Raw genomic sequence first — 57,671 nt, 5'->3', positions numbered from 1 at the left:
GTGGCCGTGTGCTTCGGCTACTACTACACCGCGCTCAAACTCAGTGACCGATTGATCAATACCCTTTACCTGCTGATGTTCTGGCTGGTCATCGAAGCCACCTTCGTGCGCGGCCTCAGCGTTGCGGCACGCCGCCTGGCTTACCAGCGCGCCCTGACCAAACGTCAGGCCGCGAAAGAGGCCGGTGACGGCGAAGCGGTGATCGAAGAGCCGACACTGGACATCGAAAAGGTCAACGAACAATCGTTGCGACTGATCCGCCTGGCACTGCTCGGCGGCTTCATCGGGGCGTTGTACTGGGCCTGGTCCGACCTGATTTCAGTGTTCTCGTACCTGGACAACATCACCCTCTACGAATACACCAGCGGCACTGGCGCGGCCATGAGCATGGTGCCGATCAGTATCGGCGACATGCTCGGTGCGTTGATCATCATCGGCATCACCTTCGCCCTGGCGCGCAACTTGCCAGGTTTGCTGGAAGTGTTTGTGTTGTCGAAGCTGAATCTGGCTCAAGGCAGCGCCTATGCCACGACCACGCTGCTGTCCTACGTGATCGCCGGGATCGGTTTCGTCTCGACCCTGTCGACCCTCGGCGTGAGCTGGGACAAGTTGCAATGGCTGGTGGCAGCGCTTTCGGTCGGCCTGGGTTTCGGGATGCAGGAGATCTTTGCGAACTTCATCTCCGGCATCATGATCCTGTTCGAGCGCCCGGTACGGATCGGCGACACCATTACCATCGGCAACCTGTCAGGCACGGTCAGCAAGATCCGCATCCGCGCCACGACCATTACCGACTTCGACCGCAAGGACATCATTGTCCCGAACAAGACGTTCATTACCGGGCAACTGATCAACTGGTCGCTGACCGACACCATCACCCGGGTAACGCTCAAGCTCGGCGTCGATTACGGCTCGGACCTGGACCTGGTCAAGGAGCTGCTGCTCAAGGCTGCCCGCGATAATCCGCGCGTGCTCAAGGATCCGGAACCGCACGTGTACTTCCTGAACTTCGGTGAAAGCACCCTCGACCATGAATTACGCATGCACGTGCGCGACCTTGGCGACCGAAATCCTGTGCTCGACGAGGTCAACCGCTTCATCAACCGCGAGTTCAAGAAGCAGCACATCAACATCTCGTTCCGGCAGATGGAGGTTTACCTCAAGAACCTTCAGGGCCAGGAATACAAGATGGTGCCGATCGAACCGGAAGCGAAAACCATCGTGCCGCTGGTCGATGGCCAACCGCCCCAGGAACCACCGGCCGCCAAGCTCGACTAACCGGCTTATCCCTAGCAGAATGCTCGGACATTCTGCTGGAGATGGCCGTTGAAAGCCCTCGACGAACTGACCTTCGATAATCGTTTCGCCCGCTTGGGCGATACGTTTTCCGCCCATGTGCTGCCCGAGCCCATCGACAACCCGCGCCTCGTGGTTGCGAGCCCTGCGGCCATGGCGCTGCTTGATCTCGACCCGGCCGCGGCCGACACACCAGAGTTTGCCGAACTGTTCGGCGGCCATAAGCTCTGGGCTGACGCGGTGCCGAGGGCGATGGTGTATTCCGGTCATCAGTTCGGCTCCTACAACCCGCAACTGGGCGACGGGCGCGGCCTGCTGCTGGGCGAGGTGTACAACCAGGCCGGCGAGCATTGGGACCTGCACCTCAAGGGTGCCGGCCAGACGCCTTTTTCGCGCATGGGTGATGGACGAGCGGTACTTCGCTCTTCGATCCGCGAGTTTCTCGCCTCTGAGGCGCTGCATGCCCTGAACATCCCGACCACCCGCGCGCTGTGCGTCGTTGGCTCCGACACGCCGGTCTGGCGCGAGAAACAGGAACGCGCCGCGATGGTCCTGCGCCTGGCGCCAAGCCACGTGCGCTTTGGGCATTTCGAATATTTCTACTACACCAAACGTCCCGAAATGCAGAAAGAACTCGGTGAACATGTGCTGGCCATGCATTTCGCCGAATGCCTGGAACAGCCGGAACCCTACCTGGCGATGTTCCGTGAAATCGTCGAGCGCAACGCCGAACTGATCGCCAAGTGGCAGGCTTATGGCTTCTGCCACGGGGTGATGAACACCGACAACATGTCGATCCTCGGCATCACCTTCGACTTCGGCCCCTTCGCCTTCCTCGACGACTTTGATGCCAACTTCATCTGCAACCACTCCGACGACCAGGGTCGCTACTCCTTCAGCAATCAGGTGCCGATCGGTCAATGGAACCTCAGCGCGCTGGCCCAGGCCCTGACCCCGTTCATCAGCGTCGAGGCCCTGCGCGAAACCCTCGGCCTGTATTTGCCGCTGTTCCAGGCCCACTATCTGGACCTGATGCGCCGCCGCCTCGGTTTCACCACCGCGCAAGACGATGACCAGAAGCTACTCGAGCACCTGCTGCAACTGATGCAGAACAGTGGCGTCGATTACACCCTGTTCTTCCGCCGCCTCGGGGAAGAGTCCCCGGAACAGGCGGTCGCCCGCTTGCGCGATGACTTCGTCGACATCAAGGGGTTCGATGCCTGGGGCGAGCTTTACGTCGCCCGGGTAGCCCACGAAGGCGAAGCCGATCAGCAACAGCGTCGCCAAAGGATGCATGCGGTCAATCCGCTGTACATCCTGCGTAACTATCTGGCGCAGAAAGCCATTGATGCGGCAGAGAGCGGCGACTATTCAGAGGTACGTCGGCTGCACACCGTGCTGAGCAATCCGTTCGAGGAACAGCCGGGAATGGACAGTTATGCCGAACGGCCGCCGGAGTGGGGCAAGCATTTGGAGATCAGTTGTTCGTCGTGAGTCAACAAGGCTTCACGTATGGCGCTTTCCTGCTTCTGACTCTGATCGAAACTCAGATCACGCCAAACATCTTCAAGCCCCACAAAGCCTCCGTCTCGCGCAAACGCAGTCTCGACATTTAGAGTTTTGATGCGCTTGGCGTTGGTTAGGAGCTCTAGGATTGAAAAACGCTGAGGGGATCTAGCCGTCATTGGTACAAAGGACTCCAAAGTAAAATCGCCAGTTCGAAACTGCTGCGGAAAAGACTAAAGGTGTAATTTTTCGCCGTATATCAGCAGGAGAGTCAATACATGTAGTCCCTGTCCGCAACTGAAGAAAGCTAAGGACTACACGTTACAGCCTTGATAAACGCGATGCTCGACTCCAGAACTGGCACATAGACTGTCCAACTCAGAGCCAACCATGACCGACCCACTCCTCATCCCCTGCCCCCACTGCAACGGCCTCAACCGCATCCCCGCCGAGCGCCTCAACGATCATCCAAAGTGCGGTCGCTGCAAGGCCGAGGTCTTGCTGAGCAAGCCGTTTGAATTGAAGCAAGGCGATTACGCCAGCCAGATCAAAGGCGACCTGCCGTTGCTGGTTGACGTGTGGGCGGACTGGTGCGGGCCGTGCAAATCGTTTGCGCCGGTGTTCGAGCAGGCAGCGGGGCAATTGGCAGGTAAGTGCCGGCTGGCGAAACTGGACAGCGAGGCAAACCAGCAGTTGTCGGCGCAGTTGGGGATTCGCTCGATTCCGAGCCTGATTCTGTTCAAGAACGGCCGGGAAGTGGCGCGCCAGAGCGGGGCTTTTCCGTTACCTCAATTGATGAGCTGGTTGCGTAGCCAGGGGATTTAAACCAGTTCGAATCAAATGTGGGAGCCTGCTCACGCCCACATTTGCTCGGTGGCACTAGCTGGGGTCAAGCATTTTCCAGCAGCGCGTGCAGTTCGACGAATTGCTGGGTCAGCTTGTGCCGGGGGTCGAGGTGGATCAGCGGCGTGTTGGCCTGGTGAGATTCGCGCATTCGCACTGAACTGGCCAGATACACCGGCAGGACCGGCAAGCCTTCGGCGATCAACTCGTCGAGGATTTGCTGGGGCAGGCTGGCGCGGGCCTGGAACTGGTTGACCACGATGCCTTCAACTTCCAGGCCTTCGTTGTGGTCTTCCTTCAATTCTTCGATCTCCGCCAGCAAACCGTACAACGCCTGACGCGAGAAGCTGTCGCAATCGAAAGGGATCAATACACGATCCGCGGCAATCAAGGCCGATACCGCATAAAAATTCAGTGCGGGCGGCGTATCCAGGTAGATCCGGTCGTAATCTTCCCCAAGCTCTTCAAGCAACTTACGCAGCTTGTTTATCTTGTGCTTGGCTTCAAGCTTGGGCTGCAAATCTGCCAGCTCGGCAGTGGCGGTGACCACGTGCAGGTTGTCGAACGGTGTTTCGTAGATATCGACCTGGTTTTTCTTCGAAAACGGACCGGAGGAAAGGGTTTGCTTGAAGAAATCGGCAATGCCCATCGGGATGTCATTACCGGTGAGCCCCGTCAGGTACTGAGTGGAGTTGGCCTGGGCATCGAGATCCACCAATAGGGTGCGATAGCCCTCGCTGGCGCTGACCGCCGCCAGATTGCAGGCAATGCTGGACTTGCCCACGCCACCTTTTTGATTAAACACCACGCGCCGCATGTCAAAACCTCCGTGTATCCAGGAATGACCGAGTGTAGTAGTCCACGGCATTGCTTAGCTACCGCTTTGGCGCAAGGACTACACGGTCAGCTCCAATATCCCAATTGAAAAGCCGCAATCTCACCGTTACTCCGGGCAAAAGGCCGACAGACGTGAACATCCAGCTATGGATAATGGCGAAACGATAGCTTTTAGCGAACCGGACGGTACATTCATTGCGCAAAATGTAACCAGTATTTGCTACGCGCCCGTAGCACCGGGATAATGCGCGCCACTCGGCGCTACGCGTCACGTAAGGTCTGCCGCTGTTTTTGCGGCTCACCGCGTCAACGAAGCCCTGCAGGGCGGGATGTATGTCTGTGATTAATTTCAACATCGCCCAATGGCGCGCATGGGCTCCTGGGCTCGAAAGCGTGGACGAATGGCAGGCATGGAGCCGACAACCGGTGGTGCTTGCGAGCAGCGATGTCGCACCCGACGTGTCTTTTCTGCCCGCCATGCAGCGCCGACGACTCAGCCGTTTGGCGCGCATGGCATTCAGTGTCGGCTGGCCCTTGGCTGAGGGTCGCCAGGACTTGCCGTTGGTGTTTGTTTCCCGACATGGCGAAACACCTCGCACGTTTGAAATCCTCAGCGATCTGGCCGCCGACCAACCGCTGTCGCCGACTCAATTCAGTTTGTCCGTGCACAACGCCGTCATTGGGCTTTGGTCGATCATGCGCGGCGAAACCAGCGAAATGACCGCCCTCGCCGCCGCCGGTGACGGGCTGGAACACGGCATGCTGGAGGCCGCTGCAATGCTGGACGAAGGCGCGCCTGCCGTCCTGTTGATCATCGCCGAAGAACAACCGCCCAATGCCTATGAGACATGGATCGACGATGTCCCGTTTCCGTATGCCGTCGGTCTGTTACTGACACCCGGTACCGACTGGCAGCTGACGCTGAACAGCGCGACGGATGAGTTGTCCAACGCCCACTGGCCCCATGCCCTGAATCTGGTTCGCACCCTGCTCGGCCAGCAAACCACCTGCCAACATGCCTGGAAGAATCGTGTATGGACCTGGCATCGCACTCCGTAACGGAAAAAAACCGCGACGCCTATTACTGGCGCCTGCTGGCCACTGCCGCAAGCTTCACCCTGTTCGGGTTGGGTGGCCTGTGCCTGCGACTGGTGGTTTTTCCGTTGCTCAATTGCTTTCCCGGCGATGCGCGGACCCATCGGCTGCGCGCGCGACAGACCGTCAGTCGCTGCTTCTGGTTATTTGTCCGGTTCATGGCCCGCACCGGCGTCCTGACCTACGACATCCAGGGCGCGGAACAACTGGGTCGCCCAGGGCAAATGATTATCGCCAATCACCCCTCGCTGATTGATGTCGTGTTTCTGATCGGCCTGGTGCGTCACGCCAATTGCGTCGTGAAACAAAGCCTTTGGGAGAATCCCTTTACCCGCAGCCCGCTACGGCGCACCGAATACATCAGCAACGACGGCAGCATGGACATGCTCGACGCCGCTGCCAACGCGTTGAAAGACGGCCAGACCTTGATCATCTTTCCCGAAGGCACGCGCACCCAGCCTGGCGAGGCGCCGGCCTTTCATCGGGGGGCCGCGGCAATCGCCTTGCGCGGTGCGAAAATCCTCACCCCTGTGATCATCAAGGTCAGCCCTACGACGTTAACCAAGGCCGAGCCGTGGTATCGGATCCCGAAACGCCGCGTGCACTTCAGTTTCTGTGTCGGGGCCGATATAGACCCACAAGCTTTCGCAGCGCTAGGCCCTGCACCTCAGGCATCGCGCAAGCTCAACGATTATTTGCATACTTACTTTATCAAGGAGCTCGCCGAAGATGAGCGATCTGCACCGTGACATCAAAGAACTGATCATCGATGCCCTCGGCCTCGAAGACATCAGTGCCGAAGATATCGACAGCCATCAGGCACTGTTCGGCGAAGGCCTGGGCCTGGATTCGGTGGACGCTCTGGAGCTCGGCCTGGCCATCCAGAAAAAATACGGCATCAAAATCGACGCCGACGCCAAAGACACCCGTGATCACTTCACTAACGTGGCGAGCCTTGCGGCGTTCGTCACTGCAAAACAGGCAGCTTGAGACCGGACCATGCAAACTCGTGACGACATTTTCAACACCCTGCGTGATGCTTTGGTCGAGCTCTTCGAGCTGGACCCTGCGCGCGTGAGCCTGGAATCGAACCTGTATCAGGATCTGGAAATCGACAGCATCGACGCCGTCGACCTGATCGATCACATCAAGCGCCAGACCGGCAAAAAAATCGCCGCCGAAGAGTTCAAATCGGTGCGTACTGTCAGCGACGTGGTCGAGGCCGTCTTTCGCCTGGTTCAACCTGCCGCATGAGCCGACTGGTCGGCCTTGGCCTGCTGCTCGCAGGCCTGTTGTACCCCTTCGCGGTGTATTTCGGCATGGAACATTTTGCTCCGTGGCAGTTCGGCCTGTTGCTCGGCAGCCTGTGGCTGGCGCGAGCGCTGCTCGGTGCACGCCGTCCCGGCAGCCTGTGGATGGCGATCACCGCAATGGTTTTTTGCCTGTTGCTGGCCCTGTTCGACAGTCCGCTGTTGCTGCGCTGGTACCCGGTGCTGATCAGCGTGTTCATGCTTGGGTTGTTTGGTTTGAGCCTCTGGTTCGGCCCGCCGATGGTCGAGCGTCTGGCGCGTCTGCGTGAACCGCACCTGCCGGCCAGGGCCATTATTTATACCCGCCAGGTGACGATCGTCTGGTGTGTGTTTTTCGTCTTTAACGGATTGCTCGCCGCTGCCCTGACTCTTTGGGCGCCGCTGAGCTGGTGGATGTTGTACACCGGCCTGATTTCCTACGGGTTGATGGGCCTGCTGTTTGCCATTGAATGGCTGATACGACAACGGGTACGAGGCCACTGATGAATTGGATAACACTTGAGCAACTGTTGCTCAAGGCTCAGCCGGAGCGTGCCGTCACGGCCGAACCGGCGCTTAATCACGCACAACTGTGCGAACAGGCCCTGCGCCTGGCGGCCGGCCTGCAAGCGCAAAACGTGCAGCGCATCGCCGTGCACCTTGAAGACGCCGCCGACCTCGCCATTGCCCTGCTCGGTGCCTGGCGTGCCGGCGTCAGCGTGCTACTGCCGGCCGATCTGCAACCCCAGACCCGCCAACGCTGGTCCAGTGAAGTCGATCTGTGGCTGACTGATCTGGCCGATGATGCGCACCTGAGCGATTACCGCCATCCGCCTCTCACTGCCGCCGCACTGGATCTGGACACTTGCCAACTGAGCCTTTGCACGTCTGGCTCCAGTGGCGACCCCAAGCGCATCGACAAAACCCTGCGGCAAATGGCCAATGAAGTTCAGGCACTGGAGCAACTCTGGGGCGCTGATCTGGGTCAGGCTTGCATTGTTGGCAGCGTCGCCACCCAACACATCTATGGCTTGCTGTTCCGCGTGCTGTGGCCGCTGTGCGCCGGGCGGCCGTTCGTGCGCAAGCAATTGGCGTTCCCGGAAGACCTGCAGCGCACCAGTCGCGAACACCCGGTGTTCGCCTGGGTCGCCAGTCCGGCGCTGCTCAAGCGCATGGGCGATAACCTCGACTGGCCTGCCTTGAGCGCTGTGCGCCGGGTGTTTTCCTCGGGCGGCGCCTTGCCCGCCGAGGCCGCGCAAAGCCTGCACCAACGCTTGCGCCAATGGCCGACAGAAATCCTCGGCAGTTCAGAAACCGGCGGCATCGCCTGGCGTCAGGGCAGCGATCTCTGGCAGCCGTTCGCCGGTGTCGAGTTGAGCCAGGACAGCGACGGCGCGCTGTTGATCAAATCTCCCTACTTGCCGGTCGGCCACATCGAACACACCGCTGATGCGGCGCGAATCGCAGCCAATGGTCGTTTCGAATTGCTGGGACGCCTGGACCGGATCGTCAAACTGGAAGAAAAACGCATCTCGCTGCCCATGCTGGAAAAAGCGCTGATGGCGCATGAATGGGTCGCGGAGGCGCGCCTCGGTGTGGTCCAGGAAAACCGCGCCTCGCTGGGTGCACTGCTGGTGCTCAGCGAATCAGGGCTGCATACCTTGCGCAACCAGGGTCGACGCACCCTTACAGAAGCACTGCGTCAGCACCTGAGCCAGCATTGCGAAGCCCTCGCCCTGCCCCGGCGCTGGCGATTGCTGCGACAATTGCCACTGAATGCTCAAGGCAAACTGCCGCAGGCCGACGTCGAAGCCCTGTTGCTGGCACCTCGGGTCAAAGCACCCGAAGTGCTCGAACAGGTTGAAGTCGAGGGCGAATGGAGCCTGCAACTCGCAGTCCCGCCGGACCTCGCTTACTTCAGCGGCCACTTCCCGCAAACCCCGGTATTGCCCGGTGTGGTGCAGGTGGATTGGGCGCTGAGCCTGGGTCAACAATTGATGGCCCTGCCAGCAAAATTCGCCGGCATGGAAGTGCTGAAGTTCCAGCAACTGGTGCGCCCGGGCGACGAAATCCAGTTGCACCTGCGTTTTGACCCGGAGCGCAGCAAACTGTATTTCGCCTATCGCAACGAGACCGCCACCTGCTCCAGTGGGCGGATTCTGCTGGAGGCTTCCAGCGATGCATAACCCCTGCGCAATCGTCCCGGTCTACAACCACGAAACCGCGATCGGCACGGTGGTCGAGGCGCTGATTGCCAGCAACCTGCCGTGCATTCTGGTCGACGACGCCAGCAGTCCGGCGTGCGCCAGGGTGCTCGATCGACTGGCCCAGCGCGAAATGGTTTACCTGATCCGCCTGGCCGCCAACCAGGGCAAGGGCGGTGCGGTCATGACCGGCTTGCGTGAAGCGTCACGCCTGGGCTTCAGCCATGCGTTACAAGTGGACGCCGACGGCCAGCACGACCTGCAAGACGTGCCGCTGTTCATCAAAAAATCACGCGCCGAGCCTCGCGCGGTGATCTGCGGCTACCCGCAATATGACGCCAGCGTACCCAAGGGCCGCCTGTATGCCCGCTACCTGACGCACGTCATGGTCTGGATCAACACGCTGTCCTTGCAGATTCGCGATTCCATGTGCGGCTTTCGCGTCTATCCCTTGCCACCCACCCTGGCACTGATCGATTCGGCGAAGATCGGCAAGCGCATGGACTTCGACTCGGACATCCTCGTGCGCCTGGCCTGGCGCAACCAGCCGATGCAGTGGTTGCCGACCAAGGTTCACTACCCGCTGGACGGCGTCTCGCATTTCCGCCTGTTTCACGACAATGTGCTGATTTCCAGCATGCACACCCGGCTGTTCTTCGGCATGTTGCTGCGGGCCCCGGTGATCCTCTGGCGACGGTGGCGAGCATGAGCAGCAACGTAGACAAGAAACACTGGGCCGACCGCCAGGAGCGCGGCAGCTTCTGGCTGATGAAGCTCACCGCGTTCGGCGCCAAGGTACTGGGTCGGCGCCTGCTGAGTCCGTTGCTGTACGGCATCGTCCTGTACTTTTTCCTGTTCGGCCGCAGTGCCCGCCACAGCGCCTGGCAATACCAGCAACGGCTCGCCGACTGGAGCGCGCGCAACGAATTGCGCCCCACGCATTGGCGCGTGTTCGGTCAGTTCATGGCGTTCGCCGACTCCATGCTCGACAAGCTCGACGTATGGAATGGCAAGCTGAGCATCGACCAGATCGAAATCATCGACCCGGCACTGCTGCGCAATCAACTGCGTGGCAGCCGCGGGCAAATGCTGGTGGGGGCGCATCTGGGCAATCTCGAGGTCTGCCGCGCACTGGCGGAAATCGGCGAAAAAGTCACGATGAATGTGCTGGTCCACACCAAGCACGCCGAGCAGTTCAACCGCTTGCTGGGCGAGGCCGGCGCGACCAATCTGCGGCTGATCCAGGTCAGTGAACTGGACCCGGTGATCATGCTGCAACTGCACGAACGCCTTGAGCGCGGCGAATGGCTGGCGATTGCCGGCGACCGCGTGCCACTGCACGGCGCACGCACAGTGACCGTGGACTTTCTCGGCCATCAGGCAGCATTCCCTCAAGGTCCATGGCTGCTGGCCGGTTTGCTGAAGTGCCCGATCAATCTGTTGATGTGCCTGAAGAAACCGACAGGCCAGTATCGAGTGACCCTCGAACCCTTCGCCGAGGCCGTGACGTGGAAACGCAGCGACCGCGAGCAGGTCATTCATCAGTGGGCATCCCGCTACGCCGCGTGCCTGGGTCACTATTGCCTTGAAGCGCCCCAACAATGGTTCAACTTTTACCCTTTCTGGAAGACCGATGACGACGCCAATGCATGAGCCGGTAACCTTCGGCGAACTCCCTTTGCGCATCGAAGACGTGCTGGCCCTGGCCAACCGTCAGGTGCCGACGCAGTTGCAGGGCGATCCCGCGTACCGCGAGCGTATTGCCAAGGGCGCGCGATTCCTCGACTCCCTGCTGGACAAGGAAGGTGTGATCTATGGCGTGACCACCGGTTATGGCGACTCCTGCGTAGTCGCGGTGCCGCTGCATCACGTCGAGGCGTTGCCCCGTCATCTGTATACCTTCCACGGCTGTGGCCTGGGCAAATTGCTCGACGAACAGGCTACCCGCGCAGTGCTCGCCGCGCGTTTGCAGTCACTGTGCCACGGCGTATCCGGGGTTCGCGTAGAGCTGCTGGAACGCCTGCAAGCGTTCCTTGAACACGACATTCTGCCGCTGATCCCGGAGGAAGGCTCGGTGGGTGCCAGCGGTGATCTGACGCCGTTGTCCTATGTGGCTGCGACCCTGTCGGGCGAGCGCGAAGTGATGTTCCGTGGCGAACGCCGACAGGCGGCCGACGTCCACCGCGAACTCGGCTGGCAGCCGCTGGTCTTGCGCCCCAAGGAAGCCCTTGCGCTGATGAACGGCACCGCCGTGATGACCGGCCTTGCCTGCCTGGCCTTCGCCCGCGCCGACTACCTGCTGCAACTGGCGACGCGCATCACCGCGCTGAACGTCGTCGCCTTGCAGGGCAACCCGGAACACTTTGACGAGCGCCTGTTCGCCACCAAACCGCACCCGGGGCAGATGCAAGTTGCCGCGTGGCTGCGCAAGGATCTGGCGATCGACGCGCCGACCGCACCGCTGCACCGCCTGCAGGATCGCTACTCGCTGCGTTGCGCCCCCCACGTCCTCGGCGTATTGGCCGACAGCCTGAACTGGCTGCGTTCGTTCATCGAAATCGAACTCAACAGCGCCAACGACAACCCGATCATCGACGCCGAAGCCGAGCGCGTGCTGCACGGCGGTCACTTCTACGGCGGCCACATCGCGTTCGCCATGGACAGCCTGAAGAACCTGGTGGCCAACGTCGCCGACCTGCTGGATCGCCAGCTCGCGCTGCTGGTGGATGAGCGATACAACCATGGCTTGCCGAGCAATCTGTCCGGCGCCAGCGCAGATCGGGCGATGCTCAACCACGGCTTCAAAGCCGTGCAGATTGGCACCAGCGCCTGGACGGCCGAAGCGCTGAAAAATACGATGCCGGCCAGCGTCTTTTCGCGCTCCACCGAGTGCCACAACCAGGACAAGGTAAGCATGGGCACCATCGCCGCCCGCGATGCGATTCGCGTGCTGGAGCTGACCGAACAGGTCGCCGCGGCGACCCTGCTTGCCGCCAATCAGGGCGTCTGGCTGCGCAGCAAGGCTGAAGACGCGCGCCCATTGCCGCCGGCCCTTGCCGCCATGCACTTCGAGCTGGCCAAAGACTTCCCGCCGGTCATCGAAGATCGCGCCCTGGAAGGCGAATTGCGCCTGTGCCTGAAACGAATTGCCGAGCAACACTGGAGGCTGCATGCGTAGCAAGGGAGTGCTTCACACCGATACGGAAATCCTCGTGCCGTTCTTTGACGTCGACACCATGCAGGTGGTCTGGCACGGCCATTACGTCAAATACCTGGAAGTGGCCCGCTGCGCACTGCTGGACAAGATCGGCCACAACTACACGGCGATGTCCGAGTCGGGTTACGCCTGGCCGGTCATCGACTTGCAACTGCGCTACGTGCGCGGCGCGGTGTTCGGGCAGAAGCTGAACGTGCGGGCGAATCTGGTGGAGTGGGAGAACCGGTTGAAGATCAACTACCTGATCAGTGACCTGGACACCGGCGAACGCCTGACCCGCGCCAGCTCCGTGCAAGTCGCCGTCGACATGGCCAGCCGCGAAATGCAATTGGCCTCGCCGAAGGTTTTCATCGACGCTGTCGAAAGGAGGCTCGCATGAACCTGCTGAAGACCCTCTGTAGCAGCCTGCGTTCGACCTGTAGCAGCTGGCGAAGCCTGCGTCCGGCTGCGCAGCAGACGCCTGGCGTTTCGCTTGATGCACCGAATGCTCAGGTTTTGCGACGGCTTCGCCGCCGGACGCAGCCTCGCGGGCTCGGCAGCTGCTACATGTTTGTGGTGGTGCTTGGCTTTTCTTCGTGGGCGCAGGCTTTCGACCTGCAACAGCTCAGCGATCAACTGGCCAGGCCCGATGTGATCCACGGCCATTTCATCCAGGAAAAACACCTGCGCGCCCTGCCCCAGCCGCTGACCAGCAAGGGCACCTTCGTGCTCGCGAAAAACAATGGCCTGTTGTGGTTGTTGAAAACGCCGTTGCAGCAGGATTACCGCATCACCACCAAGGGCATAGCCCGGCGAGACGCCAACGGTTGGCAAATGCTGCCGGGCAAAAGCGCCGGTGCCGAGCAAAACCGCTTGTTCCTCGCCGTCCTGCAAGGCGACAGCAGCGGTCTGCAACGGGATTTCGAGCTGTCCCTGACTGGCGAGGCACAGAACTGGACACTGACATTGACCCCGCGCTCATTGCTGCTCAAGCAGGTGTTCAACCAGATCAACATCACTGGCGGAGAATTGGTGCACAGCATCGAACTGCTGGAAACCCAGGGCGACAGCACGCTATTGCGCATGCAGGACACCACCAGCGCCGAACCGTTGAGTACCGCGGAGCAACATGACTTTGCCGAGTGAACGCAGACTGCCATGGCTGTTCCTGATCCTGCTGCTGGCAGTGCTCGCGCTCGCCGGCTGGCAATGGCGTGGCGGCGCGCCCCTGTCGGCCAACCTGATGGACCTGGTGCCGGGCACGGCGCCGGACGCACTGGAACTGCGCGCCGAACAACGCATGCAAGAACCGCTGAACCGCGAAATGCTGATGCTGGTCGGCCACAAGGATCGCGGACACGCTATCGCCATGGCGCAGAAACTGGGTGAGCAATGGCAGGCCAGCGGATTGTTCGAGAAGGTCCAGTGGACGTTGCAGGCCGACTTGCCCGCCCTGCGTACACAACTGCTCAAAGGCCGATTGGCGATGCTGTCCGAGGCGGATCGCAAGCAACTGGTTGAGCACCCCGACACCTTCATCCAGCAGCGGGTACAAGCATTGTTCGACCCGTTCACCGGTTTCAGCCTGGTGCCGAGCCAGGATGACTGGCTGGGCCTGACCGGGCGCATCCAGAACAGCCAGCCGCAACGCGGCACCGTGCAACTGGACATCGGCAGTGGCGCCTTGATCGCCGATGCCGACGGCATGAGCTGGGTGTTGCTGCGGGCAAAAGCCACAGGCAATGCGTTTGACATGAACCTGCCGTTGCAAGTGGCAGACCTTCTCAAACACAGCCGCGAACAAGCGGCTCAGGCTGACGTGCAACTGCTGGCCGCCAGCGGATTGCTCTACGCCGCCAACGGTCAGCAACAAGCCTCCCGCGAGATGACCTGGGTCGGTGGCGGCGCCACGCTCGGCATTCTGTTGCTGCTATTACTGGCCTTCCGGCGTTGGCGGGTGTTGCTGGCGTTCGTGCCGGTCGTGGTGGGCATGCTGTTTGGCGCGGTGGCTTGCGTGGCGCTGTTTGGCCATATGCATGTGATGACGTTGGTACTCGGCTCCAGCCTGATCGGCGTAGCCGTCGACTACCCGCTGCATTACCTGTCGAAAAGCTGGAGCCTGAAACCCTGGCACAGTTGGCCTGCATTGCGCCTGACACTGCCGGGCCTGACATTGAGCCTGATCACCAGTTGCATCGGCTACCTCGCGTTGGCCTGGACGCCATTTCCGGCCCTGACCCAGATCGCCGTGTTTTCCGCCGCCGGCCTGCTCGGTGCTTATCTGTCCGCCGTCTGCCTGCTTCCGGCGCTGCTCAAGGGCGCGGATATCCGTCCGGCGCAATGGCCGCTACGGGTCTGTGAATTTTTGCTGAACCTGCGTGAAGCGCTACTCAAACATGCCAGCACACCCGTGTTGCTGGCCCTGCTGATTGCCTTCTGCGTGGGTGGCCTGGTGCAACTCGAAAGCCGCAATGACATCCGCCAGTGGATCGGTGCACCGCAGCAACTGACTGACGAAGCCCGGACCATTGCGCGGATCACCGGTTTTCAACCGACCAGCCAGTTTTTCCTGGTGCGCGGTGCCAATCAGCAGGAGCTGCTGGAACGCCAAACGGCGTTGAGCGAGCGCCTGGATCAGTTGGTCAGCCTGGAAAAACTCAAGGGCTACCTGTCACTGAATCAACTGGTCAGCCAGCCAAGTGACCAGCAGCAAGTTCGCGAGGCGTTGACCCGGTTGCCGCAATACTGGCAACCACTGCTCGACATCGGCGTACCGGTGCAAGCACTGCAAGAAGAGCTGACAACACTGCAGGCATTGCCCACCGAAGACATCGACGCTGCGCTGACCGGGCCGCTGGCCGAGCCCTACCGCCCACTGTGGCTGGGCGTGACCGATGACGGTGATGTGGCGGCGATGGTCAGCTTGCAAGGCCTGAACAACCCGGCGCTGCTGCGCGTGCAGGCGCTGGACTTGCCGGGGGTCGAACTGGTCGATCGTCTCGGTGAATTGAACGACGTGTTTGCGGCGACCCAGATCAGCGCCGCGGAACTCAAGCTCGCTTCCTGCGTGTTGATCGTGCTGGTATTGATCCTGCCCTTTGGTCTCGGCGGCGCCCTGCGAATCGTCGCGCTGCCGTTGCTGGCCGCGCTGTGCAGCCTGGCCAGCCTCGGCTGGTTGGGGCAACCGTTGACGCTGTTCAGCCTGTTCGGCCTGTTGCTGGTGACGGCGATCAGCGTCGATTACGCAATCCTCATGCGTGAACAGGTCGGTGGCGCAGCGGTGAGCCTGCTGGGCACCTTGCTGGCGGCGCTGACCACATGGCTGTCGTTCGGTCTGCTCGCGGTATCCAGCACACCGGCGGTGAGCAACTTCGGGTTGGCGGTGAGCCTTGGCCTGGCGTTCAGCTTCATCCTGGCGCCGTGGGCCGGTCGCCAGGCCCACGACGTTGCGGTTGCGGAGCCGGCAGCATGATGATCGTCCTGTTTTGGCTGATGGCCCTCGTGATGTTTGCCGTGGCGACGCGTGTGGGTCGCCGTTTCGGGCTGATTCCAATCGTCAGCCAGTTGCTGCTGGCCACCTTCGGCCTGCCATTGCTGATGTATTTGTGGATCGAACCCGGTTGGCAGCTCAGCGGCGCCGAACTGATCTCGCCGGCATGGCTGAAGAATCTCTACAGCCTGAGCTTTGCCTTGCTGCTGGGGAACATTCTCAGCGACGTGATCGATCTGCGGCTGGACCGCCAGAGCCTGAAAATTGCCCTGCCGAGTTTTGCCATTCCGTTCGCTGGCGGGCTGGCGACGGCGGCATGGCTGCTGCCGGCGCAACCGTGGATCAGTTCATTGGCAGTGGGGCTGGTGTTCGCCATCACCGCGATCCCGGTGTTGTACCTTTACCTGCGGCACATCAACTACCCGCCCACGGCCACCCGGCGTCTGGTGCAGACCGCGATCCTCATCGACCTGACCTGCTGGACGTTGTTCGGTTTTGCCCAAGGCAGTCTGCACGTCAGCAGCCTGCTGCTGCCGCTGGCCGGCGCTTGCCTGCCGTTGCTGCTGCGTCTGATTGGTTTGCGCCAGCCATTGCTGCACAGCGGCGGCTTCTTTGCGCTGCTGGTGGTCGCCGAGCACTTCAAACTCAATGCGCTGATTTTCGGCATTGGCTATCTGCTGTGCATGGCCATGCTGAAAGTACCGTTGGTGTTGCCCGTCCCCGCGATCTGGATGAGCCGCCTGCAAACATGGATCGCTATTCCGCTGATCCTGACGTTCGGCATCGTGCAGATTAACGTTCACGCGGCCATGGCCAGCCTCGGCTGGGTCCAATTGGCGGCACTGTTGCTGTTGCCGATTGGCAGCAAGCTGCTGGGCAACTGGCTGGGACTCCGTTGGGCCGGCGCCTCCTTTGAGGGTGCCAGCCGCTGGCGGGAAAGCCTGCTGCTGAATATTCGCGGTTTGAGCGAGATCGTCTTTCTCAATCTGCTGCTGCAACAACAGCTCATCAGCCCGGCGCTGTACTTTGCGTTGATGGTGATGGGTCTGATCGCGACCCTGCTGCCGGCACTCGCCGGCCTGCATAGCCCCCCTTTGAATATCGCCGCCCCGGCAAGGAGCCCCCGTGCCAACAGTTGAAATGGAACGTCGACAAGTCGTCGTCATCGGCGCGGGGCCCTCAGGGGCGATCGCGGCCGCGCTGCTCAAGCGCAACGGTCACGATGTGCTGATGATCGAGCGCCAACACTTTCCCCGGTTTTCCATCGGCGAAAGTCTGTTGTCGCATTGCCTGGATTTCGTTGAAGAAGCCGGCATGCTCGATGCCGTGAACGCTGCGGGATTCCAGCTCAAGAACGGAGCCGCGTTCGCCTGGGGCGAGCAGTACAGCGCCTTTGATTTCGGCGATACGTTCAGCCACGGCAAACCGACCACGTTCCAGGTCCAGCGCGCCGATTTCGACAAGCTGCTGGCCGACCAGGCCGCACTGCAAGGCGTGGACGTTCGTTACGGCGAAGCCATCGTCAGCGTGGATTTCAGTTTGCCAAAACCGCAGCTCGACGTGCGCCGCGAGGACGGCAGCGAGTACCGCATCGAAGCCGATTTCGTGCTCGATGCCAGCGGTTACGGCCGTGTGCTTCCACGCCTGCTGGACCTTGAAGCGCCTTCCAATTTCCCGGTGCGTCAGGCCGTGTTTACCCACATCGAAGACAACATCGACAGCCCGACCTTCGAGCGGGAAAAAATCCTCATTACCACCCACCCGATCCATCGCGACATCTGGTTCTGGACCATCCCGTTCAGCAATGGCCGTTGCTCGGTGGGGGTAGTGGCCGCCGCCGAACACTTTGAAGGGCGCATGGAGGATCTGGATGAATGCCTGCGCGGGTTCATCGCTGAAACGCCGAGCCTGGCCGGTGTGCTTGAACATGCGCGATGGGATACGCCTGCGCGCACCATCGGCGGTTACTCGGCCAACGTCAAAACCCTGTACGGACCCGGCTTTGCGCTGCTCGGCAACGCAGCGGAGTTCCTCGACCCGGTGTTCTCTTCCGGGGTAACCATCGCCATGCGCTCGGCGAGCATGGCCGCCGGGGTTCTGCATCGCCAACTGCAAGGTGAACGCGTCGACTGGCAAACCGAGTTCGCCGAACCACTCAAGCGCGGCGTCGACACTTTCCGCTGCTACGTCGAAGGCTGGTACGCCGGGACGTTCCAGGATGTGATCTACCATCCAGGCAGCTCACCGGACATCCGCCGCATGATCAGCGCGATTCTCGCCGGTTATGCCTGGGACGAACGCAACCCGTTCGTCAGTGAACCCAAGCGCCGGCTGAGGGTGTTGTCAGAACTCTGCGCAAGAGATGTCACATGAATGACAGGACCGCTAGTGTGCGGCGCACATCCTTTGAAGGTAATGCCTGATGATCCGTTTTCTGCTCCTGGGCTGCCTGCTGTTGCTGAGTGCTTGCGCCAGCCAGGCACCGCTGCCCGAGCACATCCCGAAGCTGTCGTTGCCGCTGCAATTGCACATCCAGCGCCTGGAAGCCGCGCAACGTCAGGACTGGGTTTTGGTGATCCAGCATGAAGAAGCGGGGCTTCGCTGGTCGATGATGGATTTGCTGGGCATTCCGCAGGCGCGGCAGATATTGACCGATGGAAAGTGGCAGGCCGACGGTCTGTTGCCGCCCAACCCGGAAGCCCGGGAGTTGTTCGCCGCGTTACTGTTTGCCCTGACCCCCAAAGATGAGCTGTCGGGCAACTACCCCACCGCCTGGCAACACGGCAGGCAACGGTCCCTGCCAACACACTGGGATGTCCTTTATTCACAACCCATGACCTTTGAGTTGAACCTGCCCAAGGGGCCCCGGTATGAAGTCACGCCGCTGAGCGGGGAGGCACCATGACCGCCTATTTGAATGCCCTCGGGGTGATCTGCGCATTGGGTCGTGGCAAACGCGAAGTCGCCGCCAATCTGTTTGCCGGCGATTGCTCAGGCCTGCGCGTCGAAACCGGCTGGGTGCCAGAGCGCTCGTTGCCGGTGGCGGCGGTCAGCGGCGACTTGGCACCGATCCCCGTTGAGCTGAAAAAGCAAAACACCCGCAACAACCAATTGTTGCTGGAAGCCGCCCTGCAAATTCGCGAAGAGATCGATCAGGCGATCCAGACCTACGGCCGCGATCGTATCGGCGTGATCCTGGGCACCAGCACCTCGGGCATCGATGAGGCCAGCCGTGGGTTGGCCCATTACATCCGCGAAGACGAATTTCCCGCTGAATACGACTATCAGCAGCAAGAACTCGGCGCACCGGCCAGTTTTCTCGCCGACTGGCTGCAATTGAGTGGCCCGGCCTATGTGATTTCCACCGCCTGCACCTCCAGCGCACGAGCGCTGATGAGTGCCCAGCGCCTTCTGGATCTGGGCCTGTGCGACGCGGTGTTGTGCGGCGGCGTCGACAGCTTGTGCAAACTGACCCTTAACGGTTTTTCGGCCCTGGAAGCGGTGTCCGCGCAGCGCTGCAATCCGTTTTCGGTCAACCGCAACGGCATCAACATTGGCGAGGCGGCCGCGTTGTTTTTGATGAGCAAAACCGCTGGCAAAGACCACGCCATCGCCCTGCTCGGCAGCGGCGCCAGTTCCGATGCCCACCACATTTCGGCGCCAGAGCCGACTGGTCGTGGCGCGCTGCAAGCCATGAGCAAAGCCCTGAGCCGCGCAAACCTGCAACCGCAGCAAATCCATTACCTGAACTTGCACGGCACCGCGACCCAGCATAACGACGCCATGGAAAGCCTTGCCGTGGCCGCACTGTTCCCGCAAGGCGTGCCCTGCTCGTCGACCAAGCCGATGACCGGTCACACCCTCGGCGCCGCCGGTGCCCTGGAAGCCGCGTTCTGCTGGCTGAGCCTGGGCCCGGACAACCTCGACCACAGCCTGGCGCCCCACGTCTGGGACGGCCAGCCCGACCCGCTGTTGCCCGCCTTGCATTGGGTGACCCCGGCCGATCGCCTGACGTCCATTGCACCTCGCTATTTGATGAGCAATTCCTTTGCCTTCGGTGGCAACAACGTCAGCCTGATTATCGGAGACGCACCATGATTGACTGGCCGCTCGCCGAGTTGCTGCCACACGCTGGCGACATGATCCTCATCGAGCAGATCCTTGCATTCGACGAGGAGCAGATTCACACCCGCATGACCGTCAGGCCCGGCGGTCTGTTCAACCGTCCCGACGGCAGCCTGCCGGCCTGGGTCGGCATTGAAATAATGGCCCAGAGTGTCGCCGCCTACGCCGGTTGCCATGCGCGCCAGCGCGGCGATGAGGTGGAGTTGGGCTTTCTGCTCGGCAGCCGCAAATTCGAATGCAACGTCGAGCACTTCCCGGTCGGCACCGAACTGACCATCCATGGCATTCGGTCACTGGAAGACGACAACGGCATGGGCGTGTTCGAATGCCATATCAACGCCCCCGGCATCCACGCCACCGCACGCCTGAACGTGTTTCGTCCGCCTCAGGCCGCTCAATATCTTCATGAATCCCAAGGAGTCCAGTCATGACTGAATCCGTACTGGTCACCGGTTCCAGCCGCGGCATCGGCCGCGCCATCGCTTTGCGTCTGGCCCAGGCCGGGCATGACATCGTGCTGCATTGCCGAAGCGGTCTGACGGACGCTATTGCCGTCAAAGCCGAAATCGAAGCCTTGGGCCGCAACGCGCGTGTCCTGCAATTCGACGTCTCCGACCGCGCCAGCTGCAAAGCCATTCTCGAAGCCGACGTAGACACCCACGGCGCCTATTACGGCGTGGTGCTCAATGCCGGCCTGACCCGTGACGGTGCTTTTCCGGCGCTGAGCGAGGATGATTGGGACGTGGTGATGCGCACGAACCTCGATGGTTTCTACAACGTGCTGCACCCGGTAATGATGCCGATGATTCGTCGTCGCGCTGCCGGGCGGATTGTCTGCATCACTTCGGTGTCGGGGTTGATCGGCAATCGTGGCCAGGTCAACTACAGTGCCTCCAAGGCCGGTCTGATCGGTGCGGCCAAGGCGCTGGCGATTGAATTGGGCAAACGCAAAATCACCGTCAATTGCGTCGCACCCGGCTTGATCGACACCGCCATGCTCGATGAAAACGTGCCCGTGGAAGAACTGATGAAAATGATCCCCGCACAACGCATGGGCACCCCTGAAGAGGTGGCCGGCGCGGTGAATTTCCTGATGTCGGCGGAAGCGTCGTACATCACCCGGCAGGTTCTGGCCGTCAATGGAGGCCTGTGCTGATGAAGCGCGTTGTCGTCACCGGCATGGCCGGCATCACCTCACTGGGCAGCGACTGGGCAACCATCGCCGGCAACTTCGCGGCCAACCGCAGCGGCATCCGGCGCATGGACGAATGGGATCGCTTTACCGAACTCAATACACGCCTGGCCGGCCCCATCGATGACTTCAAAGTCCCGAGCCACTGGACCCGCAAGCAACTGCGCAGCATGGGCCGCGTGTCGCGGCTTGCTGTGGGCGCTGCCGAGCAAGCACTGGCCGACGCCGGATTACTGGGCGACGAGTCGATCAAGGACGGGCGCATGGGCGTCGCTTGCGGCTCATCTACCGGCAGCACCGACGAGATCAAGGCGTTCGGCAACATGCTGCTCAACTCGGTGGCCGAAGGCCTGAACGCCAACTCCTATGTGCGGATGATGCCGCACACCACGGCCGCGAACATCAGCATCTTCTTCGGCCTCACCGGTCGGTTGATCCCGACGTCGAGCGCCTGCACCAGCGGCAGCCAGGGCATTGGTTATGCCTACGAGGCGATCAAGTTCGGCCGATTGCCACTGATGCTCGCCGGCGGCGCCGAAGAGCTGTGCCCGACCGAAGCGATGGTCTTCGACGCGCTCTACGCCACCAGCCTGAAAAACGACGCCCCGCAAACCACCCCGCGTCCTTATGACAAGGGTCGCGACGGCCTGGTGATCGGTGAAGGCGGCGGCATGCTGGTGCTGGAAGAGCTGGAACATGCCTTGGTACGCGGTGCACGCATTCATGCTGAACTCGTCGGTTTCGGCAGCAACGCCGACGGCCAACACACCACACGACCGGAGCAACTCACCATGCGCCGGGCCATGGAACTCGCCCTCGAAGACGCCGGGCTTCAGCCTACGGACATCGGCTACGTGAACGGTCACGGCACCGCGACAGAACAGGGCGACATCGCCGAAACACTGGCTACCAGCGCATTGTTCGGCGAGCACATGCCGATCAGTTCGCAAAAAAGCTTCCTCGGCCACACCCTGGGCGCCTGCGGTGCGCTGGAGTCCTGGTTCAGCATTGAAATGATGAACAGCGACCTGTACGCACACACTTTCAACCTCGACGAGGTCGACCCGCACTGCGGCAAACTGGATTACCTGCGAGGCGAGTTCCGGCAGATGAGCAACGAATACGTGATGAACAACAATTTCGCTTTTGGTGGCGTCAACACCTCGTTGATCTTCCGTCGCTGGCACTGACCTGAAACACGTTTGGAGTAAAAGGAATGACTCTGTCCCAGCGCATCGTCGCGTTGTTCGCCGTGGCCGTTGCGCTGGGCGGTTGCACCGGCAATCCGGTGTACACCGCCAAGGAACACTTCCCCAGTGACCGAGGCTTGACCAACGACCGCATGAGCCGCGCCATCGTCACCGCGTTGATCGAACGCCAATGGGTAGTGCAGTCGGCGCGTCCCGGCATGATCAAAGCGGCCGTCACCGTGCGTGACAAACACCACGCCGAAATCGACATCCCTTACACATCGAATTCGTTCGAAATCGACTACCGCGACAGCCGCGGCCTGGACTACCAGGACGGCCGGATCCACGGCACCTACAACCGCTGGATCACCTATCTGCGCGACGACGTGATCCAGCAACTGGCCGCCGACCCGGACCGCGACCAACTCGTCGCCCTGCAAAATGCCTACGAACCCACCTTCCAGAACTTCCGTGAAGGCGTGAAACGCGCCACCGAGATCGGCTTGCTGGACGGCAGCGTCAAGTTCTACCTGGCAGGAGAAGCGCTACCGGCCAACGTCAGCAAGCTGAATACCGTGAGCAGCAGTCGAATCACCCATAACGAAGAGGTGTCGGATGAAGACGCCTGCTTCTGGGCACTGCAATCGACGCTGGCGACGTTGCAGAGCAAGGCGAAAAAGGCCGGGGCCAATGCCGTGATCAATATTGCGGGAACTGGCAAACGCGATTTAAGCAGCGACAGCGGGAGCTATCAGTGTTTGCCGAAGGTGCAAGTGTCTGGCGTGGTGTTGCGTGGGGAGTTGGTGCGGGTTGAGTGAGGTGGAGAATGGGCTCAACGCACGTCCATTCCGAGGATAGGAATGAAATAAAGGGAAGCTGGAATACATCATTTCGGAAACGTCCCACAACCAGAATTGAGGCTTTGCGCTAGGTTCAATGCCCCGTGATATGTCGGGGCATCACAAGGACGAACGAACCATGACTAAAAAGGCCGTTATCGTTTTCAGCGGTGGGCAGGACTCCACCACCTGCTTGATCCACGCGTTGCCGCTCTACGATGAAATCCACTGCATTACGTTCGACTATGGCCAGCGCCACCGCGCGGAAATCGAGGTCGCGCAGCAGCTGTCGAAAGAGCTTGGCGTGACCGTGCACAAGGTGCTGGACACTACGTTGTTGAATGAACTGGCAAGCAGTAGTTTGACGCGCGATAACATTCCAGTACCCGGTGTGGATAGCTCAGGAGAAAGTCTGCCAAGCACCTTTGTGCCCGGCCGGAATATTCTGTTTTTAACCTTGGCTGCTATTTATGCCTATCAAGTACAGGCCGAGGCAGTCATCACAGGTGTTTGCGAGACAGATTTCTCTGGCTACCCGGATTGCCGTGACGAATTTGTCAGGACTCTAAACAAAGCCATTGAACTGGGCATGGACTACAGGCTGCGGATTGAAACGCCACTCATGTGGCTGAACAAGGCAGAAACATGGGCGCTTGCCGAGCAGCATGGGAAGCTTGAATTGATTCAGCACCAGACACTGACTTGCTACAACGGAATAATAGGGATTGGATGCGGTAATTGCGATGCGTGCAATCTTCGAGCGAAAGGGCTGAATGAGTTTTTGGAGAACAAGGCTAAGGTTATGAAAAGCCTGGAAAACAAACAAAAGATCAGATAGCAACAATCCTGGGGAAGCCGTACCACTTCCCCTTCTTGTACGCTTTAGGCGCTAACCACGTACCGTTTAAATAGGGATCTTGCTCCATAGGCAGGCAGAATATTAAAAACAGCGAAACACATTTTTATGGCGATTTGAACATAAACGATATTAAGCACTTCGGCAGTAGCCATTGATCCGTAAAATGCAATAAAACAAAAAATGAAACTATCTATTATCACCGCAAACAACGTACTTAAAAAAACCCGCAAGAATAAAAACCTAGAGCTAGTAAGCTGTTTTATTTTGTTCAACAAGTAGGAATTTACATATTCGGAAAAAATGAAGGAAATGGAAGACGCCACCAACACAGACGACACATGAGTCATGACCTCGCTATATGGCTCATCAAGCTTCCAGCCTGACAAACCCGGAAGAAAACTAGTAGCGCTTAACAAAACAGTAATCAGAGCATTACTCGCAAAAGCAAATAATATGGCTTTCCTCGCAAGTCTAAGCCCATAAAACTCATTCAACACATCAACTATTAAAAAGGTTAATGGGTAAATGAAAACCCCTGGAGTGACAATGATATCAAGCCACTCTATGTAGACCAGTTTCGTTGCGGCAACATTTGTGAAGATATATAGCGCAAAAAGCAACAAATTAAGAGCGACATAAATCATCCATGACTTCTCTTGTCGATCATTTATTTCGTATGCTGTCAATGCCGCACCACCTGAATAAAACTTCCTGTACACAGACTTTATTTCTGCTCTGTTTAAATTATCCACCACATCACTTTTCAATAAATCATCCAGCTTAATTTTTATAACCTTCCCCGTTGAAACGATCATGATAACGGCAAGGCCTTTACTATTTTCAAACCCTAGTAATTTGTAGCTGCTGTTTTCCGAGAGACTATCCATTGAACCGTTCCTCCACTATCTCTCCTATTACAAGAACATCATCAGAACAACAGGAAGACTCTCTCGTTATAAATAGATTTTTTGTTGCCTTGTCATACACAAGTTTTTCTTTATCGCTACTCGACAAACCTTTCTTCACTATCAACAAATCCCCCGACTCATTCACGCCGCTGATTTCGCTTTCCAGAAGCACACCGATTAAATTGCAGGCCGTACCGAAAAAATAGGTCAAAGGATGGGTTACAACCAACTCACCGATCCTCTTATCAAGACTTTGCACAAGCAAACTTTCTTTAACAACAGGAACCGCCGCCGGATTCATATTACCCAGCAAAGAAACGCTGCTTTCTATAACTTCCCTTTCTTCAAAATCTACAGTTTCTATTTCTTTATAGGACACACCAAAAAAATCAGAAATTTTACGAATGGTAGACTGCTGAACATTGACAACCCTCCCTTCCAAAATGTTGTAGATAGTAGTCCTGGTCAACCCAACTGAATTACACAACGATATCTGAGTTTCTCCCCGGCTTTTTATAAGGTACTTAATATTCCTCTTTAAATTTTCTGTTTTTTCTATTTTGTGCATTAAATACCTTCCAATCACCTGTAATAAATTTGATCACTCAAACCGAGCATTTCTATTTGTTTTTGTGATTATCACCTGGCCCGCCTGCTTGGCGTACAAACAGACACACCCAACCTGATTATACATTCATTAAATAACGTTTAATTCGACGTTTATTTCTGCAAGCCATGCAGTAGACGAATCCCACAATATAAAACGAACTTACTTACAGAGATTTCTAGAGAATCATTTAATTACACAAATGTTCACTTATTTGAACAATAAGGATGACGTTTTTAGTTATAAATCTATCGGTATCGGCAGCCCATATATCGCTGCCGATCAATTATGAATAGCCGGAAAGGATGCCGCTTTTCTTTAAAAAAATAAGGGAGCTCCACAATGAAAAAAATCAATCCCGATCGTCCGCAATCGCCAGACCAGAAAGACGCTGATACCGCTGACACCGCCGATCTAGCCAAACTCTCCGAAACCACCGAGCGCACCGTCAGCGCGCGCTTGCGCAATCCAAACCGCCCCGACCCTGTCAGCCATGTATTTAGCATCAACCCGTCTGTCGATACGGAGTCCTTGCTCTGTCACGCTACTGAAACCCTCGCCTCGCTGAATGTGATGACCACCGACCTCGCCTGCGAACTCGAAGGCTCGCGCCGCAACGAGGCATTGGCCATTCAGCAACTGATCGTGCTGGCCGAGCTGATGGTCAACCGGGCCCTGGACATTCTTGACCCTCCCAGTGGGTTGTCTATGGCGCCATCCAACAGTCACCAATAAGTAATCGCGCGCTCTTTCGCAATGGAGGTTTTTTGTCATGGATAGATACATGCCTATCACCGGCATCGATTGCACCATCGCTTCGCTGGTGATCGACACCGAAGCGCCCCTGGACGTGTTGCACGAAACGGCTGCCTACCGCATCCGCACTGCGACCCAGCTACTTGAGAGTTTTGCGTTTGGCGGAGGCGTTCACAGTGAGTTGGCGCGGGTGTTGGTGACGTCATTGCGCGATGGTTGTGATTTGCTGGATGTCGTCGGGCGACGATTGCAGGGGCAAGTTTCAGCGCAGCAAAGTACGCCTGCTGCGTCGTAACGGCGCCAGCGGATGGACATCAGCGCTTCCAGCAAGTGTGAAGACGGCCCCCGCGCTTGGCGCAGAGGCCGTTCAAACGCTTACTGAGCTTGAATCAACTTGCTTGCAGCAATGCCAGCACGACCGGTTTGATTGTCGACAGCTTGCAGGCTATTGCGCGTCTTGATCGGGGATCGGGGGGAGTGACTGAACCGGCTAACGCTAAAACGACAAAGGGCGCCTTTCGGCGCCCCTTCGCAAACAGGTCGGCTTGTCATCGCCCTGTACCTGTCTGGCTCTGCGATGGCTGGTTGCCCAGGATCCTCAGAGTCTCACAAGCCCCTTTCGGGAACGGGAGGAGTATCACTCAAAACGTTCAATTCAGGTACTGGCGTGTAACTTCAATCCTAAAGCTTTCACGACTTTGAGGATCGTGCCGAACTCTGGATTCCCTTCCCCTGACAATGCGCGGTAAAGGCTTTCACGAGAGAGTCCTGCATCCCGTGCGACTTGGGTCATGCCGCGAGCCCGCGCAATGGTTCCGAGTGCTTTGGCAATAAACGCTGGGTCATCTCCCGCTTCTTCCATACAAGCGTCAAGGTAATTAGCCATGTCCTCTTCGGTCTTGAGGTACTCGGCTGAGTCCCAGCGAGTGAATTGTTCGGTCATGGGTTTTGCTCCTGCCAGGCTCTTGCAATTAGCCTGGCTTGTTTGATGTCACGTGTTTGGCTGCTTTTGTCACCGCCACAAAGGAGGATGACTAACTGACGACCAGCCTGAGAATGTTGAACTTCGAAGAATCTCCGTCATGCGGCGAGTGTAGCTCTTGAGCTACACCTACTTAACCAAGAATTCTGATCATTCGATATTCAATCACGCCTTCAATGGCTCAACCTTACGCGTCAACAACTCAACAAACGCCTTGGCCATCGGCGACTTCTGATCCTTGCGCTGCACCAGCCACACCGCCGACACCGCCGCCGGATCAAGCAATGGCCGATACACCACGCCGTCGATGCGCATCCGCTGATACGACGCCGGCAGCACCGACACGCCCAACCCTGCTGCGACCAACCCGATAATCGTCATCGCTTCGCCCGCCTCTTGCGCGAAGTGCGGGCTAAAGCCTGAATCGCGGGCCAGGCTGAGTAATTGCGCGTATAGGCCACTGCCATAACTGCGAGGAAAAAACACAAAAGGTTCGAGGGCCAGTGCCGACAGGAACAAGCCCTCTTCACTGCCGTTGACCAGCGGATGCTTGGAGCTGAGCACCGCCACCAAGGGCTCGCGCATCAGTTCCACCACACTGAGCGAGTCCGGCAACCCCAATGGCCGCATGATGCCGACCTCGATCGATTCGTCGACCAGTGCATCGGCGACCTGAGTGCTGCTCATCTCCCGCAGGTTCAGGTGCACCGCCGGAAAGCGCTGGCGGAATGAAAAAATCGCCTGGGGAATGGTCGAGTTGAACGGCGCCGATGAGGTGAAGCCGATCTTCAGTTCTCCGAGCTCACCCAGTTGCGCACGCCGCGCCACATCGGCGGCTTTGTCGACCTGCGCCAGCGCCAGCCGCGCTTCTTGCAGGAACAACCGCCCCGCTTCGCTGAGCTCGACCCGACGATTGGTTCGTTCGAACAACCGTGCGCCAACCTCTTGCTCAAGCGCCTGAATCTGCTGGCTCAGCGGTGGCTGCGAGATGCCCAACACTTGTGCGGCGCGGCCGAAATGCAGTTCTTCGGCGACGGCGATGAAGTAGCGCAAGTGACGCAATTCCATGAAAACCCCATTAGGTCGTAAAACCTCTTAAACAGGTCGAACAATATATTGGATTGAATCATTAGCCAGCTATATGATTTTTTCACTGCCTGCCTGACTGCGCCCCTCCGAGGTCCAACGTGAAGACTGCTGTCGCTCCACTCGCCCATGAAGTTCCGCCCGCCGCAGCGGACGATGTCGTCGCCGAGCTCAAAGAGATTTATATCGAGAAAGGCACGCCGGCGTTCATGCGCACGGTGCTGGCGCTGTTTTGCGGTGGCTTCGCCACCTTCGCCCTGCTCTACTGCGTGCAGCCGATGATGCCGCTGTTGTCTCACGAGTATTCGATCAACGCGGCGCAGAGCAGCCTGATCCTGTCGGTCGCCACCGGCATGCTCGCCATTGGCCTGTTGATCACCGGGCCCATCTCCGACCGTGTCGGCCGCAAGTCGGTGATGGTCACCGCGCTGTTCGCCGCGGCGCTGTGCACCGTCGCCAGTTCGATGATGCCGAGCTGGCACGGCGTGTTGCTGATGCGCGCGCTGATCGGGTTGTCGTTGAGTGGCCTGGCGGCAGTCGCGATGACGTACTTGAGCGAAGAGATCCACCCGCAGCATCTAGGCCTGGCGATGGGTTTGTACATCGGCGGCAATGCGATTGGCGGGATGTGCGGGCGCTTGATCACCGGCGTGTTGATCGACTTCGTCAGCTGGCACACGGCGATGCTGGTGATCGGCGGCCTGGCCCTGATCGCTGCAGCGGTGTTCTGGAAAATCCTTCCCGAGTCGCGCAACTTCCGCGCCCGCTCGCTGCACCCGCGCAGCTTGCTCGACGGTTTCACCATGCACTTTCGCGATGCTGGTTTGCCGTTATTGTTCCTTGAAGCCTTTGTGTTGATGGGCGCGTTCGTCACACTGTTCAACTACATCGGTTACCGCTTGCTGGCCGAGCCGTATCACATGGAGCAAGCCTTCGTCGGACTGCTCTCGGTGGTGTACCTGTCGGGGATTTACAGCTCGGCGAAAATCGGTTCGCTGGCTGACAAGCTGGGTCGGCGCAAAGTGCTCTGGGCGACGATTGTGCTGATGCTCGCCGGCCTTGCCCTGACGATGTTCACACCATTGCCCCTGGTGATCATTGGCATGCTGATCTTTACCTTTGGTTTCTTTGGCGCGCATTCGGTGGCGAGCAGCTGGATCGGGCGCCGGGCGATCAAGGCCAGGGGGCAAGCGTCATCGCTTTATCTGTTCAGCTACTACGCCGGGTCGAGTATTGCCGGGACGGCGGGCGGGGTGTTCTGGCACTTGGGCGGATGGAACGGAATCGGCTTGTTTGTCGGCGGGTTGCTGGTGATTGCGCTGCTGGTGGCGTTGAAGCTGGCGAAGTTGCCGCCACTACAGGGTGTCAAGGCCTGACACAAAACCAGTGTAGGAGTGAGCCTGCTCGCGATAGCGGAGTATCAGCCAATACATTCGGCGACTGATTCACCGCTATCGCGAGCAGGCTCACTCCTACATTAAAAACAAAAACGCCCGGCATAAGCCGGGCGTTTTTATTGGGCGACGATCACTCGTGATATTGCGCCGACAACTCATGCACCGCGCGCAGGAAGGCGCCAGCATGCTCCGGATCAACTTCCGGGGTGATGCCATGGCCGAGGTTGAACACGTGGCCACTGCCTTTGCCGTAGCTGGCGAGGATGCGGCCGACTTCGGTGCGGATGGCTTCTGGTTTGGCGTAGAGCACGGTCGGGTCCATGTTGCCTTGCAACGCGACTTTGCTGCCGACGCGATCACGGGCGCTGCCGATGTCGCAGGTCCAGTCCAGGCCCAATGCATCCGCGCCAGCGTCGGCGATGCTTTCCAGCCACAGGCCACCGTTCTTGGTGAACAGGATGACCGGAACCTTGCGGCCTTCGTGCTCGCGGATCAGGCCGCTGACAATCTTTTTCATGTAGGCCAGGGAGAATTCCTGGTACGCCGCCGCCGAGAGGCTGCCGCCCCAACTGTCGAAGATCTGCACCGCTTGCGCGCCGGCCATGATCTGGCCGTTGAGGTAGCTGGTGACCGTCTGCGCGAGCTTGTCCAGCAGCAGGTGCAAGGCTTGCGGGTTGTCGTAGAGCATGGTTTTGGTCTTGCGGTAGTCTTTCGACGAGCCGCCTTCGACCATATAGGTGGCCAGGGTCCATGGGCTGCCGGCAAAGCCGATCAGCGGCACGCGGCCATTGAGTTCGCGGCGGATGGTGCTGACCGCGTCCATCACGTAGCCGAGGTCTTTGTGCGGATCAGGAATCGGCAAGGCTTCGATGTCGGCCATGGTGCTGACGACTTTCTTGAAGCGTGGACCTTCACCGGTTTCGAAGTACAGGCCTTGGCCCATGGCATCGGGGATGGTCAGGATGTCGGAGAACAGGATCGCCGCGTCCAGTTGTGGATAGCGGTCAAGCGGCTGCAGCGTGACTTCGCAAGCGAACTCCGGGTTCATGCACAGGCTCATGAAGTCGCCGGCCTTGGCACGGCTGGCGCGGTATTCAGGCAGGTAGCGACCGGCCTGACGCATCATCCACACAGGGGTGACGTCTACGGGTTGCTTGAGCAGGGCGCGAAGGAAACGGTCGTTCTTCAGGGCAGTCATGTCGGCATCCGGAAAAAAAGTGCGGGCATTTTCTCAGAGCCGGACGCAAAAGGCACGGCAAGTGCCGCACCTTTTGTCTATCGGGTCAATTTGTCGCGGGGGGAACCACGTCGCGAAACAACCTCAATCCCTGTAGGAGCCGAGCTTGCTCGCGATGCAGGCGCCTCGGTTAACCTGATTTCTGCGGTGATGCTATCGCGAGCAAGCTCAGCTCCTACAGGAGTGAGGTTGCCCGCGATCGGTGTTAGACGCCCAGGTAATCCAGGATCCCTTCAGCCGCATTGCGGCCTTCGAAGATCGCCGTCACCACCAGGTCAGAACCACGAACCATGTCGCCACCGGCGAAGATTTTCGGGTTGCTGGTCTGGTGCTTGTACTTACCTTGCTCCGGCGCCACAACGCGGCCCTGGCTATCGGTCTGGATGTCGAACTGTTCGAACCACGGCGCCGGGCTTGGACGGAAACCGAACGCGATGACCACGGCGTCGGCCGGGATGATCTCTTCGGAGCCCGGGATCGGCTCAGGGCTGCGACGGCCACGGGCGTCCGGTTCGCCGAGACGGGTCTCGACCACTTTCACACCTTCTACGCGGTCTTCACCAACGATGGCAATCGGCTGGCGGTTGTAGAAGAATTTCACGCCTTCTTCCTTGGCGTTCTTCACCTCTTTGCGCGAGCCCGGCATGTTCGCTTCGTCCCGACGGTACGCACAGGTCACCGACTTGGCGCCCTGGCGGATCGAGGTACGGTTGCAGTCCATCGCCGTATCGCCGCCGCCCAGTACCACGACCTTCTTGCCTTTCATGTCGACGAAATCTTCCGGCGACTTTTCAAAGCCCAGGTTGCGGTTGACGTTGGCGATCAGGAAGTCCAGCGCGTCATACACGCCCGGCAGGTCCTCACCGGCAAAACCGCCCTTCATGTAGGTGTAGGTGCCCATGCCCATGAACACGGCATCGTATTCTTCGAGCAGTTGCTCGATGGTCACGTCCTTGCCCACTTCGGTGTTCAGGCGGAACTCGATGCCCATGCCGGTGAAGACTTCGCGGCGATTGCTCAGCACGGTCTTTTCCAGCTTGAACTCGGGGATGCCGAAGGTCAGCAAGCCGCCGATTTCCGGGTTCTTGTCGAACACCACCGGGGTCACGCCACCGCGCACCAGCACGTCGGCACAACCCAGGCCCGCCGGGCCTGCGCCGATGACGGCAACACGTTTGCCGGTCGGTTTGACCTTGGACATGTCCGGGCGCCAGCCCATGGCGAATGCGGTGTCGGTGATGTACTTCTCGACCGAACCGATGGTCACCGCGCCGAAGCCGTCGTTGAGGGTGCAGGCACCCTCGCACAGACGATCTTGCGGGCACACCCGGCCGCAGACTTCCGGCAGGGTGTTGGTCTGGTGCGACAGCTCGGCGGCCTGGAGGATGTTGCCCTCGGCCACCAGCTTCAGCCAGTTGGGAATGAAGTTGTGCACCGGGCACTTCCATTCGCAATACGGGTTACCGCAACCCAGGCAGCGGTGGGCCTGGTCGGCCGACTGCTGGGGTTTGAACGGTTCGTAGATCTCCACGAACTCTTTCTTGCGTTGACGCAACAGTTTCTTCTTCGGATCTTTGCGCCCGACATCGATGAACTGGAAGTCGTTATTCAGACGTTCAGCCATTGTTAAAACCTCATCAAACTCTTCAGGCGCATATCACTGCGGGTTGGCACGAGTGCTGGAAAGCAACGATTTCAGGTTGGCAGCCTTAGGCTTGACCAGCCAGAAACGACGCAGGTAGTCATCGAGGTTTTCAGCGAGGTTACGACCCCACTCGCTGTCGGTTTCCTCGACGTACTCGTTCAGCACGCGTTGCAGGTGGCTGCGATAGGCTTCCATCGCTTCGCCGCTGATCCGCTGGATTTCCACCAGTTCGTGGTTGACCCGGTCAACGAAGGTGTTGTCCTGGTCGAGCACGTAGGCGAAACCGCCGGTCATGCCAGAGCCGAAGTTGTAACCGGTCTTGCCCAATACGCAGACGAAACCACCGGTCATGTACTCGCAGCAGTGATCGCCAGTGCCTTCCACAACCGTGTGGGCACCGGAGTTACGCACGGCAAAACGCTCGCCCGCGGTGCCGGCGGCGAACAGCTTGCCGCCTGTGGCGCCGTACAGGCAGGTGTTACCGATGATCGCACTGTCCTGAGTCTTGTAGACGCTGCCCTTGGGCGGAACGATGACCAGTTTGCCGCCGGTCATGCCTTTGCCGACGTAGTCGTTGGCGTCGCCTTCCAGGTACATGTTCAGGCCGCCAGCGTTCCACACACCGAAGCTCTGACCGGCCGTCCCTTTGAAGCGGAAGGTGATCGGCGCATTCGCCATGCCCTGGTTGCCGTGTTTGCGAGCGATTTCACCGGAGATCCGCGCGCCGATCGAACGGTCGCAGTTGCAGATATCCAGGGCGAAATCGGCGCCGCTCATGTCGTTGATCGCCGAGGTGGCCAGGTCGACCATTTTCTCGGCCAGCAAGCCCTTGTCGAACGGCGGGTTGCGGTCAACCTGGCAGAATTGTGGCTTGTCTGCCGGGATGTGATCGCTGCCAAGCAACGGGGTCAGGTCCAGATGGTTCTGCTTGGCGGTCTGGCCTTCGAGGATTTCCAGCAGATCGGTACGACCGATCAGCTCTTCGAGGGAGCGCACGCCCAGCTTGGCCAGCCACTCACGGGTTTCTTCGGCGACGTAGGTGAAGAAATTCACCACCATGTCGACGGTGCCGATGTAGTGATCTTTACGCAGCTTCTCGTTTTGAGTCGCGACGCCGGTGGCGCAGTTGTTCAGGTGGCAAATACGCAGGTATTTGCAACCCAGCGCGATCATTGGCGCGGTGCCGAAACCGAAGCTTTCAGCGCCGAGGATCGCTGCCTTGATCACGTCGAGGCCGGTTTTCAGGCCGCCGTCGGTCTGCACCCGGACTTTGCCACGCAGGTCGTTGCCACGCAGGGTCTGGTGGGTTTCGGCCAGGCCGAGTTCCCACGGAGCGCCCGCGTATTTGATCGACGTCAGCGGCGATGCACCGGTGCCGCCGTCGTAGCCCGAGATGGTGATCAAGTCCGCGTAGGCCTTGGCCACACCGGCGGCGATGGTGCCGACGCCCGCTTCTGCCACCAGCTTCACCGAGACCAGCGCCTTCGGGTTGACTTGTTTCAGGTCGAAAATCAGCTGCGACAAGTCTTCGATCGAATAGATGTCGTGGTGCGGTGGCGGCGAGATCAGGGTCACACCCGGCACCGCGTAACGCAGCTTGGCGATCAGACCGTTGACCTTGCCACCTGGCAACTGACCACCTTCGCCGGGCTTGGCGCCCTGGGCGACTTTGATCTGCAGCACTTCAGCGTTGACCAGGTATTCCGGGGTCACACCGAAACGGCCAGTCGCCACTTGCTTGATTTTCGAGCTCTTGATGGTGCCGTAGCGCGCCGGGTCTTCGCCGCCTTCGCCGGAGTTGGAACGCGCACCGAGGCGGTTCATGGCTTCAGCCAGGGCTTCGTGAGCTTCCGGCGACAAGGCGCCGAGGGAAATGCCCGCGGAGTCAAAGCGCTTGAGCACCGATTCCAGCGGTTCGATCTCGCTCATGTCCAGCGGTGTGTCCAGGGTTTTGACCTTGAACATGTCACGGATCATCGACACCGGGCGGTTGTCCACCAGCGACGTGTATTCCTTGAACTTGCTGTAGTCGCCTTGCTGCACAGCGGCTTGCAGGGTGTTGACCACGTCCGGGTTGTACGCGTGATATTCGCCACCGTGGACGAACTTCAGCAGGCCGCCTTGCTGGATCGGCTTGCGCGGGCTCCAGGCTTCAGTGGCCAGGGCTTTCTGCTCGGCTTCGATGTCGACGAAACGCGCACCTTTGATGCGGCTCGGAACGCCACGGAAGCTCAGCTCGCAGACTTCTTCAGACAGGCCGATGGCCTCGAACAACTGCGCACCGCGGTACGAGGTGATGGTCGAGATGCCCATCTTCGACAGGATCTTCAGCAGACCTTTAGTGATGCCTTTACGGTAGTTCTTGAACACCTCATAGAGGTCGCCCAGTACTTCACCGGTACGGATCAGGTCGCCCAGCACTTCGTAGGCCAGGAACGGATAGACGGCGGAGGCGCCGAAACCGATCAACACGGCGAAGTGATGCGGGTCGCGAGCGGTCGCGGTTTCCACGAGGATGTTGGAATCGCAACGCAGGCCTTTTTCGGTCAAGCGGTGGTGCACCGCGCCGGTGGCGAGCGAAGCGTGGATCGGCAACTTGCCCGGGGCAATGTGACGATCACTCAGCACGACCTGGGTACGACCGGAGCGCACGGCTTCTTCAGCCTGATCGGCGACGTTGCGGATGGCCGCTTCGAGGCCGACGCTTTCGTCGTAGTTCAGGTCAATGATCGCGCGCTCGAAGCCCGGACGATCGAGGTTCATCAGCGAGCGCCACTTGGCCGGAGAAATGACCGGCGAGCTGAGGATTACGCGCGAAGCGTGTTCCGGCGACTCCTGGAAGATGTTGCGCTCGGCACCAAGGCAGATCTCCAGCGACATGACGATGGCTTCACGCAGCGGGTCGATCGGCGGGTTGGTGACCTGCGCGAACTGCTGGCGGAAATAGTCGTACGGCGTGCGCACGCGCTGGGACAGCACGGCCATCGGCGTATCGTCGCCCATCGAGCCCACGGCTTCGTAGCCTTGCTCGCCGAGCGGACGCAGCACCTGATCACGCTCTTCGAACGTGACCTGATACATCTTCATGTACTGCTTGAGCTGGTCGACATCATAGAACGCCGATCCGTGGTCGTTGTCTTCCATGGTCGCCTGGATGCGCAGGGCATTCTTGCGCAGCCATTGCTTGTATGGATGACGGGACTTCAAGCGGTTGTCGATGGCGTCGGTGTCGAGGATCTGACCGGTTTCGGTGTCCACGGCAAAGATCTGACCCGGGCCAACGCGGCCCTTGGCAATCACGTCTTCAGGCTGGTAGTTCCAGACACCGATTTCCGAGGCCAGGGTAATAAAGCCGTTTTTGGTGGTGACCCAACGCGCCGGGCGCAGACCGTTACGGTCGAGCAGGCACACCGCGTAGCGACCGTCGGTCATTACCACGCCGGCCGGGCCGTCCCACGGCTCCATGTGCATCGAGTTGTACTCGTAGAACGCACGCAGGTCCGGGTCCATGGTTTCGACGTTCTGCCACGCTGGCGGAATGATCATCCGCACGCCACGGAACAGGTCGATGCCACCGGTGACCATCAGCTCCAGCATGTTGTCCATGCTCGAGGAGTCGGAACCGACGCGGTTGACCAGTGGGCCGAGTTCTTCCAGGTCCATCAAGTCGTTGGTGAACTTGGTGCGACGGGCCACGGCCCAGTTGCGGTTGCCGGTGATGGTGTTGATCTCGCCGTTGTGCGCCAGGAAGCGGAACGGTTGAGCCAGCGGCCATTTCGGCAGGGTGTTGGTGGAGAAGCGCTGGTGGAACACGCAAATCGAGGTTTGCAGGCGCTCGTCACTGAGGTCTGGATAGAAGGCGGTCAAATCCGCCGGCATCATCAGGCCTTTGTAAATGATGGTCTTGTGCGAAAAGCTGCAAACGTAGTGATCGACGTCGGCGGCGTTGGCCACGGACGAGCGACGACGGGACGTGAACAGCTTGACGGCCATGTCCTGATCGCTCAGGCCTTCACCGCCGATGAACACCTGCTCGATCTGCGGCAGGCGCTCGAGGGCCAGGCGGCCGAGGACGCTGGTGTCGATCGGCACTTTGCGCCAGCCGACGAGCTGCAGGCCAGCGGCCAGGATCTCGCGGTTCATGTTCTCGCGAGCGGCTTGGGCTTTGACCGGGTCCTGGTTGAAGAAGACCATGCCCACCGCATATTGCTTGGGCAGTTCGACGCCGAAGGTTTCCTGGGCGATCGCTCGCAGGAACACGTCCGGCTTTTGAATCAGCAGACCGCAACCGTCACCGGTCTTGCCGTCGGCGTTGATCCCACCGCGGTGGGTCATGCAGGTCAGGGCCTCGATGGCCGTTTGCAAAAGGGTATGACTGGGCTCGCCCTGCATATGGGCTATCAGGCCGAAACCGCAGTTATCCTTGAATTCATCTGGTTGGTACAGACCTGCTTTCATAGACACTTTCTCACCAGGCTGCCTCTTACCGAGGCAAATTTCTTTTCAATTCAATCAGTTACCGTCCGCGCCGAACGTATGCCAGCTTTGCGGGGGCAAAAGGGAGGTCATTGTACACACCGACACTTACGCTCACAAATTTGACGACGAAATGTCGCAAATCTATGTCGCATTTGTGAAAGGTTTAAAGCGATCTGCTGTGCTAGTCAAAACTTTTTTTAATTTTGACTGCAACGACTCAAAGACTACTGTGACGCAGACACCACAAGGCACGCAGTCTGTAGAGACGGCGCGCACTTGTAGAAATTTTGAGGTGCTTGGAGAGGCGGCCTGGGTAAGGCCGCCGAATCTTCAGCGAGTTGTTGCCAGTTCCTGTTGGACGCTGGCGACAGTGCGAGGCCAAGGTTTACCAGCCTGAACCTTCGCTGGCAAGGCCTTGATAGCGGTAACGGCTGCATCGCGGTTGGCGAAGTTACCGTAGGTGATGACATACAACGGCTTGCCGTTGAGGACTTTCTTGAAATAACGGTACTCGCCACCCTGTTCTTTCACGAAGTTTTGCGCAGTCGTTTCGGAGCTGGTGCCGAGGATCTGTACCACGTAGTTGCTCGTCGGTTGCCCGGCATACCACGTGCCGCCAGCAGCCTTGGCAGCGGGGGCTGGTTTCTCGGCAGGCTTGGCGGCTACAGCGGGCTTGGCTGGCGCCGATGCCGCGGCAGGCTTGGCAACAGGCACTGGCGCAGGCTTGGCCGTTGCTACCTGGGTCGGCGCAGGCACCGGTTTGGCGGCTGGCGTCGGTGCGGGCCCTGGCTGAATGCCCGCTGGCGGGGCGATGGTGGTCACGGTTGGCGGTGTAGCGCTGGAACCCTCGACCGGCACGCCGTCGTCGCCCTCAGTGATGCCCCCGGCCGCTTCGGCCAACGGACCGCGCATGACCGGTTGCGAGTTGCCGACCAGCGGCAATGGCATCGGCTGCGAGTTACCGGCGAATTCGACGGATGGCGCACCGCCGCCAGGTTGTGGCGACCCCTGACCCAGTGGCAGTTGTGCCTGTTCGTTGGCAGGTGCGCCGGTGGTCGGTGCTTTGCTGCGGCCCGGCATCAACCAGGCGGCGGCTACCGCGACCACGACAACGGCGGAAATCGCCAACACGTGTTTCTTCGGCATGTTGAACCCCATACTTGGACGCTTCACCGCTGAGCGGCTGGCAATCATGGCTTCGATCATTGCATCGCGGGCGACCTGGTTGATGTTGCCAGGCCAACCGTCGGAGCTTTCGTGAATATCAGAGATCTGATCCGCGGTGAAAAGTTCGATACCCCGGCCGGCGCCTTCGAGGCGTTGCTCCAGGTATTCGCGGGTTTCTTCTTCGGTGTAAGGCTGCAATTCGATGACGTGGAAACGCTCTTCCTCAAGGCTCAGCGCCTCAAGTTGAGCGATCAGCGACGACTCGCCAAACAGGAAAACGTGCGGACGACCTTCCGGTGCGCCAGCGGCCAGGGCCATCAGGGCCTCCAGCGCGGACTCGTCGAGATGCTCGGCGTCATCCACCAGCAAATAGACTTCCTGGCCGGTCAACGCCAGTTGGACCACCTGCGCCAGGATTGCACCGATCTCGGTTTGCTCGACGTTCAGCGCTTGAGCCACCTGGCGCAAGATGCCCGCCGAATCGCCAGCACCGCGAGCGGAAACCACAACACTCTGCACCGACTGCTTATTGGTGCTGGCTACCAGGGCCTGGCGCAACAGGGTCTTGCCACTGCCTTGCGGACCGGTGACCACCAGCAGCAACTGGCTGTAACGCGCCAGGTGATGCAGTTGCCCCAGCACCGGTTTGCGCTGGGCCGGGAAAAATTTGAAGCCAGGCACCCGTGGAGCAAAAGGGTCATGACTTAACTGGTAATGGCCGAGGAAAGCCTCGTCGGCATGCAAACTAGTCATCGGGATCTTATTAACCTTTAAGCTGAGCCAGGGCGCGGTAATCCGCTCCCAGCGTGGCCTGTAAAATCTCTTTCGGATAATCGTCGGTCACCACCGCTTCGCCCATGTGGCGCAGCAGCACCAGGCGCAAACGACCGTCGATCACTTTCTTGTCAATTGCCATGTGTTCAAGGAAATCGGCTTCGGTCATTTCCTCAGGCGGAATGACCGGCAGTCCGGCACGCTGGAACAGGCGGATGCCACGATCACGCTCTTGCTCGCTGATCCAGCCCAGGCGCGCGGACATTTCCAACGCCATTACGGTGCCAGCAGCGACCGCTTCACCGTGAAGCCAGACACCATAGCCCATATGGGTTTCGATGGCGTGACCGAACGTATGACCGAGGTTCAATGTGGCACGTACGCCGGTCTCTTTCTCGTCGGCACCGACCACCGCCGCCTTGGCCGCGCAAGAGCGCTCGATGGCGTAGGTCAGGGCGACTTGATCCAGGGCGCGCAGGCGATCAACGTTTTCTTCGAGCCAGGTCAGGAACGGCTCGTCGCAGATCAGCCCGTACTTGATGACTTCGGCAAGCCCGGCGGACAGTTCGCGGGCCGGCAGGGTATTGAGGGTCGCGGTATCGATCAGCACCACGTTCGGCTGATAGAACGCGCCGACCATGTTCTTGCCCAGCGGATGGTTGATACCAGTCTTGCCACCGACCGAAGAGTCGACTTGCGACAGCAGCGTGGTCGGCACCTGGATGAAATCGACGCCGCGCTGGTAGCAGGCGGCAGCAAAGCCGGCCATGTCACCAATCACACCGCCACCGAGCGCGATCACCGTGGTGCGGCGGTCGTGCCGTGCGGTCAGCAGACCGTCGAAAATCAGTTGCAGGGTTTCCCAGGTCTTGAAGGCTTCGCCATCGGGCAGCACCACGGAAATCACCGAGAACTGCGCCAGACTGCGGGTCAGACGCTCGAGGTAGAGCGGTGCTACGGTCTCGTTGGAGATGATCGCTACTTGCCGACCACGAATATGCGGGACCAGCAGCTCGGGTTGATCCAACAAACCTTCGCCAATGTGAATCGGGTAGCTGCGCTCGCCTAGATCGACCTTGAGTGTCTGCATGTGTCCCCACAGTGAAGATGGAATCAGGCGTCCTGCCTTGAGTTATCGAATGTCCACGGCGTCTGCTGGTGCGACGCCGTTCGGTAGCCTCCGCCACAACCTTGGGCGATCATGACAGGACGCCGAGGATAGCGCATTTCGCGCTCTGCTTTAACGGGGCGGTAGCTGCTGCAAGCGCTCGAGAATGTCGAGCACCACCATTCGCGGCGGCCGCTCATCGGTTTCAATCACCAGGTCGGCGATTTCCCGATAAAGCGGATCGCGGATCGCCAAGAGATCCCGCAGGGTCTTGGCTGGATCGGCGGTACGCAACAAGGGTCGATTGCGATCACGGGCCGTACGACCCACTTGCTGCTCGACAGAAGCATGCAAGTAGACCACCCGACCACCGGCATGCAACGCCCGACGATTGGCTTCGCGCATCACCGCGCCGCCACCGGTCGCCAACACCACGCCGTCGCAGCCGCACAGCTCGGCAATCATCGCCTGCTCGCGGTCACGAAAGCCCGGCTCGCCTTCTTTATCGAAAATCCACGGGATATTGGCGCCCGTGCGCAATTCAATTTCCTTATCGGAATCTTTGAACGGCAGGCGCAGCTCTTTGGCCAGCAACCGGCCGATGGTGCTTTTACCAGCGCCCATCGGTCCAACAAGAATCAAATTTCGCACAGAATCAATGACTCACAGCAATCGCCTGATTGTTCATGATACGCGGAGTGAGAAATACCAGCAGCTCGGATTTTTTCTCCGAAACCACGTCACGCCGGAAAAGGCGGCCAAGATACGGCACATCACCAAGAAATGGCACCTTATCTACTACCTTGCTTTGAGTATTTGAGAAAACGCCGCCAATAACGATGGTCTCGCCGTCGTTGACCAGGACCTTGGCATTGACCTCGTTTTTCTTGATCGGCGGTACATCCTGCACTTTGTTCAGGTAGTCCGGTTCGTCCTTGGTGACCTTGACCTCCATGATGATCCGGTTGTCCGGCGTGATCTGCGGTGTCACTTCCAGAGACAGCGAGGCCTCCTTGAATGACACCGAGGTCGCGCCACTGGAACTGGCCTCCTGATAGGGAATCTCCGTGCCCTTGAGGATTTTGGCGGTTTCCTTGTCGGAGGTAACAACCTTGGGCTGCGAGACAATTTCGCCGTTGCCGGTTTTCTCCATCGCCGTCAGCTCCAGATCCAGCAACACATTGTCGGTGATGAATGCGATGCCGATGCCCGACGTATTGCCAGCCGCGCCCAGGTCGACAAACGGTGAGTTGGTGCTGGGGGTAGTCGACGAACCATTGGAGACCCCGGACGTGTTCCAGTTACCCTGATTGCGCACCGAACCACCCCAGCGCGCGCCGAGGCTTTTGTCGTAATCGACGTTGGCTTCGACGATTCGCGCTTCGATCATGACCTGGCGCACCGGGATATCCAGCTGCGTAACAATGCGCCGAAGTTCATCGAGGCGATCCTGAGGCTGGTAGGCAATGATGTTGTTGGTCCGCTCATCCACCGTGATCGAGCCCCGCTCGTCGGCTTTCGCGTCGGCGCTGGTCACCGATTGAAACAGCTTGGCGATATCAGCAGCCTTGGCGTAATTGACCTGCAATAGCTCCCGACGCAACGGCGCCAGTTCGGCGATCTGCTTCTGCGATTCCAGTTCCTGACGCTCTCGGGCGGCGATTTCATCGGCAGGCGCCACCAACAGGACATTGCCGATCTTGCGTTTGTCCAGCCCCTTGGTTTTCAGCACCAGATCCAGCGCCTGGTCCCACGGCACATTCTGCAACCGCAAGGTGATACCGCCCTGCACGGTATCGCTGGCCACGAGATTGAGGTTGGTGAAGTCGGCGATCAGTTGCAGCACCGAGCGCACATCGATGTCCTGGAAGTTCAGCGAAAGTTTTTCACCGATATAGGCCATGCGCTCGGCGTTGCGTTTTTGCAGATCCTCGACGCTCATCGCCCGGATGCTGACAGTCAGCTTGTTGTCCGTCTGATAAGTTGAGTAGTCGAAGGTACCGCCGGGCTCGATGCTGATTGTGGCCCGGTCGCCGGTGGCGCTGGCGTTGACGAACTGCACCGGGGTGCCGAAATCCTTGACGTCCAACCGCACGCGCAATTGCTCGGGCAATTGGGTCCTGGCAAAACCCAGGATAATTTTGCCGTCGAGTTCCCGGATGTCTGGTGCGATGGACGGATCGGACAGATCGATAACCACATTTCCTTCGCCCTGAGTGCCGCGCTGGAAGTCGACGCCGCGAATAGCCTTGCTCGCCGGGGCGTAGGTTTTTGCCGGTGCTGGCGTTGTCATCGCAACGCGAGGGGCGCTCGCCGCCGGTTTCAATGCCTTGCTATTGGCCCCCTGCCCGACCACCACCAACAGATTGTTGCCTTCGACCTTCGCGCTATACGGCATCAACTGCGTCAGGTTAATGATGAGCCGCGTCCGGTCCTGGGCCTCCACCACCGTTGCACTGCGGGCATTGCCGCCGCCCAGGTCACGACTCTTGCTCGCCAGCTGACTGACCACGCCGGGCAGGTCCAGGGCAATCCGCGCCGGTTGTTCGGTCGTATACCCGTGGGGCGCTGGTGGCGGCCCGTCGAAAGACAACTTCAACTCGACGCGATCACCCGGTAGCGCGGCGACATCCAGCGCTTTGAGGTTGGTCGCAAGCACCATCGGCGGCAACAACGCTATCCATAGCGAAATACCGAGGGTTGAGAAAATCCTGTTCATTATTCGAGTTCCACTATGAGTGCTCTTTCAAAGGGAGGGTCCGAGGTCGTTCCAGCCAGGCACCCTCGCCATCGGGAACGATTTCGATCACATCGACTTGGGAGCCGCTGATGGCGACGATCCGTCCATCGTTACGCCCCAGGTAATCGCCGACTTTCAGCCGATGCACACCGCCCGCCCCGCGCAACAGCGCAAAGGAGCCGGTGGCATTGGAAATCGTGCCGACCATTTCAAACTGCTCGATGTTGAAGCCTTCGAGGTACTGCTTGACCCGATTGAGGTCGGGCGTGACGTTCCGCGAGCCGCGCTTCTGGCCAGCCAGGTCCACTCTGATCTGCCGGGAAAACGGACTGCGCAGGTTGGCAGCGCTGTAGGTGAACGTTGGATAAGACCGAAACGTCGGCGTTGGTTCAATCTTGCCCGGAGCCCGCAGACGCACTTCGTTCAGGTAGGCATCCAGGTCGCCGACATCGTTGCTGTTGTCACATGCGGTCAGGCTGGCAAACAAAACAACCATCGACAAACAACGAACCGGGCTCATTTCTGTGCCCCGTTGTCGTTATAGCGATAGGTCTTGGCCAGGATGCTCATGCGCAACTTCGCACCGCCTTCGGGATTGGCCGGAGCAAGGTCGAAATCATGCAGCGTAACGATCCGGGGCAGCCCGGCCACGCCACTGACGAAGGTCGCCAGGTCGTGATAGGCGCCGGTCACCGTGATCTGGATCGGCAGCTCGATGTAGAACGGCTGGGTGACTTCCGGCAACAGTTTGATCTCTTCGAACTCCAGACCACTGCCGAGCCCGGTGCGGGTGATGTCCTCCAGCAGACCCGGGACCTCGGTATCGCTGGGCAATTGCCGCAGCAGCACCCCGAAGGAGGTCTCCATTTCCTTCATTTGCTGGGTGTACAGTTCCAGATTCGCGGCCATGCGGGCTTTGGTGGCGAACTGCTCCTTGAGGGTCAGTTCTTCCTCGCGCTTGAGATGGAGCTGGTCTTGCAGGTCACTGAGGTAAAAGGTGTACCCGAGTGCCAACACCAGCAGCATCAACAGAACACCCACCAACACCTTGATCGCCGGAGGCCAGGACCCCATGTTGCTGGTGTCCAGATCGTTGAGATCAACATTGCGCAGGCCTGCAAACCATTGGGACGGACTCATTGATCGCCCTCCACGGCTGCGGGCTGCGTCTGACGAACGGTCAGTTGAAAAACGTTGGCCTGATCCAGCTGACCGGCGGTTGTCGCTTTGACCTCGGTGAGGCTTGGGGCATCGAACCAGTCGGACGCATCCAGATTGCGCATCAGATCCGACACGCGATTGTTTGACTCGGCAGCGCCGGTGATGGACAAGGTTTTGCCGACCATTTTCACTTCGGTGAAATACACGCCGTCCGGCAGCGCGCGAGCCAATTGATCGAAGATCCGGCCACTGATCGGTCGGTTGCCCTGCAGGTCCTGAATGATTCGCATGCGTTCGACCAGTTGCTGACGGCGGGCTTTGAGGTCACTGATCTGGGCGATCCGCTCGTCGACTACTGCAATCTGTTTGGCGATATACCCATTACGGGCAGCTTGCCGATCGATGGCGCCGCTAATGACCTGGTCCGCGACCAGTACCCCCCCTACGGAGCAAACCAGCACACCGACCAACGCCAGCAAAAAGCGTTTGCGACGCTCTTCTCGCTGTTCTTCGCGCCAGGGTAAAAGATTGATCCGCGCCATCAGTCGAAACTCCTGAGGGCGAGCCCGCACGCAATCATCAGGGCTGGCGCATCACTGAGCAGGGCACCGGCGTTAACTTTGCTGCTCAAGGTCATGTTCAAAAACGGGTTGGCCACCTGAGTGGAAGTGCCCAGGCGCTGCTCGATCAACCGGTCAAGCCCCGGCACCGACGCCGTGCCACCGGCCAGTAGAATGTGGTCGACCGCGTTGTACTGACCGGAGGCAAAAAAGAACTGCAACGAGCGTGAAACCTGTTGCACCAGCGCCTCGCGAAACGGTTGCAAGACTTCGCTGACGTAGTCGTCCGGCAAACCGCCCTGCTTCTTCGCCAGCCCTGCCTGCTCGACCGTCAGACCATAACGTCGCTGAATTTCCTCAGTCAGTTGCCGACCGCCGAACAATTGCTCGCGGGTATAGATGATCTTCCCGTCGTACAACACGCTGAGGGTGGTCATGGTCGCGCCGATGTCCACCACCGCGACCGTCAGGTGCTCCCGAGGGGCGGGCAGTTGCGTCGACAGCAAACTGAAAGAACGCTCCAGTGCGTAGGCCTCGACATCGACTACGCGCGCAGTCAGGCCGGCCAGGGCCAGCGCCGCTTCACGGACCTCGACGTTTTCCTTGCGGCAGGCCGCCAGCAATACACTGACGCGCTCGGGGTTACGCGCAGAGACGCCCTGGACTTCGAAGTCGATGGCGACTTCATCCAGCGGATAGGGGATGTACTGATCGGCCTCGATCTTCAGCTGGTTTTCCAACTCGTCGTCGGAAAGTCCGCCGTCCATCTCGATGGTCTTAGTGATCACCGCCGAACCGGCCACGGCCACCGCCACGCTCTTGAGGCTGGTCCGGGCCTTGAGCAGCACTCGCGAGAGCGCCAACCCGACGCCTTCGAGTTCGGCGATATTTTTCTCGACCACGGCATTGGCAGGCAACGGCTCTACCGCGTAGGCCTCGACCCGATAGCGATCGCCCTGGCGGCTGAGTTCCAGAAGCTTTACCGATGTCGAGCTGATGTCGATCCCCAACAACGAGTTGGCTTTTTTATTGAAGAGTCCTAGCACTACCAATTCCCTATGACTATCCGTGTCTTACGGACTCTGTAATATCCATTGCGTTCATTCACCCCGTCTTGACAGAAGCGCCAATGACGCTCCTCGCCGAAAAATGCTTATAATGCCCAGCGTTTTTTTCCGGTTTTTACTTCAAGCGCGGGTCGTTCCCTGTTTCTGAACCCTGATGCCTAATTCATTCTTTGCCCTGGATGTCCAAAAGCCTTGATTCGTCTGCTGAAATTTTTCGGTTGGTCCATCGTCGCCGTTTTCTGCGGACTGCTTCTGGGTCTGAGTGGCGCGTATCTTTACCTTAGTCCCGGATTACCGTCCGTGGAGGCTCTCAGAAGCATCCAGTTGCAGATTCCATTGCGGGTCTACAGCAGCGACAACAAGTTGATCGCAGAATTTGGCGAAATGCGCCGCACACCGATCCGTTTCGCCGACATTCCCCCCAATTTCATTAATGCGTTACTAAGTGCTGAAGACGACAACTTCGCCAACCACTACGGCGTCGACCCCAGCAGCCTGATGCGTGCCGCCACCCAATTGGTCAAAAGCGGGCACATTCAGTCCGGCGGCAGCACCATCACCATGCAGGTGGCGAAGAACTTCTTCCTGACCAGCGAACGCAGCTTCTCGCGCAAAACCACCGAAATTCTCCTGGCCTTGCAAATCGAACGGCAGCTGACCAAGGACGAAATCCTTGAGCTGTACGTCAACAAGATCTACCTGGGCAACCGCGCCTACGGTATCGAGGCGGCGGCGCAGGTTTATTACGGAAAATCGATTCGCGATGTCAGCCTTGCCCAGATGGCAATGATCGCCGGCCTGCCGAAAGCACCGTCGCGCTTCAATCCGCTGGCCAATCCGGCCCGCAGCAAAGAACGCCGCGACTGGATCCTGGGGCGTATGTACAAACTCGGAAAAATCACCGAAGCGGACTACACCACGGCGATCAACGAGCCGCTGAATGCCAGCTATCATGTGCCAACGCCGGAAGTGAACGCGCCGTACATCGCCGAAATGGCCCGGGCCGAAATGGTCGGTCGCTATGGCGCCGACGCTTACACCGAAGGTTTTCGCGTTACCACGACCGTGCCGAGCAACCTGCAGGAAATGGCTAACACAGCGGTCCACGAAGGCTTGATGACGTATGACCAGCGCCACGGTTATCGCGGCCCTGAGTCACGCCTGCCGGGCAAGACGCGCGAAGCCTGGGCCGCCGAGCTGACCAAACAACGCACCATCAGCGGCCTTGAGCCCGCCATCGTCACTCAGGTCGATAAAAACGGCCTGCAGGTGATGACCCGCACCGGTGACGGGCACATCAGTTGGGACAGCATGAAATGGGCGCGCCCATTCCTGAACACCAACAGCATGGGCGCCAACCCGAAACAGCCTTCGGACGTGGCTCAGGTAGGTGACTTGATTCGCGTGCAGCGTCAACCGGACAACTCGCTGAAATTCAGCCAAATCCCGCAAGCACAAGGCGCGCTGGTTTCACTGGACCCGCAGAATGGCGCCATTCGCTCGCTGGTCGGCGGTTTCGCCTTCGAACAGAGCAACTACAACCGCGCCTTGCAGGCCAAGCGTCAGCCGGGGTCGAGCTTCAAGCCCTTCGTCTACAGTGCCGCGCTGGATAGCGGCTACACCGCGTCCAGCCTGGTGAACGACGCACCGATCGTGTTTGTCGACGAATACCTGGACAAGGTCTGGCGTCCGAAGAACGACACCAACACCTTCCTCGGCCCGATCCGACTGCGCGAGGCGCTCTACAAGTCGCGCAACCTGGTGTCGATCCGCCTGTTGCAAGCGATGGGCGTTGGCAAGACCATCGACTACATCACCCGCTTTGGCTTCAACAAGCAGGACCTGCCGCCCAACTTGTCGCTGGCACTGGGCACCGCGACCCTGACGCCAATGGAGATCGCCACCGGCTGGAGCACGTTCGCCAACGGCGGCTACAAGATCACCCCGTACATCATCGACAAGATCGAAAGCCGCAACGGTGACACGCTGTTCGTCGCCAACCCGGCGAGCGTTCCAAAAGGCGATACGGCCACCGACGGTATTGCCGCACCTGCCGCGCAAACCTTCACGGTCAACGCCACCCCGGGTGAGGTTCCAGCCGCGCCAGGCACTGCGCCGCAAGCGCCAGCCGTAGCCGAACGCATCGTCGATGGCCGCACGACTTTCATCCTCAACAGCATGCTGGAGGACGTGATCAAACTCGGGACCGGCCGTCGCGCGCTGGCCCTGGGCCGTAGCGATATTGCGGGCAAGACCGGCACGACCAACGAATCCAAGGACGCGTGGTTCTCCGGCTATAACGCGGACTACGTGACCACGGTCTGGACCGGTTTCGACCAGCCTGAAAGCCTGGGCCGCAAGGAATTCGGGGGCACTGTCGCGCTGCCGATCTGGATGAACTACATGGCCGCCGCCCTCAAAGACAAGCCGCCGCATACGCAGCCAGAGCCCGAAGGCATCCTGAGCCTGCGGGTTGACCCGATCAGCGGTCGTGCGGCGACGCCAGGCACGCCAGGCGCTTACTTCGAACTGTTCAAGGCCGAGGACACACCTCCGTCGATGAATGAACTGGGTAACGGCAATGCGCCGGGCAGCCCACTGCCAGCGGACGAAGCGGCGCCGATCGATTTGTTCTGATCGCAGCGCCAACAGAAAGCCCCGCCTTCGTGAGAAGCGCGGGGCTTTTTGTTGCACTGATCGTTCCCATGCTCTGCGTGGGAATGCCGCCCAGGACGCTCCGCGTCCCATCCAGAGCCGAACGCAGAACGTCCGTAGAGGCATTCCCACGCGGAGCGTGGGAACGATCACCACGATCACCTACAGGCAAAAAAAAGCCCCGACTCTCACGAGCCAGGGCTTTCGGTTGAAGCGCTACAACGGCTTAGCCGTTGAACACGTCATCCACGCTTTTGAGCGGGTAGTTCTTCGGATACGGCAGGGTCGCTACGCCGGTCTCGATCGCAGCCTTGGCCACGGCATCGGAGATCAGGGTGATCAGACGGGCATCCATTGGTTTCGGAATGATGTACTCACGACCGAATTCCAGCTTGATGCCGCCGTAGGCGTCGCACACTTCCTGAGGCACTGGCAGTTTGGCCAGTTCGCGCAGGGCGTTGGCGGCAGCCACTTTCATTTCTTCGTTGATGCGCTTGGCGCGAACGTCCAGGGCACCACGGAAGATGAACGGGAAGCCCAGTACGTTGTTGACCTGGTTCGGGTAGTCCGAACGGCCGGTCGCCATGATCACGTCGTCACGGGTGGCGTGGGCCAGTTCCGGGGAGATTTCCGGATCCGGGTTGGAGCACGCGAACACGATCGGGTTGGCCGCCATGGACTTCAGGCCTTCAGCGCTCAACAGGTTCGGGCCGGACAGGCCTACGAACACGTCAGCACCGGTCAGCGCGTCAGCCAGGGTGCGCTTGTCAGTCGCGTGAGCGAAGACAGCCTTGTACTGGTTCAGGTCGTCACGGCCGGAGTGGATCACGCCGGTACGGTCAACCATGAAGATGTTTTCGATGTTGGCACCCATGCTCACCAGCAATTTCATGCAGGAGATGGCGGCAGCACCGGCGCCCAGGCAGACGATCTTGGCGTCAGCGAGGGTTTTGCCAGCGATTTCCAGGGCGTTGATCATGCCGGCTGCGGTAACGATCGCAGTGCCGTGCTGGTCATCGTGGAACACCGGAATGTCGCACTGCTCGATCAGAGCGCGCTCGATCTCAAAGCACTCTGGTGCCTTGATGTCTTCCAGGTTGATGCCACCGAAGGTGATGGAGATACGCTTGACGGTGTCGATGAAGGCTTGCGGGCTTTCGGAATCGACTTCGATGTCGAAAACGTCGATGCCGGCGAAGCGCTTGAACAGCACGCCTTTACCTTCCATTACTGGCTTGGAAGCCAATGGGCCGAGGTTACCCAGGCCAAGAATGGCGGTGCCATCGGAAATGACTGCAACCAGGTTGCCCTTACCGGTGTATTTGTAGGCCAGTTCAGGATCGCGGGCGATTTCGCGTACTGGTTCGGCTACGCCGGGGCTGTAGGCCAGCGACAGGTCGCGGGCGGTAGCGGTGGCCTTGGTGAGCTCGACACTCAGCTTACCTGGACGAGGATGGGCATGATATTCGAGAGCGGCAGTTTTCAGATCAGACATTTTGGCATTCCGCTTTTACTGTTGGACAGACTGGTCAGCGAGGATACGCGCCTCGCAAAATCCCCACAAGACTGACCGGTCACCCCTGTCAAGCGCCCTGCCCTAAGACTTTGGGCCAAGAGCCACGGAACACAAGGGGTAGACTGTTCACAATCGCTAGAAAAAATGTCTACAATTTTTATTATGGCGTCGCTTGCAGCATCGAAGGATCCGTCAGCGGCAGAAGCCAGCGTGCTTGCCCGGGTTTCAATCCACCGCGACGCGAGCGGTCCTGGACCCAGCCACGCGCCTCAATTTGCGCGCCTTGAAGCGTTTCCAGCGCCGCGACATCGAACCTGTTGAGCATATTGGGTGCAACGCGCAATACAACCGAATCCTGCAACTCGATCCAAACCCCGCCGCGATTGCGCTGAACCTTGCTCACACGACCGCTGAGCACGGCGAACCCGGAAGCCTCGATCTGCTCCGCTTTCAGTACAGGGGATTGCCGCCATATACCAAGCCCGGCCTGACGTGCACTGCGTTCAGCAGCTTGCTGACAGCTGACCAAATCAACATTGGGTGCCACCGCCACTTGAAAACCGAGGCCTTCGGCGAGCATCTGTGCTTCGAGATTGGCACCGTCGGCGCCATAGACATGGGCCAGCGTGCGACCGTAATGGTCCTTGCTTTCTTTACCCGGCAGCAAACCGACGCGTCCATCGCTGGCAGCCACCAGCGCTTCAAGGCGTTTGCGCGCAACCACGGCAAACGGCTCGTCGGAGCGGCCCTGTTTGCCCAGCTCAGGCGTATTCAAACCAATCATGCGCACACTGCGGCCATCGCTCAGGCGCAAGGTGTCGCCATCCACGACCCGCTGCACGGTGACCGACTCCAGCTCGCTCGGCGTCGGGCAGAACGCCTGGGCGCCTGACAGCCAAATCGCGGACACAAAAAAGGCGCCCGCGAGGGACGCCTTTTTCAACAGCAAGGAAAAGCCCATCGGGCCCTTCAACCTTACTCTGCAGCAGCTGGAGCTTTCTTGCCGAAAGCGCCGAAACGGTCTGCGAAGCGCTGTACACGACCGCCAGTATCCAGAGTCTTCTGCTTACCGGTGTAGAACGGGTGGCACTCGTTGCATACGTCGATCGCCAGAGGCTTGGCCAGGTTCGAACGAGTTTCGAACTTGTTGCCACAGCTGCAGGTAACTGCGGTGATTTCGTATGTTGGATGGATATCGGCTTTCATGATGATTCCTCAGGCTAGCGTGCCGCCACTCAACACTATTGTTGAATACCGCACGTAATTAGGCCGCGGATTCTACCAGACCTTTGCAATCGCGCAAGCTGTCGCTTCTACCGACCGTCTGCTAGGCTCCCGACCCATTAAGCGACCCCTACAGATGTATGTGCCAAGCCCTTTTTTGTTAGTTGATCGAGATCCCCCCGCGTGCCCGACGCCATTTTGCGCCTCGCCCTGCCTTCGCCCCTGCGCCGTCTGTTCGATTACCGCGCCCCGGCCGGGGTCCTGCGCGCCCAGCTGCAACCGGGCATGCGCTTGCGGGTGCCGTTCGGTCGTCGGGAAATGATCGGGATACTGGTGGAAGTTACCGACACCAGCGAAGTGCCGGTGGAAAAACTCAAACCGGCCCTGGCCTTGCTGGACGCCACGCCACCGCTACCGGCGGCGCTGTTCAAACTGTGTTTATGGACGTCCCAGTATTACCAGCACAGCCTCGGCGACACCTTGAGCTGGGCGTTGCCGGTATTGTTGCGTCAGGGTGAATTGGCCGAGGCGCGCCAGGAACGCTTCTGGTCCGCGGCGCCCGGCGCCAGCCTCGATGACCCTCGCATCGCCCGCGCCCCGCGCCAACGCGAAGCCTTGGCGACACTGGCCCAGCATCCCCACGGCGTCGCCCATCAGTTGTTGAGCAAACTGATGTTGAGCAAAGACAGTCTGGACTTGCTGCTGGCCAAGGATCTGGTGCAAGTGGAGATTCGCAAGCACGCCCCCGGCGCACGCCACGAACACTGGCTGGCGCAACCGGAATTGCCGCTCAACCCGGAACAGCGCGCAGCCTATGAAGCCATTCGCGCCGGCTTCGACAGTTATCACGCCTTTCTGCTCGCCGGTGTCACGGGCAGCGGCAAGACCGAAGTCTATTTGCAGCTGATCCGCGAAACCCTCGAAGCCGGTAAACAAGCGCTGGTGCTGATCCCGGAGATCAACCTCGGCCCGCAGACCCTGGCGCGCTTCGAGCAGCGCTTCAATGCACGCATCGCGTTGATTCACTCGGCGGTCAATGATCGCGAGCGGCTCGAAGCCTGGCTCGCCGCTCGGGACGGTGACGCCGACATTATTATCGGCACGCGCTCGGCGCTGTTCACGCCGATGAAAAACCCCGGTCTGATCATCATCGACGAAGAGCACGACGGCTCCTATAAACAGCAGGAAGGCTTGCGTTATCACGCCCGTGACCTGGCGTTGGTCCGCGCCCGGCAGGAAAACATCCCGATTGTCCTTGGATCCGCCACGCCTTCACTGGAAAGCCTGCACAACGCCTACACCGGCCGTTACGGCCTCCTACGCCTGAACGAGCGGGCGGGTGGTGCCAAGCAGCCGCGTTTCCTGCGCCTGGATGTAAAAAGTCGCCCGCTGGATAGCGGTATTTCCGGACCGATGCAGCAAGCCATCGGTCAGACGCTGGCAGCCGGCCAGCAAGTATTGGTGTTCCTCAACCGTCGTGGCTTTGCGCCGACTTTGTTGTGTCACGACTGCGGCTGGATGTCTGAATGCCAGCGCTGCGATGCGCGGATGACCGTGCACCAGCGCTCCGGTGAGTTGCGCTGCCACCATTGCGGCTACGTCGAACGCGTGCCCCGGCGCTGCCCGAAATGCAGCAAAGTCGATTTGCGCCCCGTGGGTGCTGGCACCGAGCGCGCCGAGGAACGCCTGGCGATTCTGTTCCCGGACTACCCGGTGCTGAGGGTCGACCGCGACAGCACGTCGCGCAAAGACGCGATGAATCAGCTATTTGCCACCATCCAAAAGGGCCAGCCGTGCATTTTGGTCGGCACGCAAATGCTTGCCAAAGGGCATCACTTTCCACGGGTGACGCTGGTGTCGATTCTCGACGCCGACGGCGGGTTGTACTCCGGTGACTTCCGCGCCAGCGAACGCATGGCGCAGTTGATTGTTCAAGTGGCCGGGCGGGCCGGGCGGGCGGAAGAGCCGGGCAAAGTCATCATCCAGACGCACCTGGCAGACCACCCGCTGCTGGTGCAGTTGACGGAGCAGGGCTATTTCGCATTCGCCGAACAGGCCTTGAGCGAACGTCGCTCGGCGGGCCTGCCGCCCTTCGCACACCTGGCGCTGCTGCGGGCCGAAGCGCACAAGCCGGGGCAGGCCGAAAGTTTCCTGGATGAAGCATGCAGCGAGGCCGAACGTTTGGTGGACGAACAGAATCTTGGCGGAATCGAACTGCTGGGGCCGGTGCCTGCGCCGATGGAACGCCGCGCCGGACGTTATCGTGCACAGCTATTATTGCAGGCCACGGCGCGGGCGCCGCTGCATCGGTTGCTGGCCAGTTGGTTGCTGGTGCTGGAGCAGATGCCGAGCGGACGGGCGGTGCGCTGGTCGCTGGATGTCGATCCTGTCGATTTGTATTGACCTGAAGATCGTCGTTGAATGTGTAGGAGCAAGGCTTGCCCGCGATAGCGATCTCAAGGGCGCCATCGCAGGCAAGCCTTGCTCCTACAAACGAAGACATTTGTCACCACATATCCACATCCTGCCTGCTAAGGTTGGCAAGCCCGCCTTCGCAACGGATAATGCCCAGTTTTTCCACCAGCGCATCGAAGCGCCGCCGCGCTTGCGGTCGAAAGAGAAGACCATGAAAGACACCATTCGCCAGCTGATCCAACAAGCCATCACCCAACTCGTCAACGAAGGTGTGTTGCCTGAAGGCCTGTCGCCGGCGATCCAGGTGGAAAACTCCCGCGACAAGAAGAACGGCGACTTCGCCAGCAACATCGCCATGATGCTGGCCAAACTGGCCGGCATGAAGCCGCGCGACCTGGCCGAGAAAATCATCGCCGCGCTGCCGGCTGATGAAAACATCACCAAAACCGAAATCGCCGGCCCGGGCTTCCTGAACTTCTTCCAGAACACCCAGGCCCTGGCCTCGCGCCTGGATGCCGCGCTGGCCGACAGTCAGATTGGCGTGCGCAAGGCCGGCCCGGCACAGCGCACGGTCATCGACTTGTCGGCACCGAACCTCGCCAAGGAAATGCACGTCGGCCATTTGCGCTCGACCATCATCGGTGACGGTGTCGCGCGAGTCCTGGAATTCCTCGGCGACGAAGTGATCCGTCAGAACCACGTGGGCGACTGGGGCACCCAGTTCGGCATGTTGATGGCGTACCTCCAGGAAAACCCGATCACCAGCGACGAGCTGTCGGACCTGGAAAACTTCTACCGTGCCGCCAAGCAGCGCTTCGACGAATCCGAAGAGTTTGCTGATCGCGCCCGAGGCCTGGTGGTCAAGCTGCAGGCCGGCGACCCGGACTGCCTGGCGCTGTGGACCAAGTTCAAAGACATTTCCCTGTCGCACTGCCAGAAAATCTACGAACTGCTGAACGTCAAACTGACCATGGCCGACGTCATGGGCGAAAGTGCCTACAACGACGACCTGATCAACGTGGTCAACGACCTCAAGGCCGCCGGCATGCTGGTCGAAAGCAACGGCGCCCAGTGCGTGTTCCTCGACGAGTTCAAGAACGCCGACGGCGATCCGCTGCCAGTCATCATCGTGAAAGCGGACGGCGGCTACCTCTACGCCACCACCGACCTGGCGGCCGTGCGTTATCGCAGCGGCAAGCTCAAAGCCGATCGCGCGCTGTACTTCGTCGACCAGCGCCAGGCCCTGCACTTCCAGCAAGTGTTCGCCGTGGCGCGCAAGGCCGGCTTCGTGACGCACCCGATGGAAATGGAACACATGGGCTTCGGCACCATGAACGGTAAAGATGGCCGTCCGTTCAAGACCCGTGACGGCGGCACCGTGAAGCTGATCGACCTGCTGACCGAAGCCCAGGAACGCGCCTACACCCTGGTGAAAGACAAGAATCCAGAGCTGGCCGATGACGAACTGCGCAACATCGCCAAGGTGGTGGGCATTGGCGCGGTCAAATACGCCGACCTGTCCAAGCACCGCACCAGCGACTACAGCTTCAACTTCGAGCTGATGCTGAACTTCGAAGGCAACACCGCGCCTTACTTGCTGTACGCCTACACTCGCGTTGCCGGCGTGTTCCGCAAGCTGGGCAAGGACTTCACCGAAGTCGAAGGCCAGATCGTGCTGGAAGCCGCGCACGAACACGAACTGGCCGCCAAACTGGCGCAGTTCGGCGAAATACTGAACAACGTTTCCGACAAAGGGACGCCGCACATCCTGTGCACCTACCTGTACGATGTGGCCGGCCTGTTCTCCAGTTTCTACGAGAACTGCCCGATCCTGAGCGCCGACACCCCGGCGCAAATGCAAAGCCGTCTGCGCCTCGCCGCACTGACCGGTCGCACACTCAAGCAAGGCCTGGAACTCTTGGGTCTGGAAACTCTGGAGCGTATGTAAGTTGGCTGCCAAGAAAAAACCTGCACCCAAGCGTGGCGCCAGCCGATACCAAGCTCCAGCAAAGCAACCGATCCCGGGTTGGTTGTGGATGGCCATCGGCCTGACGGTCGGCGCGTTCATCGTTTTCCTGATGAAACTGGAACCGGGCAAGGGCAGCGACACGGTCAAGCGCGAGAAGGTGGAGCAGCAACAGAAAGCCACCAAGATCGCCGAGGCCAACAAGACCCCGCCGAGCCCGACGCAACCGGTGAAGCCGAAATACGACTTCTACACCTTGCTGCCGGAATCGGAAGTGATCGTACCGCCGGATGCCGTGCCGGAAAAAACCCTGCCGACGCCACAGGTGCCAGCCATTCCGACCACACCGGTGACACCGGCGGAAGCGGCGAAGATCGACACGGCACGCGCGCAGGCTGCCCTGGCCGGGATAACACCACCGCCACCGCCGCCCGTCACCAAAGCCGCGCCGGTGACCAAGTTCTTCCTGCAGGCGGGCTCGTTCCGCAAAGAGGCTGATGCGGACAAGGTTCGTGCGCAGATCATTCTGCTGGGCCAGGCCGTGGCGGTTGAGTCCGGCACGGTGAAGGATGAGACCTGGTATCGCGTTCTGGTCGGGCCGTTCAGCAACCGCGAACAACTGACCACCGCGCAGAAACAACTGGCCGGCGCAGGCTTTAGCAACCTGTTGTTACAACAACGCCAAAGCCGCTGATTTCCCGGCAGGATCTGTGCGTCATCGTTCATCGCGGGCAAGTCGAATCGTCGCACCGCCGCTCCCACAGGATATGCGCTATCCCTGTGGGAGCGGGCTTGCCCGCGAAAGCGTTCTGATAAACACCACACATCCCATCTGACTCAAACCACTCGTCCCCTCTCCCGCCCCGCAGTTGAAAAATGCGCCACCACCCCCATATGAGTTGGCATAAGGCATTTTCGCCCCGCTGCGTGGAGACTCTTCCCTTGACCACCATCGTTTCAGTTCGCCGCCACGGCAAAGTCGTCATGGGCGGCGACGGCCAGGTTTCTCTCGGCAATACCGTGATGAAAGGCAACGCGAAGAAAGTTCGCCGCCTGTACCACGGCCAGGTCATCGCCGGTTTCGCCGGTGCCACCGCTGACGCCTTCACCCTCTTCGAACGTTTCGAAGGCCAGCTTGAGAAACATCAAGGTCACCTGGTTCGCGCAGCCGTCGAGCTCGCCAAAGAATGGCGCACCGACCGCTCCCTGAGCCGTCTCGAAGCCATGCTCGCCGTTGCCAACAAAGACGCCTCCCTGATCATTACCGGCAATGGCGATGTCGTAGAACCCGAAGAAGGCTTGATCGCCATGGGTTCCGGCGGCGGCTACGCCCAGGCCGCGGCCAGCGCACTGCTCAAGAAGACCGATCTGTCGGCCCGGGAAATCGTCGAAACCGCCCTCGGCATCGCTGCCGATATCTGCGTATTCACCAATCACACCCAGACCATTGAGGAGCAGGACTGCGCCGAGTAAGCCCGTGTTGGCCATCGTGCCACGGCTCATTCTTGCTTGAGGTCCGCTAAATACTATGTCCATGACTCCCCGTGAAATCGTCCACGAACTCAATCGCCATATCATCGGCCAGGACGATGCCAAGCGCGCCGTCGCCATTGCGCTGCGCAACCGCTGGCGCCGGATGCAGCTGCCTGAAGAGCTGCGCGTTGAAGTCACCCCCAAGAACATCCTGATGATCGGCCCGACCGGTGTCGGCAAAACCGAGATCGCTCGTCGCCTGGCCAAACTCGCCAACGCGCCCTTCATCAAAGTTGAAGCGACCAAGTTCACCGAAGTCGGCTATGTCGGCCGCGATGTGGAATCGATCATTCGTGACCTGGCTGACGCAGCCATCAAACTGCTGCGCGAACAGGAAATGACCAAGGTGCGCCACCGCGCCGAAGACGCTGCCGAAGAGCGCATTCTCGACGCCCTGCTGCCACCGGCACGCATGGGTTTCAACAACGACGAAGCACCCTCGGCCGATTCCAACACCCGCCAGCTGTTCCGCAAGCGTCTGCGTGAAGGTCAGTTGGACGACAAGGAAATTGAAATCGAAGTCGCCGAAGTGTCCGGCGTCGACATCTCCGCGCCACCTGGCATGGAAGAAATGACCAACCAGCTGCAAAGCCTGTTCGCCAACATGGGCAAGGGCAAACGCAAGAGCCGCAAGCTCAAGGTCAAGGAAGCGCTGAAACTGGTGCGCGACGAAGAAGCCAGCCGCCTGGTCAACGATGAAGAGCTGAAAGCCAAGGCACTGGAAGCG

Annotated in this window: 52 protein-coding genes (2 of these 52 only partly in view); 33 read left to right on the top strand and 19 right to left on the bottom strand. The window is 59.7% G+C overall.

What is annotated here, in order from left to right; genetic code table 11:
• From mscK to trxC, 3 genes are all read left to right on the top strand, one after another.
• Positions 1-1,278: the 3' end of a mechanosensitive channel MscK gene (gene mscK / locus LOY55_RS02130; RefSeq protein WP_046031131.1), read on the top strand. It extends 2,073 nt beyond the left edge of the window; the window shows 1,278 of its 3,351 coding nt (coding positions 2,074-3,351); the start codon falls outside the window, past its left edge; its stop codon occupies positions 1,276-1,278.
• Between the two features lie 48 nt (positions 1,279-1,326).
• Positions 1,327-2,790 (top strand): protein adenylyltransferase SelO, encoded by a 1,464-nt coding sequence (selO, locus tag LOY55_RS02125; protein WP_223525434.1) that lies wholly within the window; start codon positions 1,327-1,329, stop codon positions 2,788-2,790.
• Positions 2,791-3,192: 402 nt separating this feature from the next.
• Positions 3,193-3,627, top strand: a complete 435-nt coding sequence (trxC, locus tag LOY55_RS02120) for a thioredoxin TrxC (protein ID WP_077432334.1) — start codon at positions 3,193-3,195, stop codon at positions 3,625-3,627.
• Between the two features lie 64 nt (positions 3,628-3,691).
• Here trxC and LOY55_RS02115 read toward each other — a convergent pair whose 3' ends face one another.
• The gene (locus tag LOY55_RS02115) at positions 3,692-4,462 is read right to left on the bottom strand and encodes a ParA family protein (protein WP_046031134.1); all 771 of its coding nucleotides are present in this window, start codon (positions 4,460-4,462) and stop codon (positions 3,692-3,694) included.
• A 353-nt stretch (positions 4,463-4,815) separates the two neighbouring features.
• Here LOY55_RS02115 and LOY55_RS02110 point away from each other — a divergent pair, with 353 nt between their 5' ends.
• The 21 genes from LOY55_RS02110 (at position 4,816) to queC (ending at position 23,940) form a co-directional block, all read left to right on the top strand.
• Positions 4,816-5,541 (top strand): beta-ketoacyl synthase chain length factor, encoded by a 726-nt coding sequence (locus LOY55_RS02110; RefSeq protein ID WP_223525435.1) that lies wholly within the window; start codon positions 4,816-4,818, stop codon positions 5,539-5,541.
• The gene (locus LOY55_RS02105; protein ID WP_223525436.1) at positions 5,517-6,326 is read left to right on the top strand and encodes a 1-acyl-sn-glycerol-3-phosphate acyltransferase; all 810 of its coding nucleotides are present in this window, start codon (positions 5,517-5,519) and stop codon (positions 6,324-6,326) included. The genes LOY55_RS02110 and LOY55_RS02105 overlap by 25 nt, the downstream gene beginning before the upstream one ends.
• On the top strand, positions 6,307-6,567 hold the full coding sequence (locus LOY55_RS02100; protein ID WP_046031137.1) for a phosphopantetheine-binding protein: 261 nt from the start codon (positions 6,307-6,309) through the stop codon (positions 6,565-6,567). The genes LOY55_RS02105 and LOY55_RS02100 overlap by 20 nt, the downstream gene beginning before the upstream one ends.
• Before the next feature lie 9 nt (positions 6,568-6,576).
• Positions 6,577-6,831 (top strand): acyl carrier protein, encoded by a 255-nt coding sequence (locus LOY55_RS02095; protein ID WP_109785393.1) that lies wholly within the window; start codon positions 6,577-6,579, stop codon positions 6,829-6,831.
• On the top strand, positions 6,828-7,370 hold the full coding sequence (locus LOY55_RS02090) for a hypothetical protein (protein WP_223525437.1): 543 nt from the start codon (positions 6,828-6,830) through the stop codon (positions 7,368-7,370). The genes LOY55_RS02095 and LOY55_RS02090 overlap by 4 nt, the downstream gene beginning before the upstream one ends.
• Complete coding sequence (locus LOY55_RS02085; RefSeq protein ID WP_223525438.1) at positions 7,370-9,052, top strand: acyl-CoA synthetase family protein; 1,683 nt, start codon at positions 7,370-7,372, stop codon at positions 9,050-9,052. The genes LOY55_RS02090 and LOY55_RS02085 overlap by 1 nt, the downstream gene beginning before the upstream one ends.
• Positions 9,045-9,779 carry a glycosyltransferase family 2 protein gene (locus LOY55_RS02080; RefSeq protein ID WP_109785390.1) on the top strand — a complete coding sequence of 245 codons (735 nt, stop codon included), beginning with the start codon at positions 9,045-9,047 and terminating at the stop codon, positions 9,777-9,779. Before LOY55_RS02085 ends, LOY55_RS02080 begins: the two co-directional genes overlap by 8 nt.
• Positions 9,776-10,723, top strand: coding sequence for a glycosyl transferase (locus LOY55_RS02075; protein ID WP_109785389.1), 948 nt, complete (start codon positions 9,776-9,778; stop codon positions 10,721-10,723). The genes LOY55_RS02080 and LOY55_RS02075 overlap by 4 nt, the downstream gene beginning before the upstream one ends.
• Positions 10,704-12,248: a histidine ammonia-lyase gene (hutH, locus tag LOY55_RS02070; RefSeq protein WP_046031142.1), complete on the top strand. Its 1,545-nt coding sequence runs from the start codon at positions 10,704-10,706 to the stop codon at positions 12,246-12,248. Before LOY55_RS02075 ends, hutH begins: the two co-directional genes overlap by 20 nt.
• A complete protein-coding gene (locus LOY55_RS02065) occupies positions 12,241-12,666 on the top strand; it encodes a thioesterase family protein (protein ID WP_109785388.1) in 426 nt (141 codons plus the stop codon). The genes hutH and LOY55_RS02065 overlap by 8 nt, the downstream gene beginning before the upstream one ends.
• Before the next feature lie 167 nt (positions 12,667-12,833).
• Positions 12,834-13,412 (top strand): outer membrane lipoprotein carrier protein LolA, encoded by a 579-nt coding sequence (locus LOY55_RS02060; protein WP_109785530.1) that lies wholly within the window; start codon positions 12,834-12,836, stop codon positions 13,410-13,412.
• Complete coding sequence (locus tag LOY55_RS02055; RefSeq protein WP_223525439.1) at positions 13,396-15,738, top strand: MMPL family transporter; 2,343 nt, start codon at positions 13,396-13,398, stop codon at positions 15,736-15,738. The genes LOY55_RS02060 and LOY55_RS02055 overlap by 17 nt, the downstream gene beginning before the upstream one ends.
• Complete coding sequence (locus LOY55_RS02050; protein ID WP_109785386.1) at positions 15,735-16,895, top strand: sodium:proton antiporter; 1,161 nt, start codon at positions 15,735-15,737, stop codon at positions 16,893-16,895. The genes LOY55_RS02055 and LOY55_RS02050 overlap by 4 nt, the downstream gene beginning before the upstream one ends.
• Positions 16,882-18,129, top strand: coding sequence for an NAD(P)/FAD-dependent oxidoreductase (locus LOY55_RS02045; protein WP_223525440.1), 1,248 nt, complete (start codon positions 16,882-16,884; stop codon positions 18,127-18,129). Before LOY55_RS02050 ends, LOY55_RS02045 begins: the two co-directional genes overlap by 14 nt.
• A gap of 49 nt (positions 18,130-18,178) precedes the next feature.
• A complete protein-coding gene (locus LOY55_RS02040; RefSeq protein WP_046031147.1) occupies positions 18,179-18,661 on the top strand; it encodes a hypothetical protein in 483 nt (160 codons plus the stop codon).
• Positions 18,658-19,854, top strand: a complete 1,197-nt coding sequence (locus LOY55_RS02035) for a beta-ketoacyl-[acyl-carrier-protein] synthase family protein (RefSeq protein ID WP_223525441.1) — start codon at positions 18,658-18,660, stop codon at positions 19,852-19,854. Before LOY55_RS02040 ends, LOY55_RS02035 begins: the two co-directional genes overlap by 4 nt.
• Positions 19,851-20,312, top strand: a complete 462-nt coding sequence (locus tag LOY55_RS02030; protein WP_109785383.1) for a hotdog family protein — start codon at positions 19,851-19,853, stop codon at positions 20,310-20,312. Before LOY55_RS02035 ends, LOY55_RS02030 begins: the two co-directional genes overlap by 4 nt.
• Entirely contained in the window at positions 20,309-21,037 is a 729-nt protein-coding gene (gene fabG / locus LOY55_RS02025; RefSeq protein WP_046031150.1) for a 3-oxoacyl-ACP reductase FabG, read from the top strand. The genes LOY55_RS02030 and fabG overlap by 4 nt, the downstream gene beginning before the upstream one ends.
• Complete coding sequence (locus LOY55_RS02020) at positions 21,037-22,263, top strand: beta-ketoacyl-ACP synthase (RefSeq protein WP_223525442.1); 1,227 nt, start codon at positions 21,037-21,039, stop codon at positions 22,261-22,263. The genes fabG and LOY55_RS02020 overlap by 1 nt, the downstream gene beginning before the upstream one ends.
• A 26-nt stretch (positions 22,264-22,289) precedes the next feature.
• The gene (locus LOY55_RS02015; RefSeq protein ID WP_223525443.1) at positions 22,290-23,081 is read left to right on the top strand and encodes a hypothetical protein; all 792 of its coding nucleotides are present in this window, start codon (positions 22,290-22,292) and stop codon (positions 23,079-23,081) included.
• A gap of 160 nt (positions 23,082-23,241) precedes the next feature.
• Positions 23,242-23,940, top strand: a complete 699-nt coding sequence (gene queC, locus LOY55_RS02010; RefSeq protein ID WP_223525444.1) for a 7-cyano-7-deazaguanine synthase QueC — start codon at positions 23,242-23,244, stop codon at positions 23,938-23,940.
• Between the two features lie 44 nt (positions 23,941-23,984).
• Here queC and LOY55_RS02005 read toward each other — a convergent pair whose 3' ends face one another.
• Positions 23,985-24,848, bottom strand: coding sequence for a queuosine precursor transporter (locus LOY55_RS02005; RefSeq protein WP_223525445.1), 864 nt, complete (start codon positions 24,846-24,848; stop codon positions 23,985-23,987).
• Positions 24,841-25,437, bottom strand: coding sequence for a helix-turn-helix transcriptional regulator (locus LOY55_RS02000; protein WP_223525446.1), 597 nt, complete (start codon positions 25,435-25,437; stop codon positions 24,841-24,843). The genes LOY55_RS02005 and LOY55_RS02000 overlap by 8 nt, the downstream gene beginning before the upstream one ends.
• A gap of 381 nt (positions 25,438-25,818) precedes the next feature.
• Between LOY55_RS02000 and LOY55_RS01995 the strand changes: the two genes are divergently transcribed.
• Both LOY55_RS01995 and LOY55_RS01990 read left to right on the top strand, forming a co-directional pair.
• Positions 25,819-26,211: a DUF6124 family protein gene (locus LOY55_RS01995; RefSeq protein WP_223525447.1), complete on the top strand. Its 393-nt coding sequence runs from the start codon at positions 25,819-25,821 to the stop codon at positions 26,209-26,211.
• Between the two features lie 37 nt (positions 26,212-26,248).
• Positions 26,249-26,527, top strand: coding sequence for a hypothetical protein (locus tag LOY55_RS01990; RefSeq protein WP_223525448.1), 279 nt, complete (start codon positions 26,249-26,251; stop codon positions 26,525-26,527).
• A gap of 360 nt (positions 26,528-26,887) precedes the next feature.
• On the opposite strand, the gene LOY55_RS01985 is transcribed toward LOY55_RS01990, so the two are convergent.
• Both LOY55_RS01985 and LOY55_RS01980 read right to left on the bottom strand, forming a co-directional pair.
• Positions 26,888-27,175, bottom strand: coding sequence for an addiction module antidote protein (locus LOY55_RS01985; RefSeq protein ID WP_007943750.1), 288 nt, complete (start codon positions 27,173-27,175; stop codon positions 26,888-26,890).
• A 204-nt stretch (positions 27,176-27,379) separates the two neighbouring features.
• Positions 27,380-28,282: a LysR family transcriptional regulator gene (locus LOY55_RS01980; RefSeq protein WP_223525449.1), complete on the bottom strand. Its 903-nt coding sequence runs from the start codon at positions 28,280-28,282 to the stop codon at positions 27,380-27,382.
• 119 nt (positions 28,283-28,401) lie between these two features.
• On the opposite strand from LOY55_RS01980, the gene LOY55_RS01975 reads away from it, so the two are divergent.
• Complete coding sequence (locus LOY55_RS01975; RefSeq protein WP_109785377.1) at positions 28,402-29,676, top strand: MFS transporter; 1,275 nt, start codon at positions 28,402-28,404, stop codon at positions 29,674-29,676.
• A gap of 151 nt (positions 29,677-29,827) precedes the next feature.
• Here the strand turns inward: LOY55_RS01975 and hemE are convergent, their stop codons facing one another.
• From hemE to LOY55_RS01920, 11 genes are all read right to left on the bottom strand, one after another.
• Positions 29,828-30,895, bottom strand: coding sequence for a uroporphyrinogen decarboxylase (gene hemE, locus LOY55_RS01970; RefSeq protein ID WP_077432322.1), 1,068 nt, complete (start codon positions 30,893-30,895; stop codon positions 29,828-29,830).
• A gap of 244 nt (positions 30,896-31,139) precedes the next feature.
• The gene (locus LOY55_RS01965; RefSeq protein WP_223525450.1) at positions 31,140-32,558 is read right to left on the bottom strand and encodes an FAD-dependent oxidoreductase; all 1,419 of its coding nucleotides are present in this window, start codon (positions 32,556-32,558) and stop codon (positions 31,140-31,142) included.
• A gap of 33 nt (positions 32,559-32,591) precedes the next feature.
• Positions 32,592-37,037 carry a glutamate synthase large subunit gene (gene gltB / locus LOY55_RS01960; protein WP_223525451.1) on the bottom strand — a complete coding sequence of 1,482 codons (4,446 nt, stop codon included), beginning with the start codon at positions 37,035-37,037 and terminating at the stop codon, positions 32,592-32,594.
• 351 nt (positions 37,038-37,388) lie between these two features.
• Positions 37,389-38,978: an AAA family ATPase gene (locus tag LOY55_RS01955; RefSeq protein ID WP_223525452.1), complete on the bottom strand. Its 1,590-nt coding sequence runs from the start codon at positions 38,976-38,978 to the stop codon at positions 37,389-37,391.
• A 10-nt stretch (positions 38,979-38,988) separates the two neighbouring features.
• On the bottom strand, positions 38,989-40,089 hold the full coding sequence (gene aroB, locus LOY55_RS01950) for a 3-dehydroquinate synthase (protein WP_046031167.1): 1,101 nt from the start codon (positions 40,087-40,089) through the stop codon (positions 38,989-38,991).
• A gap of 150 nt (positions 40,090-40,239) precedes the next feature.
• Positions 40,240-40,758, bottom strand: coding sequence for a shikimate kinase AroK (gene aroK / locus LOY55_RS01945; RefSeq protein WP_046031168.1), 519 nt, complete (start codon positions 40,756-40,758; stop codon positions 40,240-40,242).
• A gap of 4 nt (positions 40,759-40,762) precedes the next feature.
• Positions 40,763-42,826: a type IV pilus secretin PilQ family protein gene (pilQ, locus tag LOY55_RS01940; RefSeq protein ID WP_046031169.1), complete on the bottom strand. Its 2,064-nt coding sequence runs from the start codon at positions 42,824-42,826 to the stop codon at positions 40,763-40,765.
• Positions 42,827-42,839: 13 nt separating this feature from the next.
• The gene (locus LOY55_RS01935; protein WP_223525453.1) at positions 42,840-43,367 is read right to left on the bottom strand and encodes a pilus assembly protein PilP; all 528 of its coding nucleotides are present in this window, start codon (positions 43,365-43,367) and stop codon (positions 42,840-42,842) included.
• Positions 43,364-43,987: a type 4a pilus biogenesis protein PilO gene (pilO, locus tag LOY55_RS01930; protein ID WP_109785373.1), complete on the bottom strand. Its 624-nt coding sequence runs from the start codon at positions 43,985-43,987 to the stop codon at positions 43,364-43,366. The genes LOY55_RS01935 and pilO overlap by 4 nt, the downstream gene beginning before the upstream one ends.
• Positions 43,984-44,550, bottom strand: coding sequence for a PilN domain-containing protein (locus tag LOY55_RS01925; RefSeq protein WP_046031172.1), 567 nt, complete (start codon positions 44,548-44,550; stop codon positions 43,984-43,986). Before LOY55_RS01925 ends, pilO begins: the two co-directional genes overlap by 4 nt.
• Positions 44,550-45,614 carry a pilus assembly protein PilM gene (locus LOY55_RS01920; protein WP_223525454.1) on the bottom strand — a complete coding sequence of 355 codons (1,065 nt, stop codon included), beginning with the start codon at positions 45,612-45,614 and terminating at the stop codon, positions 44,550-44,552. Before LOY55_RS01920 ends, LOY55_RS01925 begins: the two co-directional genes overlap by 1 nt.
• A 216-nt stretch (positions 45,615-45,830) precedes the next feature.
• On the opposite strand from LOY55_RS01920, the gene LOY55_RS01915 reads away from it, so the two are divergent.
• Entirely contained in the window at positions 45,831-48,272 is a 2,442-nt protein-coding gene (locus LOY55_RS01915) for a penicillin-binding protein 1A (protein WP_371916746.1), read from the top strand.
• Positions 48,273-48,516: 244 nt separating this feature from the next.
• On the opposite strand, the gene LOY55_RS01910 is transcribed toward LOY55_RS01915, so the two are convergent.
• The 3 genes from LOY55_RS01910 to rpmE all read right to left on the bottom strand — a co-directional run bounded on the left by LOY55_RS01910 (position 48,517) and on the right by rpmE (position 51,012).
• A complete protein-coding gene (locus LOY55_RS01910; RefSeq protein WP_046031175.1) occupies positions 48,517-49,785 on the bottom strand; it encodes a malic enzyme-like NAD(P)-binding protein in 1,269 nt (422 codons plus the stop codon).
• 181 nt (positions 49,786-49,966) lie between these two features.
• Complete coding sequence (locus tag LOY55_RS01905; protein WP_223525455.1) at positions 49,967-50,767, bottom strand: thermonuclease family protein; 801 nt, start codon at positions 50,765-50,767, stop codon at positions 49,967-49,969.
• 14 nt (positions 50,768-50,781) lie between these two features.
• Positions 50,782-51,012 (bottom strand): 50S ribosomal protein L31, encoded by a 231-nt coding sequence (gene rpmE / locus LOY55_RS01900; RefSeq protein ID WP_007899231.1) that lies wholly within the window; start codon positions 51,010-51,012, stop codon positions 50,782-50,784.
• Between the two features lie 201 nt (positions 51,013-51,213).
• On the opposite strand from rpmE, the gene LOY55_RS01895 reads away from it, so the two are divergent.
• The 5 genes from LOY55_RS01895 to hslU all read left to right on the top strand — a co-directional run.
• Positions 51,214-53,433, top strand: a complete 2,220-nt coding sequence (locus LOY55_RS01895) for a primosomal protein N' (RefSeq protein WP_077432315.1) — start codon at positions 51,214-51,216, stop codon at positions 53,431-53,433.
• Between the two features lie 223 nt (positions 53,434-53,656).
• Positions 53,657-55,393: an arginine--tRNA ligase gene (gene argS, locus LOY55_RS01890; RefSeq protein WP_223525456.1), complete on the top strand. Its 1,737-nt coding sequence runs from the start codon at positions 53,657-53,659 to the stop codon at positions 55,391-55,393.
• Position 55,394: 1 nt separating this feature from the next.
• Positions 55,395-56,105, top strand: a complete 711-nt coding sequence (locus LOY55_RS01885; RefSeq protein WP_109785368.1) for an SPOR domain-containing protein — start codon at positions 55,395-55,397, stop codon at positions 56,103-56,105.
• 248 nt (positions 56,106-56,353) lie between these two features.
• Positions 56,354-56,884, top strand: a complete 531-nt coding sequence (hslV, locus tag LOY55_RS01880; RefSeq protein ID WP_046031180.1) for an ATP-dependent protease subunit HslV — start codon at positions 56,354-56,356, stop codon at positions 56,882-56,884.
• 55 nt (positions 56,885-56,939) lie between these two features.
• Positions 56,940-57,671: the 5' portion of an HslU--HslV peptidase ATPase subunit gene (hslU, locus tag LOY55_RS01875; RefSeq protein WP_046031181.1), read on the top strand. 606 nt of this gene lie beyond the right edge of the window; only the first 732 of its 1,338 coding nucleotides appear in the window; its start codon is at positions 56,940-56,942; its stop codon lies beyond the right edge, outside the window.

Source organism: Pseudomonas sp. B21-040, assembly GCF_024748695.1.
Taxonomy (GTDB): Bacteria; Pseudomonadota; Gammaproteobacteria; order Pseudomonadales; family Pseudomonadaceae; genus Aquipseudomonas.
The sequence above is the reverse complement of the archived record's forward strand: the minus strand, read 5'-3'. Positions and strand labels throughout refer to the sequence as shown.

What these genes read in the sequence shown, in the direction of transcription:
- trxC (WP_077432334.1), top strand. Translation starts at nt 3,193, where the DNA reads ATGACCGACCCACTCCTCATCCCCTGCCCCCACTGCAACGGCCTCAAC.
- LOY55_RS02115 (WP_046031134.1), bottom strand. Translation starts at nt 4,462, where the DNA reads ATGCGGCGCGTGGTGTTTAATCAAAAAGGTGGCGTGGGCAAGTCCAGC.
- LOY55_RS02110 (WP_223525435.1), top strand. Translation starts at nt 4,816, where the DNA reads ATGTCTGTGATTAATTTCAACATCGCCCAATGGCGCGCATGGGCTCCT.
- LOY55_RS02105 (WP_223525436.1), top strand. Translation starts at nt 5,517, where the DNA reads ATGGACCTGGCATCGCACTCCGTAACGGAAAAAAACCGCGACGCCTAT.
- LOY55_RS02100 (WP_046031137.1), top strand. Translation starts at nt 6,307, where the DNA reads ATGAGCGATCTGCACCGTGACATCAAAGAACTGATCATCGATGCCCTC.
- LOY55_RS02095 (WP_109785393.1), top strand. Translation starts at nt 6,577, where the DNA reads ATGCAAACTCGTGACGACATTTTCAACACCCTGCGTGATGCTTTGGTC.
- LOY55_RS02090 (WP_223525437.1), top strand. Translation starts at nt 6,828, where the DNA reads ATGAGCCGACTGGTCGGCCTTGGCCTGCTGCTCGCAGGCCTGTTGTAC.
- LOY55_RS02085 (WP_223525438.1), top strand. Translation starts at nt 7,370, where the DNA reads ATGAATTGGATAACACTTGAGCAACTGTTGCTCAAGGCTCAGCCGGAG.
- LOY55_RS02080 (WP_109785390.1), top strand. Translation starts at nt 9,045, where the DNA reads ATGCATAACCCCTGCGCAATCGTCCCGGTCTACAACCACGAAACCGCG.
- LOY55_RS02075 (WP_109785389.1), top strand. Translation starts at nt 9,776, where the DNA reads ATGAGCAGCAACGTAGACAAGAAACACTGGGCCGACCGCCAGGAGCGC.
- hutH (WP_046031142.1), top strand. Translation starts at nt 10,704, where the DNA reads ATGACGACGCCAATGCATGAGCCGGTAACCTTCGGCGAACTCCCTTTG.
- LOY55_RS02065 (WP_109785388.1), top strand. Translation starts at nt 12,241, where the DNA reads ATGCGTAGCAAGGGAGTGCTTCACACCGATACGGAAATCCTCGTGCCG.
- LOY55_RS02060 (WP_109785530.1), top strand. Translation starts at nt 12,834, where the DNA reads ATGTTTGTGGTGGTGCTTGGCTTTTCTTCGTGGGCGCAGGCTTTCGAC.
- LOY55_RS02055 (WP_223525439.1), top strand. Translation starts at nt 13,396, where the DNA reads ATGACTTTGCCGAGTGAACGCAGACTGCCATGGCTGTTCCTGATCCTG.
- LOY55_RS02050 (WP_109785386.1), top strand. Translation starts at nt 15,735, where the DNA reads ATGATGATCGTCCTGTTTTGGCTGATGGCCCTCGTGATGTTTGCCGTG.
- LOY55_RS02040 (WP_046031147.1), top strand. Translation starts at nt 18,179, where the DNA reads ATGATCCGTTTTCTGCTCCTGGGCTGCCTGCTGTTGCTGAGTGCTTGC.
- LOY55_RS02035 (WP_223525441.1), top strand. Translation starts at nt 18,658, where the DNA reads ATGACCGCCTATTTGAATGCCCTCGGGGTGATCTGCGCATTGGGTCGT.
- LOY55_RS02030 (WP_109785383.1), top strand. Translation starts at nt 19,851, where the DNA reads ATGATTGACTGGCCGCTCGCCGAGTTGCTGCCACACGCTGGCGACATG.
- fabG (WP_046031150.1), top strand. Translation starts at nt 20,309, where the DNA reads ATGACTGAATCCGTACTGGTCACCGGTTCCAGCCGCGGCATCGGCCGC.
- LOY55_RS02020 (WP_223525442.1), top strand. Translation starts at nt 21,037, where the DNA reads ATGAAGCGCGTTGTCGTCACCGGCATGGCCGGCATCACCTCACTGGGC.
- LOY55_RS02015 (WP_223525443.1), top strand. Translation starts at nt 22,290, where the DNA reads ATGACTCTGTCCCAGCGCATCGTCGCGTTGTTCGCCGTGGCCGTTGCG.
- queC (WP_223525444.1), top strand. Translation starts at nt 23,242, where the DNA reads ATGACTAAAAAGGCCGTTATCGTTTTCAGCGGTGGGCAGGACTCCACC.
- LOY55_RS02005 (WP_223525445.1), bottom strand. Translation starts at nt 24,848, where the DNA reads ATGGATAGTCTCTCGGAAAACAGCAGCTACAAATTACTAGGGTTTGAA.
- LOY55_RS02000 (WP_223525446.1), bottom strand. Translation starts at nt 25,437, where the DNA reads ATGCACAAAATAGAAAAAACAGAAAATTTAAAGAGGAATATTAAGTAC.
- LOY55_RS01995 (WP_223525447.1), top strand. Translation starts at nt 25,819, where the DNA reads ATGAAAAAAATCAATCCCGATCGTCCGCAATCGCCAGACCAGAAAGAC.
- LOY55_RS01990 (WP_223525448.1), top strand. Translation starts at nt 26,249, where the DNA reads ATGGATAGATACATGCCTATCACCGGCATCGATTGCACCATCGCTTCG.
- LOY55_RS01985 (WP_007943750.1), bottom strand. Translation starts at nt 27,175, where the DNA reads ATGACCGAACAATTCACTCGCTGGGACTCAGCCGAGTACCTCAAGACC.
- LOY55_RS01980 (WP_223525449.1), bottom strand. Translation starts at nt 28,282, where the DNA reads ATGGAATTGCGTCACTTGCGCTACTTCATCGCCGTCGCCGAAGAACTG.
- hemE (WP_077432322.1), bottom strand. Translation starts at nt 30,895, where the DNA reads ATGACTGCCCTGAAGAACGACCGTTTCCTTCGCGCCCTGCTCAAGCAA.
- LOY55_RS01965 (WP_223525450.1), bottom strand. Translation starts at nt 32,558, where the DNA reads ATGGCTGAACGTCTGAATAACGACTTCCAGTTCATCGATGTCGGGCGC.
- gltB (WP_223525451.1), bottom strand. Translation starts at nt 37,037, where the DNA reads ATGAAAGCAGGTCTGTACCAACCAGATGAATTCAAGGATAACTGCGGT.
- LOY55_RS01955 (WP_223525452.1), bottom strand. Translation starts at nt 38,978, where the DNA reads ATGACTAGTTTGCATGCCGACGAGGCTTTCCTCGGCCATTACCAGTTA.
- aroB (WP_046031167.1), bottom strand. Translation starts at nt 40,089, where the DNA reads ATGCAGACACTCAAGGTCGATCTAGGCGAGCGCAGCTACCCGATTCAC.
- pilQ (WP_046031169.1), bottom strand. Translation starts at nt 42,826, where the DNA reads ATGAACAGGATTTTCTCAACCCTCGGTATTTCGCTATGGATAGCGTTG.
- LOY55_RS01935 (WP_223525453.1), bottom strand. Translation starts at nt 43,367, where the DNA reads ATGAGCCCGGTTCGTTGTTTGTCGATGGTTGTTTTGTTTGCCAGCCTG.
- pilO (WP_109785373.1), bottom strand. Translation starts at nt 43,987, where the DNA reads ATGAGTCCGTCCCAATGGTTTGCAGGCCTGCGCAATGTTGATCTCAAC.
- LOY55_RS01925 (WP_046031172.1), bottom strand. Translation starts at nt 44,550, where the DNA reads ATGGCGCGGATCAATCTTTTACCCTGGCGCGAAGAACAGCGAGAAGAG.
- LOY55_RS01910 (WP_046031175.1), bottom strand. Translation starts at nt 49,785, where the DNA reads ATGTCTGATCTGAAAACTGCCGCTCTCGAATATCATGCCCATCCTCGT.
- LOY55_RS01905 (WP_223525455.1), bottom strand. Translation starts at nt 50,767, where the DNA reads ATGGGCTTTTCCTTGCTGTTGAAAAAGGCGTCCCTCGCGGGCGCCTTT.
- rpmE (WP_007899231.1), bottom strand. Translation starts at nt 51,012, where the DNA reads ATGAAAGCCGATATCCATCCAACATACGAAATCACCGCAGTTACCTGC.
- argS (WP_223525456.1), top strand. Translation starts at nt 53,657, where the DNA reads ATGAAAGACACCATTCGCCAGCTGATCCAACAAGCCATCACCCAACTC.